General features: G+C 66.6%; 31 protein-coding genes and 2 pseudogenes. 24 read left to right on the top strand and 9 right to left on the bottom strand.

Annotation, left to right across the window (positions count from 1 at the left end; translation table 11 throughout):
* Window positions 1-938: IS701 family transposase (locus AB0H42_RS32225; RefSeq protein ID WP_357062859.1), on the bottom strand; the 938-nt coding region annotated here is incomplete at its 3' end.
* Window positions 939-952: 14 nt separating this feature from the next.
* On the opposite strand from AB0H42_RS32225, the gene AB0H42_RS32220 reads away from it, so the two are divergent.
* From AB0H42_RS32220 to AB0H42_RS32205, 4 genes and pseudogenes are all read left to right on the top strand, one after another.
* On the top strand, window positions 953-2311 hold the full coding sequence (locus tag AB0H42_RS32220; protein WP_357062855.1) for an NF041680 family putative transposase: 1359 nt from the start codon (window positions 953-955) through the stop codon (window positions 2309-2311).
* 26 nt (window positions 2312-2337) lie between these two features.
* A pseudogene (locus AB0H42_RS32215) lies at window positions 2338-3040 on the top strand (cation transporter).
* Window positions 3040-3389 (top strand): annotated as a pseudogene (locus AB0H42_RS32210) (DUF3703 domain-containing protein). Before AB0H42_RS32215 ends, AB0H42_RS32210 begins: the two co-directional pseudogenes overlap by 1 nt.
* Before the next feature lie 87 nt (window positions 3390-3476).
* The gene (locus AB0H42_RS32205; protein ID WP_357062854.1) at window positions 3477-3821 is read left to right on the top strand and encodes a hypothetical protein; all 345 of its coding nucleotides are present in this window, start codon (window positions 3477-3479) and stop codon (window positions 3819-3821) included.
* A gap of 516 nt (window positions 3822-4337) precedes the next feature.
* Here AB0H42_RS32205 and AB0H42_RS32200 read toward each other — a convergent pair.
* Window positions 4338-5117: an enoyl-CoA hydratase-related protein gene (locus tag AB0H42_RS32200; protein ID WP_357062852.1), complete on the bottom strand. Its 780-nt coding sequence runs from the start codon at window positions 5115-5117 to the stop codon at window positions 4338-4340.
* A 237-nt stretch (window positions 5118-5354) separates the two neighbouring features.
* Here AB0H42_RS32200 and AB0H42_RS32195 point away from each other — a divergent pair, with 237 nt between their 5' ends.
* Entirely contained in the window at window positions 5355-5558 is a 204-nt protein-coding gene (locus AB0H42_RS32195) for a hypothetical protein (RefSeq protein ID WP_357062850.1), read from the top strand.
* 248 nt (window positions 5559-5806) lie between these two features.
* On the opposite strand, the gene tcuA is transcribed toward AB0H42_RS32195, so the two are convergent.
* Window positions 5807-7282 carry an FAD-dependent tricarballylate dehydrogenase TcuA gene (gene tcuA, locus AB0H42_RS32190; RefSeq protein WP_357062848.1) on the bottom strand — a complete coding sequence of 492 codons (1476 nt, stop codon included), beginning with the start codon at window positions 7280-7282 and terminating at the stop codon, window positions 5807-5809.
* Between the two features lie 348 nt (window positions 7283-7630).
* On the opposite strand from tcuA, the gene AB0H42_RS32185 reads away from it, so the two are divergent.
* The 5 genes from AB0H42_RS32185 to AB0H42_RS32165 all read left to right on the top strand — a co-directional run bounded on the left by AB0H42_RS32185 (window position 7631) and on the right by AB0H42_RS32165 (window position 13002).
* The gene (locus tag AB0H42_RS32185; protein WP_357062846.1) at window positions 7631-8971 is read left to right on the top strand and encodes an MFS transporter; all 1341 of its coding nucleotides are present in this window, start codon (window positions 7631-7633) and stop codon (window positions 8969-8971) included.
* Window positions 8968-10299, top strand: coding sequence for an MmgE/PrpD family protein (locus tag AB0H42_RS32180; RefSeq protein ID WP_357062844.1), 1332 nt, complete (start codon window positions 8968-8970; stop codon window positions 10297-10299). Before AB0H42_RS32185 ends, AB0H42_RS32180 begins: the two co-directional genes overlap by 4 nt.
* Window positions 10235-11281, top strand: coding sequence for an asparaginase domain-containing protein (locus AB0H42_RS32175; RefSeq protein WP_357062843.1), 1047 nt, complete (start codon window positions 10235-10237; stop codon window positions 11279-11281). The genes AB0H42_RS32180 and AB0H42_RS32175 overlap by 65 nt, the downstream gene beginning before the upstream one ends.
* Window positions 11278-12168 carry a polysaccharide deacetylase family protein gene (locus tag AB0H42_RS32170; protein WP_357062841.1) on the top strand — a complete coding sequence of 297 codons (891 nt, stop codon included), beginning with the start codon at window positions 11278-11280 and terminating at the stop codon, window positions 12166-12168. The genes AB0H42_RS32175 and AB0H42_RS32170 overlap by 4 nt, the downstream gene beginning before the upstream one ends.
* Window positions 12169-12345: 177 nt before the next feature.
* Window positions 12346-13002, top strand: coding sequence for a GntR family transcriptional regulator (locus tag AB0H42_RS32165; RefSeq protein WP_357062840.1), 657 nt, complete (start codon window positions 12346-12348; stop codon window positions 13000-13002).
* Window positions 13003-13357: 355 nt separating this feature from the next.
* Here the strand turns inward: AB0H42_RS32165 and AB0H42_RS32160 are convergent, their stop codons facing one another.
* Window positions 13358-13642, bottom strand: coding sequence for a DUF2268 domain-containing putative Zn-dependent protease (locus AB0H42_RS32160; RefSeq protein WP_357062857.1), 285 nt, complete (start codon window positions 13640-13642; stop codon window positions 13358-13360).
* A gap of 487 nt (window positions 13643-14129) precedes the next feature.
* On the opposite strand from AB0H42_RS32160, the gene AB0H42_RS32155 reads away from it, so the two are divergent.
* From AB0H42_RS32155 to AB0H42_RS32140, 4 genes are read left to right on the top strand one after another with little or no spacing between them, the layout of a single operon-like run.
* Entirely contained in the window at window positions 14130-15026 is an 897-nt protein-coding gene (locus AB0H42_RS32155) for a hypothetical protein (RefSeq protein ID WP_357062839.1), read from the top strand.
* 30 nt (window positions 15027-15056) lie between these two features.
* The gene (locus AB0H42_RS32150) at window positions 15057-15671 is read left to right on the top strand and encodes a hypothetical protein (protein WP_357062837.1); all 615 of its coding nucleotides are present in this window, start codon (window positions 15057-15059) and stop codon (window positions 15669-15671) included.
* Window positions 15668-17167, top strand: a complete 1500-nt coding sequence (locus AB0H42_RS32145; RefSeq protein ID WP_357062835.1) for a pyruvate, phosphate dikinase — start codon at window positions 15668-15670, stop codon at window positions 17165-17167. Before AB0H42_RS32150 ends, AB0H42_RS32145 begins: the two co-directional genes overlap by 4 nt.
* Window positions 17164-18774 carry a PEP-utilizing enzyme gene (locus AB0H42_RS32140; protein ID WP_357062833.1) on the top strand — a complete coding sequence of 537 codons (1611 nt, stop codon included), beginning with the start codon at window positions 17164-17166 and terminating at the stop codon, window positions 18772-18774. The genes AB0H42_RS32145 and AB0H42_RS32140 overlap by 4 nt, the downstream gene beginning before the upstream one ends.
* Before the next feature lie 68 nt (window positions 18775-18842).
* Here the strand turns inward: AB0H42_RS32140 and AB0H42_RS32135 are convergent, their stop codons facing one another.
* Entirely contained in the window at window positions 18843-19394 is a 552-nt protein-coding gene (locus tag AB0H42_RS32135; protein ID WP_357062831.1) for a helix-turn-helix domain-containing protein, read from the bottom strand.
* Between the two features lie 419 nt (window positions 19395-19813).
* On the opposite strand from AB0H42_RS32135, the gene AB0H42_RS32130 reads away from it, so the two are divergent.
* The 7 genes from AB0H42_RS32130 (at window position 19814) to AB0H42_RS32100 (ending at window position 27158) form a co-directional block, all read left to right on the top strand.
* Window positions 19814-20980, top strand: a complete 1167-nt coding sequence (locus AB0H42_RS32130; RefSeq protein WP_357062829.1) for a cytochrome P450 — start codon at window positions 19814-19816, stop codon at window positions 20978-20980.
* Between the two features lie 423 nt (window positions 20981-21403).
* Window positions 21404-22714, top strand: a complete 1311-nt coding sequence (locus AB0H42_RS32125; RefSeq protein ID WP_357062828.1) for a nucleotide disphospho-sugar-binding domain-containing protein — start codon at window positions 21404-21406, stop codon at window positions 22712-22714.
* Window positions 22715-22871: 157 nt separating this feature from the next.
* Window positions 22872-23870: a phytoene/squalene synthase family protein gene (locus AB0H42_RS32120; RefSeq protein WP_357062826.1), complete on the top strand. Its 999-nt coding sequence runs from the start codon at window positions 22872-22874 to the stop codon at window positions 23868-23870.
* A 9-nt stretch (window positions 23871-23879) separates the two neighbouring features.
* On the top strand, window positions 23880-24233 hold the full coding sequence (locus AB0H42_RS32115) for a lycopene cyclase domain-containing protein (protein ID WP_357062825.1): 354 nt from the start codon (window positions 23880-23882) through the stop codon (window positions 24231-24233).
* Window positions 24230-24562 carry a lycopene cyclase domain-containing protein gene (locus AB0H42_RS32110; protein WP_357062823.1) on the top strand — a complete coding sequence of 111 codons (333 nt, stop codon included), beginning with the start codon at window positions 24230-24232 and terminating at the stop codon, window positions 24560-24562. Before AB0H42_RS32115 ends, AB0H42_RS32110 begins: the two co-directional genes overlap by 4 nt.
* Window positions 24559-26148: an FAD-dependent oxidoreductase gene (locus AB0H42_RS32105; RefSeq protein ID WP_357062822.1), complete on the top strand. Its 1590-nt coding sequence runs from the start codon at window positions 24559-24561 to the stop codon at window positions 26146-26148. The genes AB0H42_RS32110 and AB0H42_RS32105 overlap by 4 nt, the downstream gene beginning before the upstream one ends.
* A complete protein-coding gene (locus tag AB0H42_RS32100; protein ID WP_357062820.1) occupies window positions 26145-27158 on the top strand; it encodes a DUF5914 domain-containing protein in 1014 nt (337 codons plus the stop codon). Before AB0H42_RS32105 ends, AB0H42_RS32100 begins: the two co-directional genes overlap by 4 nt.
* Window positions 27159-27192: 34 nt before the next feature.
* On the opposite strand, the gene AB0H42_RS32095 is transcribed toward AB0H42_RS32100, so the two are convergent.
* Window positions 27193-27318, bottom strand: a complete 126-nt coding sequence (locus tag AB0H42_RS32095; protein ID WP_357062818.1) for a hypothetical protein — start codon at window positions 27316-27318, stop codon at window positions 27193-27195.
* 346 nt (window positions 27319-27664) lie between these two features.
* Here AB0H42_RS32095 and AB0H42_RS32090 point away from each other — a divergent pair, with 346 nt between their 5' ends.
* The gene (locus AB0H42_RS32090) at window positions 27665-29317 is read left to right on the top strand and encodes a TlrC/CarA/OleB/SrmB family ABC-F type ribosomal protection protein (RefSeq protein WP_357062816.1); all 1653 of its coding nucleotides are present in this window, start codon (window positions 27665-27667) and stop codon (window positions 29315-29317) included.
* Between the two features lie 194 nt (window positions 29318-29511).
* Window positions 29512-30069 (top strand): hypothetical protein, encoded by a 558-nt coding sequence (locus AB0H42_RS32085; protein WP_357062815.1) that lies wholly within the window; start codon window positions 29512-29514, stop codon window positions 30067-30069.
* 3 nt (window positions 30070-30072) lie between these two features.
* Here AB0H42_RS32085 and AB0H42_RS32080 read toward each other — a convergent pair whose 3' ends face one another.
* From AB0H42_RS32080 to AB0H42_RS32070, 3 genes are all read right to left on the bottom strand, one after another.
* The gene (locus AB0H42_RS32080) at window positions 30073-30732 is read right to left on the bottom strand and encodes a Crp/Fnr family transcriptional regulator (RefSeq protein WP_357062813.1); all 660 of its coding nucleotides are present in this window, start codon (window positions 30730-30732) and stop codon (window positions 30073-30075) included.
* Window positions 30729-32714 carry an adenylate/guanylate cyclase domain-containing protein gene (locus AB0H42_RS32075; RefSeq protein ID WP_357062811.1) on the bottom strand — a complete coding sequence of 662 codons (1986 nt, stop codon included), beginning with the start codon at window positions 32712-32714 and terminating at the stop codon, window positions 30729-30731. Before AB0H42_RS32075 ends, AB0H42_RS32080 begins: the two co-directional genes overlap by 4 nt.
* 276 nt (window positions 32715-32990) lie before the next feature.
* Window positions 32991-43088, bottom strand: coding sequence for a phosphotransferase (locus tag AB0H42_RS32070; RefSeq protein ID WP_357062809.1), 10098 nt, complete (start codon window positions 43086-43088; stop codon window positions 32991-32993).
* On the opposite strand from AB0H42_RS32070, the gene AB0H42_RS32065 reads away from it, so the two are divergent.
* Window positions 43065-43343 (top strand): hypothetical protein (locus tag AB0H42_RS32065; protein WP_357062808.1); only part of this gene is annotated, 279 nt, incomplete at its 3' end. The two genes, AB0H42_RS32070 and AB0H42_RS32065, sit on opposite strands and share 24 nt — an antisense overlap.

Here is a 43343-nt window from a genome sequence, read left to right as displayed (position 1 = left end):
CAGCGGGTGCCGGCGACCCGGATGAGGGTGTCGTCGCTGGTGCCGGTGGGTGCGAAGCACATGTAGTAGGCGATCTCGAGTTCGCCTTTGCTGTTGCGGGTGAGGGCCCGTCGTGCGAGTAGCCAGCGGCTCCAGCCCGGGGCGGTGGTCCAGTCGTAGACCGGCAGCGACGCTACCGCCCAGTCGAACATGCGCGGTCCTTTCGCTCCGTCACCACAGCTCAGGCGCTTCCATGCCTCTGGCGGTGCTTGCGCGACGAGGTGGTCGGCGCGGGTGGCGCCTGCGGTGATAGGGATGGTCTGGCTGCGTGGCACCGCTACCACGTATCCGATGTGGCGGGTTTCGAGCCAGGTCCGGAACTTGTAGTCGCCGCCGTAGGCCTCGTCTGCGGTCACCCAACGGGCCGGGACCCCGCCGTCCAGCGCTCGGGCGAGCATCTTCTTGGCGAGGGTGGCCTTGGTGGCGAATTCCACCCTATCGGGGATATTCGCCTCTCGGCAGCGGTCACGGTCCTCGGTCCACGACTTCGGCAGATATAACTCCCGATCGATCAGGGTGCGGCCTTTGTTGGTGGCGTAGGCGCAGAAGACACCCAGCTGACAGTTCTCGATCCGCCCTGCTGTTCCCGAGTATTGTCGTTGCACCCCAGCAGATTTCACACCCTTTTTGAGGAACCCGGTTTCATCGACGATCAACACGCCATCGGGATCACCGAGATGTTCGACCACATAGGCGCACACGTCATCACGGACCCCGTCGACGTCCCACGCAGCCTTGTTCAACAGTCGCTGCATCCCGTCCGGCGTCAGATCACCGGCCGCTTCGGCAAGCGTCCAGCCATTCTTCCCCGCCAACGGCGCCAACAGTCCCCGCACATACATCCGCGCCCGCAACCGCGGCTCCGCACGATAGAAACGCCCCGCAACCAGGCCAAACAGATCATCCAGCCCTGGTGGATGCGGTGTTGTGCGCGGACGGGCCGGTGCGATCGTTGCCGGAGCTGTCGCTGATCGGTGAGCATCGCCGGGGACACGGCAGCGTCTATGCGGCCCTGGACCGCGGCCGGATCGACATCGCTCGGCTGCGGCGTGCGCTGGTTTCGGTGCCGCTGCCTCGCGCCGCGGACGGCCGGTTGGTGCTGGCGGTCGATATAACCTCGTGGTTACGGCCGGAAGCGCATACCTGCCCACAACGGATCTTGTGTCACACCTATGGGCGGGCGAAGAACACAGCGCAGATGATCCCGGGATGGCCGTATTCGGTGGTCGCCGCTCTGGAATCAGGGCGTAGTTCCTGGACCGCACCTCTGGATGCGGTGCGGCTGGCGCCGGGAGACGATGCCGCGACCGTCACTGCCGGCCAGCTGCGCACTGTGATCGGCAACCTGATCGAGGCCGGACACTGGTGCCCCGGTGATCCGGATATCTGGATCGTGGCCGACGCCGGCTACGACGCACCCCGGCTGGCGTTCCTGTTGGCCGATCTGCCCGTGGCCGTGCTGGCGCGGATGCGGTCGGAGCGGGTTCTGCGCCGCCGCGCACCCGCATGGCAGCCCGGGACCACCGGCCGTCCACCACGTCACGGCGGTGAGTTCGTTTTCGGTGACCCCGCGACCTGGGGTGAACCCGACACCGCTATTACCACCGAGACTCGCCTCTACGGTCCTGCGACAGCGCGGTCATGGAATCGTCTGCATCCCAGGCTCACTCACCGTTGTTCATGGGTAACTCAAGTGGGGAAGCTGCCGGTTATCGAAGGCACGGTGAGCCGGCTCGACGTCGACCGGCTTCCCAGCGGCGCCATACCGAAACCGATCTGGCTGTGGCATTCGGTCGTCGACCTGGATGCCGCAGAGGTCGAGGTGTTGTGGCAGGTATTTCTGCGGCGGTTCGATATCGAGCACACCTTCCGCATGCTCAAACAGACCCTCGGCTGCAACTGTCCGAAACCCCGGAACCCGGCTGCGGCTGACCGGTGGACCTGGCTGCTGCTGGCCGCCTACACCCAACTGCGTCTTGCCCGCACTCTCACCGTCGACCTGAAACGTCCGTGGGAAAAACGCGTTGCTCCGCACCGCCTCACACCCGCACGCGTTCGTCGGGGGTTTCGGCACCTCCGCCGGAAAGTCGCCTGTCCCGCCAGAGCACCGAAACCCTGCCGCCCCGGACCCGGCCGCCCAGCCGGCCACGGTAACCAGCGACCAGCACCCCGCTACGACGTGCACATCAAGACCGCCAGCGACAAGAAACCTTCCCAGAAAGCCGGGCCACGACCTCGCAGAAACTCCACAAAACTGCAGCTCAGAGCTTAAAACTCAAGCTAATGGCTTCGCTGGGTATGCCCTCGCTTCCTTCTCCGGTCGCCGTCGGGCCGGATCGGAAGGCGTTGCTGGCGCGGCGAATCCGCTGGTTCGTCGCCGCGACGATCACCTACAACGTGATCGAGGCGATCATCGCGCTCACCGAAGGTGCCCGGGTATCTTCGACCGCGTTGATCGGGTTCGGCCTGGACTCGGTGATCGAAGTGTCCTCGGCGGCCGCGGTGGCGTGGCAGTTCGCCGGCCGCGACCCCGAAGCCCGGGAAAAGATCGCGCTGCGGATCATCGCGTTCTCCTTCTTCGCCCTCGCCCTCTACATCACCGCCGACTCGATCCGCGCACTGTTCGGGCTCGGCGAAGCCCAGCACTCGGCGATCGGCATCGGGCTGGCCGCAGCGAGCCTGGTGATCATGCCGGTGTTGTCCTGGGCGCAGCGTCGCGCCGGGCGCGAACTCGAATCCGCCTCCGCGGTCGCCGATTCCAAGCAGACCCTGCTGTGCACTTATCTCTCGGCTGTCCTGCTGGTGTGGGTTGCTGCTCAACAGCCTGTTCGGGTGGTCGTGGGCCGATCCGATCGCCGCTCTGGTCATCGCCGCGATCGCGGTAAAAGAAGGACGCAACGCCTGGCAAGGCGATACCTGCTGTCCTACCCCGACCGCGCTCACCGTCGGCGCCGTCGGCGCAGACGACTGCTGCGACCATCCCACCGGAAAGGACTACTGATGCCGCGCCTGCCCGAACCCGCCCGCGCCCGCTATCACCAGGAAATGGCGGCCGCGAAGTCCACGGCCGTCGACGAGGGCCGGTGGACGCATCTGGAGCGCGCACACATCTGTCCCAACCCGACCCATGGCTGCACACCCGCAACCACGCCGCCATGCTCGGCCTGGCGGTGCGCCAGCGCGACCGTCGCGAGGCCCTCGGCCAGGTGGTGCGGATCATCGTAGCCGCACCCGGCTCCCTGGCCGGCCGCTACCCCGAGGGCAATACCGGCCGCGCCCGTGTCGGGCTGCGTCAGCCGATGCCGACCCCGCCGGAGCTCGCCGCGCTGCTCTGGCCGAGTGCCGCCTGAGCGGCGATGACTACATCTGTCGGTGTCCAGCCGAGATCGGCTTTCGGGGTTGCATCCTGTACCGGGGTACAGGCTTACCGTCGATATATGACGATTTCACCGGCTCAGGGCGACTGGGTGCCCGACTCGTGCACCCTGCCCACCGTGGAACAGCCGATCCGGGTCGTCGAGTTCGACCAGCTCTTCGCCGACGCGGTCCGCAGCACCCGCCGGCCGGGCCCGCAGCGGCTGGAACTCGTACTCACCGGTGATACCGAACCCGCCGCCCGCGACCTTGCGGCGCGGGAGTCGGGCTGCTGCTCGTTCTTCACCTTCGACTTCGCCACCACCACCCGGGACACGGTGATGGGCGTCGAGGTTCCCGCCACCTACGTCGAAGTCCTCGACGCCTTCGCCACCCGGGTGCAGGACCGCATCGGAGACGGGCGATGACAGGGTTGCGCACCAGCGAGCTCGCGGCCGCCGCCGGGGTGAACACCCAGACCTACCGTGGTGCGTGACACCCTGCGCGCCGCGTTGGCCGCCGGATGCGATGACCTGCTGATCTGTAGCGAATCCCCGTCCTGCCCGGTCCCGTTCGACACCGCCCACCCCGGTAGTCCCTGTGCAGGCTCCGGGGGCGGATGCACGGCCACGACTTCCTGAAACCGGATATTGAGGCACTTCGATCACGACCGTCGTGCGCTCGATCCTGCTGTTCGTCCTGGCCGCCGTCGCCGAAATCGGCGTGCAGGTCCGACCTGTGATCTCGACGGATTACGGTGAAGAACGAGCTGAGCTTGTCGAAGGGGGATGAGTGCGTAGAGGTCGACGTGCCCAGCGCCGGGCACGATCATCAATTCCTTGCGATCGCCCGCGAGGTGGTAGGCCTCTTCGCTGAATTCGCGGGAGTGGGCGTTCTCGACGGTGATGAACAGCATCGGCACCTTTCAAGCTCTCCTGGCAGCGCTAATCTCGCCAGACGGGTGGGCGCTTCGCCAGGAAGGCCACCATCCCTTCGCGGGCGCCGGGAAGTTGAGCGGCGGCGGCCATTACTTCCAGGGCGAGAGCATAGGCATCTGCTTCAGGGCGGTCGAGTTGGCCGTAGAGAGTGCGTTTGCCGAGTGCCTTGCTGGCCCGGCTGCCCCGGGTAGCGCGGGCGAGTAACTCGCCCACGGCTGTATCCAGCTCGGCGTCTGGCACCGCTCGGTTGATCAGACCCCACTGTTCGGCGGTGCGGGCATCGATCGGGTCGCCGGTGAGGGCAAGTTCCATCAGGCGTTTACGGCCGACGGCGCGGGCCACCGGAACTGCGGGGGTGTGACAGAACCAGCCACCTTTGCCGCCGGGAAGCGCGAAACCGGCCGATTCGGCGGCGACGGCCAGATCGCATGAGGCCACCAGCTGGCAGCCGGCGGCCGTGGCCAGACCGTGCACCCGCGCGATCACCACCTGCGGCACCGACTCGATGGTCGACATGAGCTCGGTGCACAGGGTGAGCAGTTCTCGCACGCCGAGCAGGTCGCGCGCGGCGACGTCGGCGAAATCATGTCCCGCGGAGAACACCGGACCGTTGGCCCCGAGAACTATTCCGGTGGCGTCGGTCTCGCCGGCGGCCCGGAATGCGGCAAGGAGTTCGGCCAGATACTCGCCCGATAGAGCATTGCGCCGCTCCGGCCGGTTCATGGTGATGCGCACCGTGTCGGCATCCCGCGCGACCAGCAAATGCCGACGCCCCAAGGCGGTCATATCTCCACCGTAGAGCTCTTCGGGCCCTCTGGGGTGATCCAGATACCACGCGGTACCAGCCCCAGCGCAGCGTTCGCTATGACCCGATTGCATGCCACTCAACCAGGAATACACGCTCGGCGAATCGGCACTCCCGCGAGGGCCGCGCGCAGGAACCCGTACGCCACCGGCCTTCTTTGCTGTGGCTGTAGCCGGGCGGGGTGGTTCGGGCCAGGACGACGGCGGCCGGTCCGCGCCGTGACCGGTCCGCTCGTCGATGTCATCGCGGCCGGGCGCCGCGCTCTCGATCTGTTCCGGCCCGAGGCGGTGCCGGTCACCGCGTCGGATCCGGTGCCGCGCCCGGTAGGTCCCGGCGGCATCGGCCGGGCTGTCATCCCGGCCACGGCAGCGCCGGCCGGTGCCGTAGGACGCCGGGCGTCTCCCTCGAAGAAGGGCTCCTGATGACCGCTCGCTGGGTGCGCTGGACGGGCTGAGACCATGACAGCCGTGACAGCACCGCGGTGGCTTCGGCCACGCGATGCGCGGCCTGGTGGGCATCGAGCGGGATCAACGCCTCGAGCCACCGCGCCGGCCGTCCGAGTTTCGTACCGGCGGGTATACCGAGGAGCAGCTCTCAGACCTTCCCTCGTCGAAGCTCTGGAACGTGCTCCGCCCGTGCCGCGGGCCGCCCTGCCAGGGTTCGCGTCGTGCTATCGGGCCGTCGCGGCCTGTCGGCCCGCGATACGGCCGAAGACCGATCCATTGGTGAGTCCCGATCCGCCGGGGTAGTTGAAGTAGAAGATTCCGCCGACGATCTCGCCGGCCGCGAACAACCCCGGGATCGGAGCCTGGTTGCTGTCGATGACCTGTGCGTCGGTGTTGATGCGCAGACCGCCGAAGGTGAAGGTGATTCCGCATGTCACCTGGTATGCCTCGTACGGGCCCTCGTCCAGCGTGTTCGCCCAGTTCGTCTTCCCGACGGCGAGTCCGTTCGTCCCGCGGCCGTCCTTGACATTGGGATCGAAAGGCGTGTGCGTGTCGACTGCCGCGTTGTAGGCTCGGACTTCGTCGAGGAAGCCGTGTGGGTCGACGCCCTCGAGCTTTTTCGCCAGGGCCTCCAGTGTCGGCGCGGTCACCTTGGTGACCTGGCGGATCCGGTACTCGTCCCGTAGCAGGTGAGTCACCTTCCGGTCGAAGACCTGCCATGCCATCTGTCCCGGCTGTTCCAGGATCCGCCGGCCGTATTTGGCGTAGGTGTAGTTACGGAAGTCTGCGCCTTCGTCCAGGAATCGGCGACCGTGGGCATTGACCATGATGCCGAAGGGGTAGCTGTGCTTCTGAAAATTGTCGCCCACGGTCAGATCGCCGAATTCCGGTGCGTTGCGTTCCCAGCCGACGGCGTGACAGCCCGACCAGTTGCCGGTCGGGCTCGCACCGATATCCAGCGCCATGCGGTGGCCGTCGCCGGTGTTGTACATCGTGCCGCGGACCTTGGCGAGGTCCCATGACTCGCCGAGGTAGCGGGTTCGCCATTCGGCGTTCGCCTGGAACCCGCCGGATGCGAGAACGACGGCGTCCGCTCGCTCCTCGCGAGTGCGGCCGTTGTGTTTGACCAGCACACCGGTTACCCCGGTGTCGTCCGTCAGCAGGGCGGTCACGTGCGAGTCGTATGCGATTTCGATGCCTTCGCGTTCCGCGCTCTTGGCGAGGTAGTCGACCAGGCCGGGACCACCGCCGTTGACCTCGACGGTCAGCCCGCCCCAGAACTTGAACCGCCCATCGACCTTGAAAGCCTGGCGTCCGTAGATCGGTAGGAACCGCACACCCTTCTCCCGCATCCAGAGCAGGGTCGGGTAGCTGTTCTCCACGAGGGCGCTCGACAGTTCGGGATCGGTCCGGTATTCGGTCACCCGCGCCAGATCGTCGAGGAAGTCTCCCGTGGAATATGAACCGAAGTCGGTGATGGCGATCTCTGCGTCGGTCAAGTCGGGCATCAATCGGCGCAGGTCGTCCACGCCGCGGTATGCCACCCGCATGGCCCCGGCCGTAAAGGCGGTGTTACCGCCGCGCAGCGCACGATCCGCGCGCTCGAGGACCAGAACTTCTGCTCCGTTCTCGCGAGCCGACAGTGCCGCGCAGAGCGCGGCGTTCCCGGCTCCGACCACGATCACACGTTTCTCGGTCATTGTTCACAATCCCTTCCACATCGGTATATCCGGCGAAGCGCGCCGGTCGTTCGTCCGGGAACCCGATCAGCGCCCTCCGCCGGTCTCGCGATCGGTCGGTCCCGGCGATGTGACGTGCACCGGATCACAACCTCGACGCCGTCTTAATGTATACCACGGTGTACAAGCTAGTGGCATCTATTGACAGCTTGTATACAGCAGAATACCGTATCCGCTGTGAGCTACGACACCTAGGCTCTGATATCACTCCGCCGGCCCGCCCCACCGCGAGCCGGCTCTGTGTGACCGGGGCGAACGCGCAGCGATGCGAGTCGTCGGGCCACAGTCACATTCGAAGGAGAGCACCACATGATCAACGAAGACCCACCTCGGGGCACAGGCACATTGCCGGCGAAAGCGGCGGCGCCCGCCACGATGCGGGAAGCGTCCAAGGTGGCACGGGCCGCGTTCATCGGCACCACCATCGAGTGGTTCGACTTCTACCTCTACGCAAGCGCAGCCACGCTGGTGTTCCCGCAGAAATTCTTCCCCGGCCTCGGGCCGGCCGGAGGCGCGCTCGCCTCGTTCGCCACTCTTACCGTGGCTTTCGTCGCGCGGCCGGTCGGCGGTGTTGTCTTCGCGCATTTCGGCGACCGGGTCGGCCGCAAGGCAACTCTGGTCGCGTCGTTGCTGCTGATGGGTGTGAGTACCTGCCTGGTCGGTCTTCTTCCTACTTACGAGACGATCGGCGCGCTGGCGCCGATCGCGCTGGTGCTGTTGCGTTTCGTCCAGGGTGCCGCGGTCGGTGGCGAGTGGGGCGGCGCGGTACTGATGGCGACCGAGTTCGCGCCACCGGCCTCGCGTGCACGTCTTGCCAGCTGGCCGCAGCAGGGCGTAACCGCCGGTCTCATCCTGTCCACAGCCGTCCTGCTTCTCGTAACCACGACGATTCCGAACGAGGCATATCTCGCATGGGGCTGGAGGATCCCGTTCATCGGAAGCCTCCTCCTGATCGTGGTGGGCCTGATAATGCGTTTGAAGGTCCGTGAGTCTCCGGTCTTCGAGGCCGCCCGGGAAGCGTCACAGTCGGAGCCGGAGGGTCAGCTGCCCATCCTGGAGGTATTCCGCCGTCACACCCGCAAGACGGTCCTGGCGTCTGTTGCGTATATCGCCGTCAGCACGACGTTCTACATCGCGTTCGTGTACCTGCTCTCGCACGCGACCAGCGACCTCGAGATGAGCAAGACCGCCGCGCTGACAGCGATCCTGGTGGCGGCGTGCTTCTACTCGGTCGGGATCATGCTGTCGGCGCGGATCGCGGACATGCGGGGTCGTCGCCCGGCGTTGCTCATCGGCCTGATCGGGGCACTGGTGACCAGCGTCCCCATGCTTCTGCTGGTGCAGACGGGAGATCCGGTCCTGTTCGCAGTGGGTTTATCGATCTTCTCCGTGCTGGTCGGTATGAGTTACGCGCCGGTCGGCGTATATTTCGCCGAGCTCTTCCCCACGGTCGTCCGGTACTCCGGTATGACTGCCACGAATCAGGTCGGCTCACTGTTCGGCGCTGCGATCGCCCCTTTCGTCGCCGCCATGCTCTATCAGGCGTTCGGTATGGTCGCCGTGGGCATCTACTTGATCGCAGTGACCGCCGTGAGCGCTGTAGCGGTTATGTTGCTCGGGGAGACCCGGGGTACGGAGATCGAGCGATGACCGTCGCGGATGCGCTCGGACGCGCGTGCGACACGGTGAGTGTGCTCGATCTGGACCGAGTCCCGCCCGAATCGATCGAGAAAGCCCTGCGCATCATCGCCGACTGTCTCGCTGTGTCGGTGGCCGGACACCGAACCGAGCCGATGTCGGCGCTCGTAGCAGCCGATACGAGCGGCGGTCTCGTCAGCAGGGGTGCCGGGCAGAATCCATTCCATCGATCGACGGTGTGGGATGGTGGGCGAGCGCCGGCCCACCATGCCGCTTTCCTCAACGCGACAGCCGGAAGCTTCCTCGAACTCGACGAGGGGATGCGGCCGACAGGTCATCCCGGCATGCAGCTCGTTCCTGCCGCGATCGCCGCCGCGGAGGAGGACCACGCGTCCGGTGCGGAACTCGTGCGTGCTGTGATCGCCGGCTACGAGCTCAGCGCACGCCTGTTCCGTGCTGTCCGACTCCGGCCCGGTGCACACCCGCATGGTCATGTGGGCGCTCTCGGGGCGGCGTTGGCGATCTCGGTACTGCGTGGCACAGATGCCCGAGCGGCCACGGCGATCGCATCGACTCTGCCGCTGGCCTCCACTTGGCAGGCGTGCTACGACGGTGCGACCGCGCGCAATGCCTATATGGGGCATGCGGCCGCGCTCGGCGTGCGGTCCAGTGATCTGGCGCGCGCGGGTTTCACCGGCTCCTTCGCGTCCTTCGGCTTCTCACTCGGCGAACTGCTCGGCGCAGGTCTGGACGAAACGCCGCTGGTCGGCGAGTTGAGGTACGAGGAATTGGCGATCGATGCGGGTTACTTCAAGGTACACAGTGCCTGCGCGCTGACTCATACCGCGATCGATGCCGCACTCGACCTCCTCGAGTCGGAACCCTTCACTCCGGATGCGGTCGTGGAGGTACGGATCGACACTGTGGCAGCGGCACGCAAGGTCGACGTTCAGGAGGTGCCCAACGATCTGTCCTGCCGATTCTCGCTCCCGTATGCGGTCGCGACGGCTCTGGTCACCGGGGCGAGCGGCCCCGAAGCGTTCCGATACCGACCGGATATCGCGGCGCTCGCTCGGCGGGTGGCGGTTCACGTGGACCCACAGCTGGAAGAGCGGTGGCCGGTGTCTTCGCCGGCACGGGTTCGGGTCGAGTTGGACGGCCGGGTTCTCGAGTCGCTGGTGGAGAACCCGGTCGGCCACCCACCGCGCGTCCTCTCCGCGGAAGAGCATTTCGCGAAGTTCGCCACCGCGATCTCGGATCCGGACCGTGCGCAGGATGCGTGGACGCGGATCATGGAACTCCCGCGCCTCGCCGATGTCGACTCACTGCTGGGATGGTGATGGTATGGCCGAGCAGATGCTGACTCTCCTGGGCACCGGTGGCACGATCTCCACACTCCCTGGCGCCGACGGTGCCATCCCACGAATGACTGCGAACGAACTGGCGGGTTCGCTCGGTGTGGACCGAATTCGCGCCAGAGACGTCTTCACCAGATCATCGCGCGAAATCGGGCCCGAAGAGGCATGGATCATGGCGTCGGCGATCGAGGACGAAATCCGTGCGGGTGCGACGGGTGTAGTGGTAACCCACGGAACGGACACGATCGAGGAGACCGCGTACGCGCTCGCTCTGCTGGTCGACCCACGCATCCCCATCGTCCTCACCGGGGCCATGCGCTCACCACACATGCCCGGCGCCGACGGACCCGCGAACCTGCGCGCTGCGGCCTGCGCGGCGTCGTGCGCGGAGGTCGCCGACTACGGTCCTGTCGTGGTGATGCACGATGAGATCCATCTCGCGTCGCTGGTCACCAAAGGCCATGGGGCGAGCGTCTCCGCGTTCAGCTCGCCGGCTGCGGGGCCGGTCGGTCGAATCGTCGAGAACGAGCCGCTTCTTCTCCTCGGACCACCGCGCCGATCAGCTCTGCTGTCACGGCGAACCGCACCCACCAAACGCGTCGAGATCGTGAACGTTTGCGGCGGTGACGACGGACTCGCCGTCGACAGCGCGGCAGCGCGATCCGACGGACTTGTACTCGCGGGTACCGGCGCCGGCCATGTATCCGCCGCCGCGGCGGTCGCCGCGGAGAGAGCGGTCGCCGCGGGCGTCGCGGTGGTGTTCGCCAGCAGATGCGCGGACGGGCTGACGCTTGCCGGGACCTACGGCGGTCCTGGTTCGGAGACGGAGCTGCTACGCGCGGGTCTGGTCCGCAGCAGGTTCCTGAACCCCGCAAAAGCACGACTCCGGCTACTCTTCGGGCTGTCCGCGGGCCTCGAACCCGACGAGCTCTTCCCCTCGACCGAGAAGGGAGCCGCACGGTGACCTCGAGAGACTTCATCGGCTATGGTGCCCACCCTCCGGATTTCGCCTGGCCGAACGGGACACGCGTCGCGGTGAACGTGGTGCTGAACTACGAGGAAGGCGGCGAGCGGAACGTGCTCGACGGTGACACGGCCCGAGAGACTCTTCTGGAAGCGCATTACTCGGTACCCGACGGGGCCCGAGAATTGTTCGCCGAGTCGACCTTCGAGTACGGCAGCCGAGTCGGTGTGTGGCGGGTGCTCGATACGCTCGACGAGGTGGAGGTGACTCCTACGGTCTTCGCTACCGCGCTTGCCCTGGAACGTAATCCGGCAGTGACCGCAGCGTTCCTGGCCCGGGAGTGCGATCTGGTCGGTCACGGCTATCGCTGGGTTCCGCACGCGTACCTGTCGGTAGCGGAGCAGCGGCAAGACATCGAGCTCGCGGTGGAAACCATCCGCCGGATCACGGGCAAACAGATCAACGGGTGGTTCACCAGGCCCCCGAACACCGTGCACACCCGATCTCTCCTGGCCGCCGCCGGGCTCACCTATGACGCCGGTTCGGTCAGTGACGACCTACCCTATTACGAGGATGTCGATGGGAAGCCGTTTCTCATCGTGCCCTACTCCCTGGACGTGAACGACACCAAGTTCTACAAGGGGCAGTTCTTCACGGGGCGCGACTTCGCCGACTACGCGATCGACGGACTCGACGCAGCACTGGCCGGGCGCAGACCGACTGTCTACTCCATCGGGTTACACGCCCGGATCATCGGGCGCCCCGCCCGGCTGGCCGGCTTGCGCCGTGTGCTCGACCATCTTGTCTCGCGCGACGACATCTGGATCGCACGCCGCGATGACATCGCATCCTTCTGGCGTGAGAACTTTCCCCCGGACGAGGGTTGATTCTCTCGGCGGGCATACCCGAACCGGTTTCAGAAGGGAGGAGTCCAGCGGCCTGTGCATCGCCGGCTGACCGCGAACCGGCCGTGACCACCTGGGCAGTACTCGATGTGCGACCCGATCGCAGGGGCTCCGCGAGGTCCGCGGAGACTACCGTACCCTCGAACCGTAGGAGGATTGATGAGTACGACCGTATACGAGCGATTGCGAGGGTCCATCCTCGACGGCACATTGTCGCCCGGACAGGTGGTCTCCGAGAATCAACTCGCGAGCGAATTGGGTGCCTCACGCACCCCGGTACGCGAGGCATTGCACCGCCTGGAAGTCGAGATGCTCGTCGAGCGTATCGGCCGAACGGTCCGGGTACGCACCACCAGCCCCGAGGAGATCCTCGACATCTACGAAGTGCGCATCACTCTCGAAGGTGCGGCCGCGAGAGGTGCTGCCCGCAGGTCGACCGAACTCGATCGCGCGCGCCTGCGCGCGGCGAACGCATCGATGCGCGCCGCCGGAAACGACCCCAGAGAACGAGCTGCCACCAACAGGGAATTCCACGAGACACTCTGGCATGCGAGCCACAGCCCTACTCTCGTGGACCTGTTGAAACGCCTGAACGTCCACCTCATTCGCTATCCGACCACCACCCTGGAAGACGATGACCGCTGGCGGACTGTACTCCTCGAGCACGACGCCATGATCGAGGCCATCGAGAACCAAGATGTCGTCCGGGCGCAGTCGCTCGCCGAATCCCATATGACCGGGGCACGTGAAGTCCGGCTCAAGATGATGACACAGCGAGTCGCTGCAGAAGGTGTGAACGAGACCGGTGGCAGCTGACCGGTGCCTTCGAGATCCTGGATCATCGGTTTCGGTAGTTCACCGGGATGGTGCGGCGCCAGCTCCTGCGGCAGGTTCCCGGCAAGTCCGCGCGCCAATCGGTGGTGCCCTGTCGACCCGGACGGCCGAACCCGAGTTACTCCAGGAGTGACAGTCGCAGCCGCATCCGGCTGTGCACACCCGACCTGGATGTCGATGACCACGGCGATAGGTGGCCGCGAGGAGGAATATCACAACCCGGTGACGACACACCCGCTCCCATCGGCCTCCGGCTCATGCAGTAGTCCGTCGCGGGTACCTCTGGTGACGGTCGAGCCGGCGATCAGACCGTGCACCCGGCTTCCGGCCGCGGCATCTATCGGTCGGCCGCGAGCGCGGTGGCGATTACTTCCGCGCTGTCGGCGTGCAGAGCCTGGGCCGCGGACTTACCCGTCGCCGCGAGGTAGGCGTCGACCAACCTGTTACCGGCGGAATACCCCGCTCCCGTGGGCAGTCCCACCGGGGTCACGCCCAGGTGCTCGGCGATGGTGTCGCCGTGTACCCAGGCAACGCAGTTCTGCATTCCGGTGATGTCAGTCCGGAAACAACTTCGGTGAGCGACTCGCCGACGTCGAGCGGATCGACCGGCACCAAAAGGCATGTGCCGGATCGCGGTCTCGATCCACATCGGCGAAGTGTCCGCGCACGAAGTCCCGGCATGATCTCCCGCGACGGACAACCGACCTCGCTCGGGTACGCTGTCGCGCTTTTCCCAGGAGGAACTTGAATTCTGGCAGATCCATCTATTCGACAGACGCCCGTGGGACCGGTCTGCACATCGGGCGGAACGCCAACAGGGCAACACGCAGTGTCGGATCCCGCTGACATCGACCATATCTCGGTCTGTCGACCGATCGGCACATAAATTGACACGACCGTCATTTCGTATAGCCTCATCATCTGCACAGTGACCCGGCGCCGTGCGTGACCGGGCGTCGTGGCCGCGGTCCTGTGCGGTCGTTCACTGTCCACGTCCGCGCACCGTATATCGCGCCGGCAAAGAGCCGGTGGGCGCCGATGTACGTCCGGCCGGCCCGGCCGCGGGCCGAATCCGGATCTTCGCGCCTCCTGAACAGAAGGGACCCCCGATGACCACCGCCACCCCGACCGCACAGAGTTGGGGCAAGCTGTCCGAGCCGATACGTTCCGACGCCGCCGGCGTCGACGACCCGGCGTGGAAGGACAATGCCTATCTCTCGTTCTGGGATTCCGCCGCAGCGGTATTCGGCACGGTGCACGTCTCGACATCGCCGAACGCGCCCGGTACCCGCCGGGCCCGGTTCAGCGTGTCCGTGGCGGGCCGGGTCACCGAAGTGGTCGAAACGCTCGAGGTGGGGACCTTCAGCAGTGAGAGTATTCATTTCGGCTTGGACGGCCGGGTACGTGTCGAACACCCGCTCGTCTCCGCCGAACTCGTCAACGCTCCGCTGTTCGCCGCCGCCGATTACGCTGCCAACAACGCTATCCCGGCGCTGGGCGCCGCCGCGCCGCTACAGCACTTCCAGCAGGCGTGCACCGTCACGGGCGATGTCACGGTGGATGGTACGACGGTGACCACAGCCGGCCGCGGTATGCGTGACCGTACCTGGGGATTTCGGGACGAATCCTCGCAATGGGTCGAATTCGCGGCCCTGTTCGCGGTGGACGAGTCGGCTTTCGTCACGGCGATGAAGTTCCGGCACGCCGACGATTCGCTGACCGCGGATGGTTTCGTCATCGACAGTGCCGGTTCGACGGCGATCACCGCGATCTCCTTCGCCCGGGACGCGGCCGCCCAATTCCGCTGGGCCCGCCTCGAACTCGAGGACGATACGACCCGGCTGGTATCGCTGGGTGCCCGTCTCGGCGGATTCCGGGTGCCGGCGGGACCTGCCGAGACCGACGGACCGGCGCTGGGGGTCTACGACGACTTCCTGTCGTTCGATACCGACGGCCGCGGCGGCGAGGGCATTTTCGAGCAGGCGATCCTACACCGGGTCGCCTGATCGGCGGCGACGAGAGAGAGCGGATACGCCATGCCATATGTCCTGCGCGTTCTTCAGGCTGCGCGTTTCAAAGGTCGTCCCACCGAGTCCGATCTCGCCGCCGCGGCAGGCCTCACCGATACCGCGCTGTCGAGCGTGCTGGAGCCGCTCCTGGCAGCGGGGGAACTCCAGCGCGCGGGCACCCGCGTCAAGATCACCGCGGCGGGCCGGGCGCGACTCGGCGAATTGCTGGTGGCCGAGCGGGCCACTGTCGACCAAGTACTGCTGCGACAGCGCTACCTCGGCTTCGGCGTAGTGAACGACGACCTCAAACAGCTGGTCACCGACTGGCAGCTGATCAACGGTACGCGCCCGAACGACCACACCGATGCCGACTACGACGCACGGATCGTGGCGCGGCTGGGTGAGCTGCACGAGCGGTTCGCACCGCTGCTCGCGGAATTCGTCGAGCTCGCGCCGCGCCTGGCGCAGTACCGGGACCGGCTCGCCGGGGCCCTGGCGAAGATCCGCTCCGGCGATTCGGCCTGGCTGGCCCGGCCGCTCGTCGACAGCTATCACACCGTGTGGTTCGAACTGCACGAGGAATTGATCGGTCTCGGCGGCATGTCCCGGGTGCGGGAAGAGGCCGCGGGGAGGGCCGAGTGAGCGCTGCCGGACACCCCTCGGTCCTCTCACTCCGCCCCGCGACCACCGCGGGCCCGGAGCTGCTGGGCGGCAAAGCATGGAGCCTGCAGCGGATGTCGGCGCTCGGGATCCCGGTCCCACCGGCTTTCGTCCTCACCACCGAGGTGTGCCGGCGGATGGACAGCGCGGGGCAGTCGCTGCCTCCTGATATATGGAATGCGGTGCCCGCCGCTGTGGCGGAGCTGGAGACGGCCACCGGCCGCCGCTTCGGCGCCGGGCCGCGGCCGCTTCTCGTCTCGGTGCGCTCGGGCGCGGCGACCAGCATGCCCGGGATGATGGATACCGTACTCAACCTGGGAACGAACGACGAGGTCGAACGGGCACTGGCCGATCAGTTCGGGGACATTGCCTTCGCCGCCGACACCCATCGCCGGTTCCGTGCACAGTTCGAGAAGGTGGTCGGCCGGCCTCCGGTCGCGGACCCGTGGGAGCAGTTGCGCCGCGCGATCGACGCGGTGATCGACTCCTGGCGGTCACCGCGGGCTGTCGGATATCGCGAGAGTCGTGGCCTGTCCCACGATGCCGGGACAGCGGTCACCGTGCAGGCGATGGTCTTCGGCAATCTCGACAACCGTTCGGGCACCGGCGTACTGTTCACCCGCAACCCGCTCTCCGGCGGTGCCGAACCCTACGGTGAGTGGCTGCCGCGTGGTCAGGGCGAGGACGTGGTGTCCGGTCGCGCCGACGCGCTCGCGCTCGCGGAGCTGGCCGCCTCCATGCCGGAGGTACACACCGAACTGCTCGCCGCTGCGGCCCGGCTGGAGGCCGACGCCCGGGACGTGCAGGATATCGAGTTCACGGTGGAGAGCGGCACGCTGTGGCTGCTGCAGTCACGGGTCGCCAAACGCACCCCGGAGGCCGCGATCCGGCATGCGGTACTCCTTCGGCAGGCCGGCCTGATCACCGCCGGCGAAGCGCTCGACCGGGTGACACCCGAGCAGGTTCGCGCCGTGCTGGACCCGCGGCTCGACCGCGCCGAGCCGGCCGCGGCCGCTGCGGTGGCAACCGGCAAACCGGCGTGTCCGGGTATTGCCACCGGTCGCGTCGTCACCGACTCCGGCGAAGCCGCGGAACGCGCGGATCGGGGTGAAGCGGTGATCCTGGCCCGGCCCACCACCGACCCCGACGATGTGATGGCCATGTCGGTGGCCGCGGCGGTGATCACCGAGCTCGGCGGGTCGACCTCGCATGCGGCGGTGGTCTGCCGTGAGATGGCCGTACCGTGCGTGGTCGGTTGCGGTACCGGATCACTCACCGTGCTGGCCGGACAGACGGTCACCGTCGACGCGACGGCTGGAGCGGTGTATCGCGGCGAGCTCACCGTCGTCTCCGGCGCCTCGGCCGATGATCCCGATCTCGCGCTGCTCACCCGATGGGCACGCGCGGAATCCCCATACGGCGCGCCGGGTTCGTTACCCGAGCTGCTCCTGCGACGCAAGAAGGAGAGAGTGCGATGAGCACCCGCGAAATCGTCGAGGAAACGCTCGACAACACGACGATCGATCCCGCGGTCACCTGGACCACCGGTAACGTCGCGGAGGCGTTCCCGGGTGTGTTCACGACACTGGGCTTCACCTTCGTCAACGCGTCGGTGGAATTGGCGACCCGCACCACGTTCCGGAATCTGGGTGTCCTGACCGGGAAACAGGTCTGTGTTCCCGATCAGCCGGAGGACATGTTCTGGACATTGTTCGCCGGGCGGGCCGCGGCCAATATCGACAAGTTCCGGGAGATCGCGAACATCACCCCCGGTACCTCGGCGACGGCGGTCGAACAGCAGCTCTTCGGCTATGTCCGGCCCGGGACGGTCGACGCGAACAGTACCCGGCGCTATCCCGTCATCGTCGCGAAAGCGCCTGCGGCGGTGCTCCGGCTGCCCAAGCGGCACGACGCCGAATTCGCCGAACTGCGCCGCTGGCGGCTCGCCCATCTGGACAGTATCGACACACTCGACCACACGGGATGCGTCGAACTGCTCGACGACGCGCAGCAGCGATTCCAGCGCATGCTGACCAAACATATGCTCGTCGCGTTCGTCAGTTCCGGGCTCGCGGACCGGGTCACCGATATGCTGGCCGGACTCGATCTGGCCCACCTCGGGCCGGCGCTGCTGTCCGGAGTCGGCTCGGACGAGAGCGAGATCGCGCACGATCTGTGGGCACTGGCGCACGACGAGATCACGCTGCGCGAGTTCACCGACCGGCACGGCTACCACGGTAACAACGAGGGACAGCTATCCGGTGTCACCTGGCGCGAGGACCCTACCCCGGTACTCAACCGGCTCGCGGACTATCGGGCTGTCGACGCGGCCAGTCCACGGGCGCCGCGGAATCGGAGCCGGGAACAGATCGATGCCCGGCAGCGAGCCCTGGCCGAGCTCCAGGCGGCCCTGCCCCGGCGCAAGCGCCGCAGCGCGGCCCGGTACGTGCGGTGGGCCGCCCGCTGGATCGCCCTACGCGAGCAGGGCAAGGCCGGGTATCTGCTGACCTTCGATATCGCCCGGGCCGCCATGCGGCGGCAGGGCGCACTGCTGGTCGAAGCGGGCGTGATCGACGACATCGACGACGTCTTCCACCTGTCCTACGCCGACGTGTGCGCAGGCGTCACCGGTGACCGGCGCGCACTCGTCGCGGCTCGCCGGGCACAGTACGACCAGCGTTGCGACTACCGGCTGCCGCAGGCCTGGGCCGGCATACCGCAGCTGATCAAGGCCGGCGAGATCGAGGCTCCCGCCCTGGATATCTCCGGCGTCGTGACCGGCGTGGCAGCCAGTGGTGGCATAGTCGAGGGGCGGGCCCGGGTGGTGCGCGATCCGTCGACCACCGAACTCGACGACGGCGATATTCTCGTCTGCGAGACGACCGACCCGAGCTGGGTGTCGTTGTTCCTCGTCGCCGCCGGAGTCGTCACCGACTACGGCGGCCTGCTCAGCCACGGGCCGATCGTGGCCCGCGAACTCGGAATTCCCTGTGTCTGCGGCACCGAGAACGGCAGCTACCGGATCCGCGACGGCCAGCACATCCGCTTGGACGGCGATGCGGGCACTGTCACCGTCCTCGGATGAGCCGGACGGTGCGGTATCGGATCCGCCCCGTCGGCCGGTGGGTCGGGTACGGTGCGCACCGGCCGCGGCTACCAGAGAGCGCCGCGCAGCAGGGCAGTCAGTTGGTCGATCATCGGCTCGAGCCGGTCCTCGGCTCCGACGAACCCCGCGTACATGCTCATTCCCCACACCACGGCGATGAGCACCTCGGTGGCAGTCGCGATATCGACATCCGGCCCGATGGTCCCGTCGGCCGCGGCGGCCTCGAGTGCGGGCCGGATGAAACCGCGTACATTGTCGATCTGTCCCTCCGCCCAGTCGCCGAGCTCCGGATCGCGCAGCGCGTCGAACAGCGAGGCGGCGAGAAACCTGACGTAGGTGCGGTTCTCGGAATCGGCCCGCATGGTGATGCGCAGGAACGCGGCCATCCGGTCGGCGAGGTCGGTCGCCACCCCGGCGTCGGCGATACCGGCGGTGATCACACTGTCCTTGTCGGCTTCGAACAATGTGCGGTAGAGCTCGTCCTTGCTCCGGAAGTAATGGTTGATATTGGTGCGGGTCACCCCGGCCCGGGCCGCGATGTCGGTGAATGTCGCACGGTCGTAGCCGACTTCGCTGAACAGTCCACGCGCCGCCCGCAAGATGACGTCCCGTGTATGCGCTCCGTCCGATCCGGGCGGGCGCCCGCGGCCACGACGGGGTCGCGCTGCCGAGCCGGTCATCACCGCGCTACCTCTCGTCGGCCCCTCCCCGGGTGCTGTCGCCGCCCGGCACACCGTCCCGGCCCAACTCCCGGAGCGAACACTCGCGGCGGGCACACGTTCCGAACGGACAGCACCGGACAGAGTGTAGCTGTCCGGTATCCCGTGGTCCGGGAGCCGTCCCGTGGGGTTCGTGCCGCCTGTTCCCGAGCCCGGGAACGCCCCCGCAGACCTGATCCCTCGTTCGCTGTCCGCAACTGCTGTCTGGAGTTCTCTTGTTGAGCACCGTCCCGCCCGGAACGCCTGCCCCGTCCTGCCCCGTCCGTCCGATCTCCCCGTTCGATTCCGACGATCCACGAATGCCGCTGTTCGCGCCGGAATTCGCCGCCGACCCCCACGCCTATTACCGCGAAATGCGAAAGCAGTACCAGTCTTTGATGCCGGTGGAACTGGCACCCGGCGTACCCGCCACGCTCGTGATCGATTACCGGACCGCGGTGCGGATCTTGAACGATCCCGAGCACTTCCCGGCCGATCCGCGCACCTGGCAGCAGGATATGCCCGCCGATTGCCCCGTCCTACCGATGATGGAATGGCGTCCGATGGCGACCCGCAGTGCCGGGGCGGAAGCGGCACGCTACCGTCGGGCCACCACCGAAAGTGTCGATGAGGTCGATCTCTACGCACTGCACACCACGGTGGAAGAGATCGCCATCTCGTTGATCAACGCCTTCTGCGAGGACGGCAGTGCCGATCTGATCAGTCAGTACACCTTTCCGCTGATCTTCGGAGTGCTCAATGCGCTGTTCGGCTGCCCGCCGGAGGTGGGCCAGAAGATGGCTGCCGGGATGGCGGCGATCGTCGAGGGTATCGATGCCGATCACGGCAACAGGATGATCAGTGAGGCGATGCTGGAGCTGGTCGCCCTGAAGCGGGCCGAACCCGGCCAGGATATAACCTCCGCGCTGCTGCGGCATCCGGCCGAGCTCGACGATCTGGAGATGGTCCACCAGCTGGCCAGTCAGTACGGCGCGGGGATCGAATTCCAGCAGAATTTCATCGTCAACACGCTCCTGTTCATCCTCACCGACGACCGGTTGGGCGGCGGTGTGCTGGGCGGGAGCCTGTCCACCCGGGAGGCGCTCGACGATGTTTTGTTCAACGACCCGCCCTTGGCGAATTACCTGCTCACCTACCCGCGGCAGCCGATCCTGATCGACGACGCCTGGCTGCCCGCCCATCAACCTATCGTCGTCAGTATCGCGGCCTGTAACAACGATCCGATGGTTCGCAGTGGTGATCGGACCGGCAACCGCTCCCATCTCGCTTGGGGTGTCGGCCCGCGCACCTGTCCCGCCCAGTCCATGGCCTACCTGATCGCGCAGGATGCCATCGACCAGCTGCTCGACGCCCTTCCCGAGATCCGGTTGACCGAACCCCCGACCTGGCGACCCGGGCCCTTCCATCGGTCGCTGACCTCGTTGCGGGTGGATTTCCCGGCGTCGTCGCCGCTGCGCATATCCTGATCGGGGTTCGGCCCGCCCCTGACCGGCCCGCGGTCTGCCCTCCGCTCGCCAGAGATACCAGCGGCGCGTCGTATCGGTCGTATCGCCGAGTTCTGAAATACTTTTCTGCGTGACAAGTCCGCAGGGGAGTGTGTAGTAGTTCGGCCCGGCCGGCGCTGAGTAGCGCCAGGGCTCGCGTCGGGTGGCTCTACTTTGCCTCGTGCGGAGGCAAGATGACGCACGGCAGCGCGTGAAGGGCCGACCAGAGACTGTATGGCCGGTTTTGCGGATCGTGTTCGATACACGTCGCAACCACTGCGCGGGCTGTCGAGTGTGTCCGTCAGGTCGCCCCGTCGCGGGCGGCGGTCGTGGGTACCGGTGCGACCGATCGGCGAGCATGAACCACCGGGTGGCATGGTGGATCACCAGCGAAGGAATCTCGGCATGGCTCGATATCTCGTGGCGGCGAGTCCGATACCCGGGCATGTGAGACCCATGTTGGCCTTGGCGGTGGAACTCCGGCACCGCGGTCATCAGGTGCGGTTTCTGACCGGTGCGCCATTCCACGAAATGGTGGCGGCACAGGGTGTGCCCTGCTCGGTCCACCCGCTGGCCGCGGCGGGGACGCCGGCCGAGCGATTACGCGGCCGGCCTCCGGGTCTGCTCGGCCGGTGGCGAACCGGGCGATCGGAGCTGCGCTCGGTCTTTCTCGATCCGATGGTTGCGCAGTTCCGCGCGGTGACCGCCGAGCTGGACGGCACGAGTGTCGACGCCCTGCTCGTCGACGTGATGTTCACCGGTGCCATTCCGTTGTTGCTGGCGGAGACGGCGCGTCCCCCAGTGCTGGCCTGCGGTGTCGTACCGCTGATGCTGTCCAGTGCGGACACTCCGCCGTTCGGTATGGGCCGGCAGCCGCAGTCGGGCCGCGACTACACGGCGATGAACTGGTTCGTCCGGCACATGTTGTTCGGTGGTACGCAGCGACGACTCGATGCGATGCTGCGCGAACTCGGTCTCGGGCCCGCGCCGCGGTATCTGCTCGATTGGCCCGCGCTGGCGGACCGGCTGCTCCAGTTCACGGTGCCCGGCTTCGAGTATCCGCGCGGCGATCTGCCCTCGTCGGTGGTGTTCACGGGACCGGTCCCGGACGGCGGCTCTGCGGACGCTCCGCCGGTGAGCTGGTGGAGTGAGCTGTCCGGAGCGAAGACCATCGTTCACGTGACCCAGGGGACCTGGGACAACCGTGATCTCGACCAGCTGATCCGGCCTACGCTCACGGCGTTGAGCGGGCGCGCGGATATTGTCGTCGTGGCGTGCACGGGTGGTTCGCGGGCGCCTCTGGGTCCGGTCCCGCCCAACGCGTACGTCACCGATTTCGTCCCCTACTCCCATCTGCTCCCGCGCGTCGACCTGATGATCACCAACGGTGGTTACGGTGGTGTGCAACAGGCCCTCCGTTGCGGGGTACCGCTCATCGTCGCGGGTGACAGTGCCGACAAGCCGGAGATCGCGGCGCGGGTGGCATATACGGGAGCGGGGATCGATCTGGGTACTGCGCGCCCACGACCCGCAGCGGTGGCGGCGGCGGTCGACCGAGTGCTGAACAACGGCGAATACCGCACAGCAGCGGCCGGGTTGGCGCGGGAAATGGCGGAGGTGTCGCCCTTCGAGGTGATCTCGGACGTCCTCGCCGAGCTGGTAGGGGCACGGTTCCGGGAAGGCATGCGGTCTTTTCGAGACGGAGGATCTCGATGAAAACAGCGACTTTCGGCCTCACCCGACCTGCCGGTACCGGATCTCGCCACGGGTTTCCAGCGGCGGCACATCCGGCTTCGAGCGCTCGACGAGCCGCCAGCGTATCTGCGGCGAGGCGCCCCTTCGTGCCCGGCTCGACGGTAGATCGGACATCGAGATGACCCGCGGGGAGCTCGACGCGGCGGGCATCACCGATCCACGGCTGCGGCAGTCGTACCAGTGCTGCCGCGCGCTCAATGCCGCCCACGGCAAAACCTTCTTCCTGGCGACCCGGCTGCTCGCGCCCGATCAGCGGCCGGCCGTGCACGCTCTCTACGGCTTCGCCCGGCGTGCCGATGACATCCTCGACGAGTTCCACCCGGAGCTGACCCCGGGCGAGCGTGCGGCCCGGTTGCAGGTGCTCGCCGCGCAGTTCGGCTCGGGGGACATCGCCGGCGAGCCGGTACTGGCCGCGGTGTTGCACACGGCCGAGACCTATCGGATACCCAGGCACCTGTTCGATGCGTTTCTGACGTCGATGCGTATGGATCTGTCGGTCACCGACTACCCGGATCGGGACGCGCTGGACCGTTACGTCTACGGTTCGGCGGAGGTGATCGGCCTGCAATTGCTACCGGTCCTGGGTAGCACCGGCTCGGTGGCGGCGGCCGCGCCGTACGCCGCGTCACTCGGGAAGGCCTTTCAGCTCACCAACTTCTTACGCGATATCGACGAAGATCTGGCCCGCGGCCGCGTCTACCTGCCGGCCGACGAACTGGCGGCCTACGGTGTGGACCGCGAATTGTTGCTGTGGTGCCGCCGGCATCGCCGGGTCGAGCCGAGGGTACGGCGCGCGCTGGCCGAACAGCACGAGATCACCAGGGGTGTCTACGCGTACGCCCGCCGTGGGATCGAACTGCTGGCACCGCGATCACGTCCCTGCGTGGAGACGGCGGCGGTCTTGTACAGCGAGATTCTCGATCGGATAGAAGCGCGCGATTTCGAGGTGTTCGGTAGCCGGGCCACGGTCGGACACGGGCGGCGGATGCGGGTCGGGGCGGCGGGTTTGCTCCGTGCGTGGCGGGCCGGCCGGACGAATAGTCCCAGCACGCCTCCGGCCGGGACGGATCTACGGTCGCCACTGTCCGATATCGACGATCCGCGTGAGCACGGCTGAGGAGACCGCATGGATCACTGGCACTATCTGCTCGCGCTGCTGGTCTGTCTTGCCCTGACGGCGCCGCTGGAGTTCTTCGGTGCGGGTGTTTATCGACGGCCGCGATTGCTGCTGGGCGCGCTGTGGCCCGCCGCGGCGCTCTTCATGATCTGGGACCTGGCGGCGATCGCCGCGGGTGTGTGGAGCTTCAACGACCGATACACCCTCGGGGTGCTCTTACCTGGTGCGATGCCGTTGGAGGAGTTGCTGTTCTTCGTCGTCGTGCCGGTATGCGGACTACTCACCTTCGTCGCCGTCGAGACGCTGCTCGGGGTGCGGCACCGCCGCCGGCACGCCAACGCCGAGAACACAGCCGGACGATGAACCTCACTGGAGTCGGATACACCTTGCCCGCCATTGCCGCGGTTGTCGTGGTGTGCCTGGCCGAGCGGACGTTATTGCATACCGGGCTGTTCCGCCGTCCGGCCTACTGGCTGACGATGCTGATCGTTTTGGGTTTCCAGATCCTGGTGGACGGCTGGCTCACCAGGCTCGATGCGCCGATCGTCGTGTACAACCCGGACCACATTCTCGGACTCCGATTTCCGTGGGACATTCCAGTGGAGGACTTCCTGTTCGGATTCGCCCTGGTGACCGCGGCCCTGCTGGGCTGGGAGCACACCCGACAGCGACAGCCAGAGGCTCGCCGATGACCGCGGCGAGCACCGGATATGGGCGAGATCGGCAGCGCGTGCGTTATCCGGCGACACCGGGTCATCGCGATCTGAGTCGGCACGGGTCGCCACCCCGGGTGGTCGTGGTCGGCGCCGGGATCGCGGGCCTGGCGGCCGCGACGGGCCTGGCCGAACGGGGCTGCCACGTCGAGGTCGTCGAACGGGAGCGGTATCTGGGCGGACGCGTGGGTGGGTGGAGCGAACGACTCGCCGACGGCACCGTCGTGGGCATGAACCGCGGCTTCCACGCCTTCTTCGCGCAGTACTACAACCTGCGAAAGTTGCTGATACGCAGTGACCCTCAGCTGAGCAGACTGCGCCGACTGGAGGACTATCCGCTGGTCGACGCCTACGGCCGCTGCGACACCTTCCGTGGGCTGCCGCGCACCCCGCCGTGGAACGCGCTGGCCTTCGCACTACGCAGCCCCACCTTCCGGCTACGCGACCTGGTCCGGATGGATCCGCGCGCCGCGGCGCCGCTGGCCGCGGTGTCGGTGCCGGAGATCTACGCCCGGCTCGATCACCTCGATGCGGAAACGTTTCTGCGCGACATCAACTTTCCGGAGGCGGCCCGGCACCTGGCGTTCGAGGTGTTCTCGCGGAGCTTTTTCATCGACCCGGCGCGCATGTCCGCTGCCGAGCTGGCCACGATGTTCCACATCTACTTCCTCGGATCCAGTGAGGGCCTCGTCTTCGACGTCGCGCGGGATAATTTCGACGTCAGCCTGTGGACGCCGCTTGCGAAGTATCTTGCCGGGCCGCGCACGCCGACGCGGCCCGGCACGGTCGTCTTCCGGCTGGGTGTATCCGTCGACCACATCGACACCGAAGGCGACGGATTTCGGCTGGCCGACAGCACCGGAGCAACGTCGCGAGCCGATGCGGTGGTGCTCGCCGCCGATATCCCCGGGCTGCGCCGCATCGTCGCGGCGTCACCAATGCTCGGTGACGCCGAATGGCGCGCGCGGGTGTCCGCATTGGCCAGCGCACCGGTATACGCGGTGCACCGGCTCTGGCTGGATCGTCCGGTGCGGGCCGAACGACCGTGTTTCCTCGGCACCGGGGGGCTGGCTCCGCTCGACAACATCAGCGTGCTGGATCGTTACGAACAACAGGCGGCGAACTGGGCTGGTGACACTGCCGGCAGCGTCGTCGAACTGCACGCTTACGCGGTGGCCGATACGACACCGACGCCTGTGGCTCGGGCAGAGTTGCGCAACAGGTTGCTGGCGCGGCTGCACTCGCTGTACCCGGAGACCACGAGGGCGCAGATTGTCGGGGAGACCCTACTGTGGCACCAGGACTGCCCGCGCTTCTCGCCCGGAGACTTCGCCGCACGCCCTGGCATCGGCACCCCTCATCCTCGACTGGTCCTGGCCGGTGACGGTATCCGCGTCGATCTGCCGGTGGCCTTGATGGAACGCGCCGCGACCACCGGCTGGATCGCGGCCAACACCATACTGCGCCAGTGGGATGCGGCCGGACACACTCTGCACACGGTCCCCGCCCGGGGACGTTCGGCGTTGCTGCGCACATTCGCGACTCGCGAAAGGCTACTCCGATGAGCGGCCGCACCGCACCTGCCAGGTGGCCGAAGAACTCTCCTTTACAACGCTTCTCTCCGGAGAAGTGGTCACGGCAGCAACCGACCTGTCAGGACGCGGACCCCGGCTTGATCGAGGCCGCACTGCGCTGGTCGCAACAGCGCCCCTCGGGTAATTGGTACGCCATCGCCGCGAGCAGAGCGGTCGGCAGCGGCCATCCCTTCGGTACCAGGGTCGGCGGCCGGGAGATCGTCGCCTGGCGCGACGACGCAGGCATTCTGCACGCAGGCCCCGGCGCCTGCCCACATCTGGGTGCACCTCTGGCGTCCGCGCAGGTCGAGAACGACGCGCTGATCTGCCGCTGGCACGGTCTTCGGGTCGGGCCCGGTGGCAGCGGCTCGCGATGGTGCCCCTACCCGAGCTTCGACGACGGTGTGCTGGTGTGGGTGAGGTTGGACTCGCTGGGGGCGGAGCCGCCGACCGACGCGCCGATCATCGGTCCGCGTCCCACCGACCCTGCGGTACATGCGGTGACCCGGCTGGTCGGGGTATGCGAGCCGCGCGACATCATCGCCAATCGGCTCGACCCCTGGCACGGCTCCTGGTTCCACCCCTACTCGTTCGCTCGCCTGGAGGTGACGCGGACACCTCCGCGCAAAGGGATCACCGAGGAAAACCACCGGTTCCTGCTCGACGTGACATTCCGGGTGACCCGGCGGCTCGGCGTACCGGTGCAGGCCGAATTCAGCTGCCCGGACCCCCGCACCATCATGATGCGCATCGTCGACGGGGAAGGGGCAGGCAGTGTCGTCGAAACACACGCCACCCCGATGGGTCCCGGCTCGGACGGCCGTATGCGTACGGCGGTGGTGGAAGCGACCATCGCGAGTTCCGAACGGCCGGGTTTCCGGCACGCGCACCGGGTGCTGCCGCTGCTGCGCCCGGTTCTCGATCGCGCGGCGACACGGTTGTGGCGCGACGACATGGCCTACGCCGAACGTCGATACCTCTTGCGTACCGATCGACCATGAGAGCGGCCGGGTACCGGCGAACAGCCAGGAGCGGTCACTGCTGAGCAGAATTGTGGTCGCGCAGCTGGTCGCGTTCGGCGGTCGAAAAGGCGTTGGTGTGGCGTAGCTCGGTGTTGGTGTCTTCGAGTTCGAGATGCGCATCTCCGTCTGACCACGCCATCCATCGGCATCGACACAGAGGAGGGTGGTCGGGCCCGAGCATGACCAGGGCCGTCGGTGTCTTCCCGGCGGCCGGTACTCGGCTCAGTGGTAGCCGGCCAACTCCGACTCGACACGGGGGACCCATTATGAACCCCGATTGACAGTCCAGTTCTGCACCGATAAATTTGAAAAAATCATGGGTACTTTGTTGATCTTCCTGTAATCACACCCCGACGCGTCGAGCGCCGCTCCCCAGATGAGCGCGTCTCCGCGTTTTTCACCCACTACGTCCTCCGGTCCCGACCGGCTCATCCGACGTATGGGTTCCGTGATCACGGCCGCGTGCCGAGAACAGGAGGATATTCATGCTTACCGCTGCTCAACTCACCCTCTCCGAAATCAGCAAACGCTACGGCGACCGTACCGTTCTGGACCGCGTCTCACTTTCGATCCGGCCCGGCGAAACGGTCGGTGTCGTCGGCGACAACGGGTCCGGTAAATCGACACTGCTGAGGTTGCTCGCCGGCCGGGAACTGCCGGACAACGGTGAGGTCTGTGTTTCGGCGCCCGGCGGGATCGGGTATCTACCGCAGTCACTCGACCTGCCGGGTACCGCGACCGTCGCCGACGCGATCGATCTGGCGCTGGCCGATATCCGCGAACTGGAAAGCCGCTTGCGCAGTGCGGAAATCGAACTGGGTTGCGCCGGGCCGCTCGAACCGGCGCTGAACCGCTACGTGGAGTTGCTGGCGCAGTTCGAGGCACGCGGCGGGTACCAGGCCGATCAGCGCGTCGATACCGCGCTCGCGGGGCTCGGGCTCCCGGGCCTCACCCGGGACCGCCTGCTGGGCACACTGTCCGGTGGGCAGCGGTCCCGGCTCGCGCTGGCGGCCACGCTGGCGGCCGCACCGGAGGTACTGCTGCTCGACGAACCCACCAACGATCTCGACGATGCCGCGGTGGGCTGGCTCGAACGGTATCTACGCGGCCACCGCGGCACCATCGTCGCGGTAACGCACGACCGGGTGTTCCTGGAGCGGATCACGAATGTGGTGCTCGAGGTGGCGGACGGGCAGGTCGCGCGGTTCGGCGACGGGTACGACGGCTACCTGCGCGCCAAGGCGGCGCAACGGCGGCGGATGGCGGAGGAGCATCAGCGATGGAAGAAGGACCTCGCCCGCAGTCGATGTTCGGCGGAGACGAATATTGCACGACTGGAGGCGATTCCGCGGAAATTGCCGCTGGCGGTGTTCGCGGCCGGACCGTTCCGGGCGCGCGGCCGCGACCATGGGGCCCGGGCGCGGATCCGCAACGCCAAGGAACGCCTCGAGCGGCTCACCGATAATCCGGTCGCCGCACCGCCGGACCCGTTGAGTTTCACGCCGGACCTGGCCGGCCACACGCCGACTCCGGAAGGACTGGTGGCCGAGTTGATGGGTGTGCGGGTGACCGGTCGGCTCGAGGTCGGCGAGATGTCGTTGGCTGCCGGCCAGCGATTGCTGGTCACCGGCCCCAACGGTGCTGGTAAGACCACCCTGCTGCGGCTGTTGGCCGGGGAACTGGAACCCGGTGACGGATCGGTGCGGGTGCACGGCCGCGTGGGCCACCTACGGCAGGAGGAGTTCCCGTGGCCTGCGCAGATGACCGTGCTGCAGGCCTTCGCCTCCGGTCGTCCGTGGCACCCGGAGGAGTACGCCGACGAGCTGCTGCGGTTGGGGTTGTTCCGCCCCGGCGACCTGGATCTGCGGGTCGGTGACCTGTCCTATGGGCAGCGCCGGCGGATCGAGCTGGCGCGTCTGGTGAGCGATCCGGTCGACCTGCTGCTGCTCGACGAACCGACCAATCACCTGTCCCCGGCGCTGGTGGAAGAACTGGAGGAGGCATTGACCGGATATCGCGGGGCGCTGGTGATGGTCACCCACGACCGGCGGATTCGCCAGCGCTTCCGCGGCACTCGGCTCGAGATCCGCGACGGAGTGTGCTGGGACGCGGGCGCGGCGATCGCGCAGCCGGCATGAGCAGCGGCGGCTCGGTGGACACCAGGCCGAGCCGCCACGTCCGGTTCATCCGGTGCGCCGGATTCCGGGCGGCTCCGGCGAAGTCCTTGTGTCGGCTCGGACACACAGTGGATGTCGGTGCGGAGACAGACCGTTCGGGTCCGGAGCCGAAGAATTGTGCTCACTGAAACAACGAAGGCCATTCGGAGGATTCCATGTCGAGATTCACCACCCTGATCAATACGACCGCTGTCGCGTTCGCCGCTGCCGCGGTTGTGGGTTTGTCCGCGCCCCCGGCTGCGACGGCGGATCCGGCGCCGGCTGGTCCGGCGACGTCGGCGCAGGGACCCGTGCGAACGCAGGGATGGCTGAACATCTACGACGGGCGGGCGCCGCACGGTGCGAATGCTGTCGAGCTCACCGCGGTCGCCGACGCGGCGGTCGGGCTGCGCGTCACCGATGGTGACGGTCGCTCGCTCTACCGGTTCGACAAGGACACCGCAGAACCGTCACAGTCGAACTGCAACGGTGACTGTGCCGTCACCTGGCCGCCGCTGCTGGTGAGCCGGGGGCAGGGGCTCTACATCGTGGGTATCGACCCGGGGCGGGTCGGATTCGTCGAGCGCGCCGACGGTTCGTGCCAGATCACCATCGGCGGCTGGCCGGTGTACCACTTCTCGAAGGACCACCGGCCAGGAGATCTGCGGGGTCAGGGCGTCGGCGGCACCTGGTTCGCAGTCGCGCCCTCCGGCGCCAAGGCACTCGCGAAATAGGCTTCAGCGGGCGAAACGAACCAGCGCCACCCGGTCGACCACGGTGATCCGGCCACGGGTCAAAGCCAGGATATTGCGTTGTTGCAGGTCGCGCAGCACCTTGTTCGTCGTCGCCCGGGTGGTTCCGGCCATGGACGCCAAATCTTCCTGATTGAGCCGGATCTCGGCAGTGGAGCTCGATCCGCCGTAGATGGCGGCGAGGTCGATCAGACGTCGCACGACCCGGGTTTCGACCGGTAGATACAACGCCTCCAGCACCTGCGCGGAAAGCCGCCGCACCTGGGCGGCCAATGTGTCGATCAGGACCCGGTCGATCTCCGGGTATCTCTGACGCAGTGCCGTCAGCTGTGCGCGACCGAACGTCAACGTCTCGGCACTCTCCACCGCTTCGACGGTCGCGGTCCGGCGAGAGTGGCTGTCGAGCACCGCCAGTTCGCCGAACGAGTGGCCGGGGCCGAGCATGGTCAGCGTCGCGGTATCCCCGAGCGGGGTGGCTACCCGGACGATGAGCCGGCCGGATTTGATCAAGTGCAGACAGTCACCGGGATCGCCTTCGTGGCAGAGAACTTCTCGCCGTTTGTACCGGCGCGGTGTGCACGAGGCGAGAATCTCGCGCTGTTCCGGCTCGTGCAAGCCACGGAGTATCTCGAAATCGGTCGTCACTGTAATCCATCCAGCACATAGCAGGTCACCGGTTCGCTCCGGCCTCGGACAGTGACTGTGCCACGGCTGCGTACCCGCGCGCGCGAGCCGAGGTGTGTGTAGGTCAGCGAGCCGATGACCACGGTCCCGGGCTCCGCCAGACTCTCCAGCCGGGCCGCGAGATTCGTCGTATCGCCGATCGCGGTGTAATTACGCATCTGCGGCGCACCTATATTGCCGACCAGCGCTGGACCGGTATTGACCCCGACCCGGAATCGCGGCCAGCCGGGATGTCGAATCGCCGTTTCGGCGACCGCTCGCTGGAGTGCGAGCCCTGCGCCGGCCGCCCGCAGCGCATGATCCGGCTGATGTGCCGGCGCGTTGAACAGGGCCATCACCGCGTCGCCGACGAACTGGACGACCGTCCCACCGTAATCCAGGATCGTCGGCACGATCACGCCGTAATACGTGTTCAGCATGTGCACCACCGCTTCCGGGGGCGAGGACTCGGAGAACGGCGTGAATCCTGACAAGTCGGCCATCAGCACACTGACCTCGGCGATCCGGCCGCCCAGCCCGGCCTGGGACGGGTCGGCGATCAGTGCGGTCGCTACTGTGGGCGACATATAGGACCGGAACAGGCCGTCGATCTGCCGATACAGGCGGGCATTCTCCAGCATGACCGACGTCCGGTCGGCGAACGACCGCAGCAGCGCGAACTCGGTATCGCTGAAGCGGCCCCCCGCACGCTGCGCCTCAAGTATTCCGGCACGACTTCCCTTGACGACCAGGGGGAACGCCACCGACCGTGGATCGGCGGATCCGCCATCGGAAAAGGCCAGTTCGCGGCCTCGAACGAGCCCCAGCCGGAATCGATCCCGCTCGAACGCCTCCGACACCAGGCGCAGCGCCTCATCGAGGAGTTCCTGTTCGCCGCGGATCACGTTCGACCGCTCACCGATCGCCGCCAGCAGACCCAGCCGACGGACGTGCTCCCGCTCACTACCCAGCGCGTAGGCGCCCTGTTGCAGCACCGCGACCTGACGTTCGGTGAGCCCGAAACGTTTGGATAGCCGGGCACCGACTGCTCCCAGCGGCTCGGCCGGGGCGACGCCGCCTTCGGCGCGCGCACGCAGCGCATCGACCATCTCGTTCAGGGCGTGCGTGTAGTCGCGCTCCAGCCCGGCCAAGGTCTGGTGCAGGGTGATGCTGTCGAAGAGCCCGAGAGCCGAACCCTCTCGCCGGAATTGCAGGTGCGCGCTACCGGAGATGAGGACGAAGGCTGCCAGCATCAGCACATGCCATTCCCACCACGAGGTATGCCAGCTGCGACTGAAACCCACGGCGAAAAGCGCCTCGGCCAGCAGTACGAAGGCGGTGAGCACACTGAGCAGCACCACGCCCCGTCGTCGCACGTACCGGTGACCATAGCGAAACGCCGCGGCGAGGTAGCACGCTGATCCGATGAAGGCCACACCGACCAGCGGTCCCTTGGCCTCCGCCGGATCGGGTGCGTGATGCAGGGGCGGTAACTGTGCCATCGATACCACTGCCCATGCTATGAGCAACAGCGTCGGGAGCGCGGACAACAGCCACGCGAACCGGTGCAACCGGGCGGCCGCGACGGGCCCGAATTCCACCGCCGAGACGAGGGCGGCGACACTGCCGAGTCCCAGCCCGACAGGTACCGAATAGACGAAGCCGGCGTTGGGCGTATGCAGGATCACGCCCGGCGTCGCCAACGCGTGCAGTCCGAGGAAACCCGCGCTGAACTGGAATACCAGCGATACCAGAATCAGTCTGGCGTCCCGGCGCATCCGGGCGGCCCGGAACAGTATCATGCCCAGGGCCATCGCGATGGCGGCGGTGGTGAGCACCAACCAGAAGTGGGTCCCGTGGTGTTCGTAGTCCACGTCGAGTTCGGGGCGGGCTACCAGCAGCCACAATCCGAGCGCCGGCAATGCGACATGTCCCAGCCACAGCAGAACCTTGACCTTCGACACCACGCGAACGCTACCGCGCGACTCGCCCGAGAGAAACTGGAACAGCTGATCAGGTCTGCGCCGCTCCAGCGCCCGCCGTGACAGGGCGGCAACCACTGGCGAACGTTTGCCCCGCGGCAGCCGCGGTCACCCTGTGGACCGGAAACGATGGGAGGTGATGGGACTTGTTCGTGGCCGCGGTGGACCTCGCGATCATTCAACCGGGAGGCCGGTGGCTCGGACCGCGGCCGCGCGCCGATGTTGTCGTGGGGAGAGGTGCCGGCAGTCGCGACGAACTCAGGTCTTTCCCGACTGGGCGGCCTTCTCGGGCACCGGGCGGAACTCGTTCCTTACGCTGGCGAAATAGGTGGCGGAGTAGGTCAATCCGGGTCGGGAGTCGTCGCTGTATGGAGTTCTCCACTCGCCCATCCGACGTATGCGGGGTAGGCCCGGCTCGTCGGCGATCAGGTCGTCGATGGCGAAGAGCTCGCCGTCGATATTCCGGAACAACCATGCGTGTTCTGTTTCGGTCGCAGCGTTGTGGACGACGATCACGGCCGTGTCCCCATCGTTGCGCAACGTCTGCTTGATCGTAGCCAGCGGAGCAAGCGGTACCCGGCGGATCTCGGTTCCGATCGCATTGCCGAGGGCGGTGGAGTCGGTGAGGTAGCGGCGTGGGATGAAGCCTTCTTCGTTGCCGAGTGCCCAGAGGGTTCGGACCACACTGGTGACGGCGCCGATGGTCCGCAGGGCAGTGATGGTTCGGTCGAAGTCGCGGTGCAGATGCGTCGGGGCGGTCAATTTCTTGGCGATGCGCCGGGCGGTGTCCACATCGCGTGCCGTGTCCAGGGCCGAACACAGCTGTTGCAGCTCGATTCGGACCAGGTGATCAGCGGACCTGCCGACCGAGGTGAGAACTGACACCGCGGATTTCAGATGAAGGGTTCCGGCGTTGATATCACCGACGGTGAAGGCGTGCGTGACCGTGGTGCGGAGATCGGTGAGGTACCCGGCGGCGGCCCGGGCCAGATCGGGGAAAGAATCGATCCGTATGGCGCGGTCGAATATGTGCGCGCGATAGGGCAGACGACGGAACGCCTCTGCAACAGGTTCGGGATTGACGATATAGCCATCCTCATCATCTTCGAAGCTGTTCGCATTCGCTGTTGCGGTGGCAGTTTGTGGGGCAGCCAACCGATCCGTCGGGCCGACGTCGAAAGCCGGCTCTTCCAACGATACTTCGATACCGGTCCGGATCGGGAATCGGCGCCACATCGGCGGGACCACTCGATGCCGGGCTCTCGTCTGCGCCGCGCCGGGGGTATGTAGCCGGATGAGGTCGGCCACCGTGTCGCCCGCCAGCCGGGGCAGGCTGTGCGACGGAAGAATATCGAGAATCTGTCGCCGCAGCGGCAGGCGCAGGTACCCGGGTTGTCCCGGTTTGTTCTCGGCGAGGTTGTAGTGCAGCCGGAGTACTTCGGTGGCGGCGCGCGCAGCACTCGTTATGTCCGGCAGCCGGTCCGCGACCGTGCTCGTGATCTCGCCCGCAACCCGGAGCAGCTCCACCCCGGTATCGAAATCGTGCGAGCGAGTGAGGTGATAGGCCGCCGCATCGAATACCGCGGACAGATACGGCGCGGCAGCAGCGGCGAATTCCGCATCGCCGGTATCGGATATTCGAGCATCGGCGAAGGCGGCCGCAAGCGGTTCCATCGTGTCGAACAGGTCGACGACCGTCGGATCGGCGCCGCGAGCGGCATACCGGAGCAACTGCCGATCGCGCTCGGAACCGGTAATGCGCGGCGGGCTCGAGGTCAATATCCCGAGGAGCTGCCGGGCCGGCGCGGCGTGGGCTGGTATCGGCGCCGCGCCCGGATCGAGATCATCTTCGCGCCCCCAGGGCACCCAGCGCAGCGCTCGCTCGGCCCGCGCGACGAGCGCGTTCTGAAATTCGGCCGTAAGCGCCGCGGGTGCGAGCACGGTTTCGTCGTCGCACACCGCCCCGAGAAAGTCCAGGAGGGTGTTCGCTGCCGCGGCCATGACGCGCAGCGTGGGCACTCGTGCCACGGTCGTTCGTGCGATATCGAACACGGTGGCGTAGTCGCCGGCCGGTTCGGCGGTGATACCGGCGCCGACCCGGGCTCGCAGATCCTCGAGCAGCACATTGAGCACTCTGGCCGCGGTCTGCATGACATCGGCGGACGGTTGCCGGCCCGCCCGGATCTCGGTGAGATGGGCGTCGAGTTCGGCGCATACAGCGGTGAGCCACGCCCGGGCGCCGCTGTCGCTGCACTGCCGGATGCGCTTTTGCAGCGCCTCTAACGATGCTCCGCACAGTTCGGCGGTCGGCGCGCCGGGTTCAGCGGTGATCTCCGGATCGGCAGCGGCCACCATATCGGCGATCAGGTCGGGCGCGGCCGCTTCCGCCGAGTAGTACGGGGTGACGCGCGGGCCGCGGCCGGCGAATCCGGCCGGTGCGACCGCCGGTGTGGTGATCACTGCCGCGGGTGGGGTGTCCATCCCGAACACGCGTGTGAGGCGGTGGAAGGGATCAGGCCCGCGAATGCTCTGGAACTGCCGAAACCGAACCGCGGTGTACGCAACACGAAATTCCTGCCGCATAAATGCGATCTGCTCGGGGGTAAGCGTTCCCGTCGCGGCCGCGCGGGCCAGCCGGATGGTGTCGTATATCAGGCGCTGCACATAGAACAACGAGGTGAATTCTTTATCGGCTACGGCGTCATTTCCCAGTAATAGCTGGAAACGGGTGTTATCGTACTCGCGCGGGCCGACCGTAGCGAGCTCGAAGTCGATCGGGATGATGGATTTGTCATCTTTGACCAAAATATTCCCTGTATGCAGATCGCCATGTATCCATTGCGAACGTCCCGGGTCGGCCAGTGTCGCGAGCCACATGAGACTGTCGAATGTCGCATCGGATATGCCGAATGCCGTGAAGTACTCTCCGAATTCTGCGCGGTGCGCGTCGTATACGGATCTCAGCTCATCTACCTTTTTGCGGAGGAAATCTCCAGGATCGACTTCTTCCGCTGGAATACTTTCCAGTTGCCGGTGCATTCGTGCCACTGCTTCGGCCAATTGTTCCGGTGATACATCCAACGCATCCCGGGCGCTGGCTCCCTCGATATATCCCAGGATCTGCGCCTGCGCTCTGCGACCGTCGGGCAGAACGATCGTCCGTAATGCGAAAACGCGGTGGGTTTCGATATCAGTGTGCTCGGCTATGTTCCGGAGCACGTCATGCTCGACGTGTGTCTTGATATCGAGGCCGTCACTGTCCTCGATATCGATGCGGACCATGAACCTGCCGGTCGCCGGGTCGCCGACCGGAATATTGAGGTGATAGTTGCCCGTGAGGGCGGAAGCGGCATTGGTTAGTGCCTCTGCGATCAAGTCAATCGCGACAGTGTCCGGCATCTCCACGCCGGTTGTGCCACCGAGGTAGCGGTACTCATGCGGCGGCAGCAACCCCGGAGTTCGGGTACCGGACCCGGCTGCCGGTGCGGGATTCGCGGCCGTCGTGTCCATCTCGTCGGCGAGCTTGCCGGCCAGTCGTTCGGCCGCGCGGCGCGCGATCGCATTGTCGCCGGGCAGGCCGTCCCAGTAGATTCTGCGGAATTGCTCGATCTCCTCGGTCTCGAGTGTGGCGCAGCAGGATTCCCATTGCTCTCGGGTCGCTGCATACACGGCCCGCACCAGCGGATCGCCGACGTCGCGATCACCGGACCCCAGGACGGCGTACAGCACGGCCTGCCGGTGGCGGGCGAAGCGCAAATGGTCGACAGCGAGCTCCTGCGCTGCCCCTGCGAGCGTATCGAAATCTGTTGCGGCACCGAACCGCTCTCGGGCCCGGATCACAATCTGATTCGCGATCCCGTGGTCGCCGACAATGGCACGAACCCGACTGGCGACTGTAAAGAAGCCATCGGCCAGGGGGTCTTCCCCGACCGCTCCCGGTGCGAGATCCTGCAACGTCCGCCGAATCAAGTTGTCACCCAGCAGTTCCGACTCGGCGATCTCGTAGAATCTTTTATCCGTGACGTGCGCATGTTCTTCGAGCCGGAGTGCTCCGCTCAGCCGCGCACTCAGGTCGCGGATTGCGGTCACCGTTCTCTGCAGCTGCGCGGAATCGCCAGTCTGCCGGCCGATACTTTCGAGTATCTCGCCGACTTCGCGCAGATGTGCCAGGCCCGATTCGAAGTCGGTGGTTTGGGTGAGTTCGTGGGCAGCGATGCTCAGCAGATCGGCTGCCAAGGCCACACCGGCAGGGACGAGATCCTCGCTGTCGCGCACAGTCCGGGCGCGAGCGAATGCCTCGGCCCGTGCCGGCAATCGCCGGCGGACGGCCACCAGCTGTGGGTCGAGCTGTTGGCCGGAGCGAATGTGCAACAGCTCGTCGGCAATAGCGTGCCAACCGGCTGTGTATCCGGTCGACAGCCGGTCGTCCAGGACGAGGAGCTGGGCCACAGCGATGAGCCGGCTGCGCACCGGATCGAGAGATACCGGGCTGCCGGCTGTCTCGGCATGCCGGAGGGATGCCGACAGCTGTTCCAAAGCGCGAGCTGTCGCCGCGTAATCGCGGAGCAGCGGATAGAGCTGGTTGGCCCTCGGTCGGCCGCTGACAATGGTTCCGACGGCATCGACCACAACCTTGGCCACCGCCCGCATGTCCTGTGCGAGGGGAGCCCAGGAGGTGACATCGGTCGCGGTCTCGGTCAGCAACGAGTCGTCGAGCAGATGTACGTAGTCGGGATCGGCGAGGTAGCGGAAGTCCGGCAGGCGGTTACCGAGGGAGCCGAGCAGTGCGTTGAGGGCGCGTGCCGGTCCGGTAACCAGCCTCGTATCCGGTTGTTCGCCGCGGCGGATTGCCTCGAGTTGCGCGACGGCTTGCGCTCTGAGGTCGATCATCGCGCGCCGCGCACGGTCGATATCGAGGTTGTCTGCCCAGATGTTCAGTTCGCGTGCGGTGGTTGCCGGTAGGTCGGGGGCGCGGACTGCATACCGGGACGGGTGGTGCGGGAAATGGGGTCTCGCCACAAAGGACGCTCTCTGCTGGTATTTGGCGTCGGACGCGCCGTCCCCGGCTTGCGGTGCGCTACCCCATATACCCAGTGCCCGGAAGATCTCCTCGGCGGATATAGGATTGCTCGCCCGCACACCCAGCGCCTCGTGTGTGGTGCGCAACGCATCGAGGAAATCGGCCCGGATGAATTGCAGGTCCGACGGCTCGAGCGTGCCGTTCGCCGCTCGCCGGGACAGTCGAACTGTGTCATGGAAGACCCGGTCGATTGTCATGAACAGCAGGTAGGTGTCGAAGACTGCCGGACGATAGCTCCGGTCTCGGGACAGGACTGTCTCGAATCGCGCACGGGCAGCGGAGCGGACATCGGGATCGGATATCAAGAAGGTCCGCCACGCGAAATCCCAAATCGGGTCCCCGAACCTGGCCATTTCCAAGTCGCGCAGAATAATCGAGCCGTCATCGCGAATCAGCAGATTCCCATCGTTCGCGTCACCGTGCAGAATGCAGTATTGGATGGGGTGGCGTATAGACCAGTTCTTGTAGATCTGCTCCAGTATGGGCGAAAAGAGGTCGGCCGGAATGCCGAGACGGCGGAATACCGGGCTCGAGCGCGGTGCCTCGTCGGCAAACTTGCGTCGCTCCTCGGCGATGAACTGTTCGAGAAACATGGAACGCGGTTTCCTTCGCCGGCCTGTCGTGCGGGCGTGCAGCTGTTGCAGCGTCTGAGCCACCTCGATCTCATTTTGTGGCGAGCCGGCCAAAGTGGTCGCGTCCAAAATGAAGTCGTGGATCTGTACTTCGACGACCGATCCGTCCGGCATACCGAAATCGGGTATCACGGCGAATACGCGGGAAACATGCTCGATACCGCGTGTCGCGAGTTCGCTCAGCAGCCGGGGCTCGTCGAAGAGCTTGGTATCCAGGTTGTCGCCGTCGGGTTTCCGGAACCGCACCATGTAATGGCCGCCGTGCCCATCGCTGATGACGATGTTGTCGTTATTGTTGGCCGACAACGACTTCGACTGATTACGTGCCGCGAGATCGGCCAGTGCGCGGGCGACCGGATCCGGCAAATCGGTGCCGGTTGTCCCGCCGAGATAACGGGTGCCGCCCACTGCCGGCAAGCCGGGGATCGAATCACCCGGGTCGACAATGTAGTCGCCGGGGCCGCGTGAGCCGCTGGTCGCGCCCGCCGGGAGGGTGCGGACCAGCCCCCGGACGCCGGTTGCCGTGGCTTTTCGGACCTGTGCTGTGGTGCGGTGCAGTTGCCGGGCGACGTCCTCCACGGTTTCGCCGTCGCGGAACTGCATTTCCAGAAGTCTCCGCTGCGATGAGGTCAATCCGGCCAGTCCGGCCTCGAATTGTTCCCGAGTCGCCTGATGCAGCGCCGCGGCCCAGTCGTCGCGACCGGCCGGCACCGCCGCCATCAGGGCCTGCCGGAATCGGGTGACGGGAAGGTGGTCGTCCCGACTCTCCGTCACGTCGGGTGGGGGGTCGCCACGGCCCGGTGCCTCGCCCCGAGTGGCGACCTCATCGGCGCCGGTGCCGGTGTTGCGGCCGACATCGGAGCGCGGAAGCTCCGCGGATTGGTCGTCGGGGTTGAATCGGGTGAACGTCCAGGGGGTTATACCGCCGGGCACTCGGGCGATGCCGCTGTCTCGGGCAGCCCTGCGGGGATCCGTGTCGAGCGCGGCGGTGCTGGGCGGCATGGCGCCACGCGCCGTTCGGCGCAGCCGAGTGGCCGTTTGTGGGTCACCGGGCGTGCCCGTGAGGTCCAGACTCGGTGCGCTGCCGATTGTTTCGTCGGCTTCGATATGCGGCACGAGGGCGTCGGGGCGCTCGCGTCCGAGGCGGGTGGTGGGGTGTGGTGTCTGCTGCCAGGTCTCGCTGGTCCAGGTGCCGGGGTCGACGGGGTGTTCGGGCTGGACCAGGTATTCGTTGTTGTCGTCGTCTATTCGGTACGAGATGGCGTGGAACCGGGTGCCCTCCTGTCTGAGCTGTGCCAGCCGTTGGTGTGCCCGCTCGCCGTGGTAGTCGACTTCGATGGCGTCCCCGGCGGGATCGCGGGCCAGGGTGTGGTCGGGATTGCGGCGGAGTTCATGCAGCCACAGCCGGCCGTTGTCGTCCCGGGCCAAGGTGACGAGATGCCCGTCGATGGTGGATTCGCGGTCGCCGGTCTCGTGGTCCAGGTGGGGATAGGTGATACTCAGAATAGCGAGCGCGGTGGGAGAGTCCTCGCTTACGAGGTTCGACGCCAGCTCGTCGAGGGTGGGGGCCCGGGGGCCGGCTCCGTCCGGGGTGGAGTTATCCGTATTTCGGTATTCGATGTAGGCGCCGTGTGCGTACTGGGCGAATTCCTTGGGGTGGAATCCGGTGTACTGCATGATGAGAGCGGCGTCGTCATCGGGGGTTTCGATGAAGGTGTAACTGTCGAGCTCGTCCCTGGTAGCGGTGTTGATATCCCTGCCGGGATGCTCGCGGTCGAAATACGGCCCGGCGAAGTATCTGCGGGCGAAGTCCAGCGCGCTGCGCCCGCATTCCGCCGCAGTGGCGGAACCGTTGGAATCGAGGGTGGATACCAGGGCCGCATGTATCTCGTTGTCGACCGCTGCTGCGGAATCGTGTCGACCGGCAGTGCTGTGCGACTTCGCGGGAGGAGCGGGTTCGTTGGCGGGCCGGGTAGGAAGCGCGAGAATGCCGGTGCCCAGTCCAACGGCGACCGCCGCAGCGGGGGAGGTGGTTCCGAGCTGTTCACCGAGGCCGTCGAGCTGACTGCGGAGTTGCGCGGTGGTGAGACCATACGTGGTAGCAAGGACGGGGCCGGACAATCCTTCCGACATCGACCGGAGTAACCCGAGCGCAGTGCCGGACAAGTCGGGCGTACCGGACACAGTCGCGGGCGTGAGGTCGGTGATATCGAGATAACCCCGCCGAGTCGCCTCGACGACCAGGGTGAGGGCATCGATGGCACCGAGCTCGGCGGTCAGCTTGCCGAGGATCTCCAGAGCGCCGTCGATTTCGATACTCAGCTGTGCGGCAATCTCTTCGAGGTTACGGCCGAGCGCCGTGCCGTGCAGTATCGCCCACTCCGTGTCGGTGAGGTAGCCGTCTGCGTCCGGCAGATTGTCGGCACGGGCCACCATGTGCGCGAGCCGGTGTAGAGCGCCGGTGGTCGCGGTGCGGGCCGCCGTGGCGGCCAGCGTGGGGGAGTCGGCGGCCAGGGCCGGGATGGCGTCATCGAGCCTGCCGTGCTGAGCGATCAGCGTGGCCATCGCAGTTTGCTGCATCGGTGACAACTGCCGCAGGTGGGCCCGCACGGCGGCCGGGCCGGCGGTGGTGAGCGCGGTGGCGATCGGGTCGTCGGGCGCTGTCGAGGCGAGCACTCGATAGGCATCGGCCAGCTCTCCCGGTGTCGTCGTCGTGACTCCGTATCGATCACGTATGCCGGTGACCTGTCGTACCCATCGGCGGATCGGTTCCACGACCGGGGCGGCTGCCCTGCCGCGCACCAGTTGCAGGCCGGCGGTGGCTCCGGCGGCTGTTCCTATGGTCGCGGCAGCGGTCCAGGCCGCCATGGTGGGATCCACCGGGATCAGCAGTCCGGCAACCGCTCCGCCGAGCATGTAGGTGGCGCGGCTGGTGGCCCGGAACAGCCCGAGGTGACGGCCTTTGAAGGACGGTGGAATCACCTGCTGGACGTACGTTCCCCTGACTGTATTGGTGAGACTCGAGGAGGTGTAGAAGGCAGCCAAACCCAGTGCGGCGATGGCAGGGTCGGCGAATGCAGCTTCGGTGGCAGCGAGCGCGGTCGCTGCGGTCAGGCCGACAGTTCGTGAGGTTTCCGCCGCCGTCGCGCTGGTGGCCGTACGACGTCGCAGCTCGCCGTCGGCTCCGCCGGACCGGCGTAGTCTGTTCCAGTCGGCAAGCTTGCCGGCGACTCCACCGAGGACCGTACCCACCGGGATTCCCAGGCTGGCGATCGACTGCTCGGTGCTGGTCAGGTCGTGGTCGTTCAGAAGCGAGGCGAAATACAGACCCTGGAAGCCCAGGTACAGGTTCATCACGTTGTTTCCACGATCCAGTTTGTTCAGCACTGGATTTCGCTTGATGAACCGGCGCGCCTCGGCGTAGCTGTCCCGGAATCGCCGGAGACCTTCCCGGAACTGTACGACTCTCTCGAACACGACTCTCACGAACCGCCGGTCCGGATCTTCGGCAACGCCCGGGCGAACTCTGCGCGGCGCGGTGGCCATATCGGGGAGCCGGTGGAACGTCCACCAGTTGATCCCGAATGTCGCGGCATTCAGCCCGAACACCGCTGCCGGTGACCACCCGAGCATGAGTGGGCCCAGGGCGGTGCCGCTCATCGCGATAGTGGGGCCGATCATCGTGTTGGCCCGTTGGTAAGATTTCGCGCGTTCTCGGCCGACCAGGAGCTCGTTGATCTTCCCGGCGGTGACCGACCGTAGTTCGTAGGCGATCGCCTCCACGAACATCGCCGCGGCGACGAAGTACGGCAGATGAGGAGCGTCGGTAAGGATCGCCGCTGCGGTAGCGGCTGCCCCGGCGCCACCGACCAGCTGGCCGGTTTTGGCAAATTTCATCAGCCTATCGGCATCGGCGCCATATCCGCTGACGAGCGCAGCGCCGATATGGGGGACCTGAGAAGCCGCGACGATGGCCCCGGCCGGTCCCGCCCCGAACATGCCGACCGACCAGAGCGCCAGAGCCGATTCCATGACGGCGTCCCCGAAGGACGAGACCTGGCCGCCGAAAAAGCGCCAGCGGAAATCCAGATTGCTGCGCAGCAGTTGCAGGATCGAATCGCTCTGCTGGTCCGGGGTTTCGGATGTCGGTGTCCGCTGTGTGCGGTCGCGGTGCCAGAGTCGCCAGTCGCGGAGTTTCTCGAGGAATGCGCGGTCCGGATGGTTTCCGTGCCCATCTTCCGGATCCTGCGGGGACCGCCCCGGTCGGCTGCCGATGGCGCCGTTTTCGGCCGGATGGATGGGCGATTGTGCCGCCCCGGGTGTTGTTTCGCTGCGCGATCCACCGGTGCGTTGCTGCCACGGAGTGGGAGCAGCGGTGTATTCGACGGCGCCGCCGGGTGCGGGCGATCCACCGGTGCGTTGCTGCCACGGGGTGGGAGCCGGGGCCTCGGTGTTGTCGCGATCGCCGGTGGTGGTGTCCGGTCTTCCGCGGACCGGTGCCGCCGTGCCGCCGAGCTCGGCGTGTTCGGCGTGGGGAAGCGCAACCAGACGGCCCGCAGTGCTTTCGAAATTGGCGGAGAAGGCTCGGTCCATCCGGGGGAACGACTGCCGGAAGAATTGTTGCCAGGTGTCCCGGTCGCGCATGCGGGCGAGGGGTTTGCCGCCCAGACCGGGGTCGGCGATACGCGGGACGTTGGTGTCGTAGACAAAGAGGGCACCGTCGAGCTGGGTGACATAGAACGCGTGCGCTATGCCGTCGCGTTCGACGACGAAGACCGAACTGTGCCGCGGGTTTTCAGGATCCAGCAGGCTGTCGATTTCACGATCCAGGCGCTCCTCGAGAGCTCCGTCGGCATCAACGAACTCGGCGAGACCGGTGGTGAGGCCGGTGACGAGTGC

It is taken from the genome of Nocardia sp. NPDC050799 (assembly GCF_040654015.1).
Lineage (GTDB): Bacteria > Actinomycetota > Actinomycetes > Mycobacteriales > Mycobacteriaceae > Nocardia.
This window is presented reverse-complemented; position numbering and strand designations above follow the sequence as displayed.

Coding starts and splice junctions, on each gene's coding strand:
- AB0H42_RS32205 (WP_357062854.1), top strand. CDS start 3,477: ATGACGATTTCACCGGCTCAGGGCGACTGGGTGCCCGACTCGTGCACC.
- AB0H42_RS32200 (WP_357062852.1), bottom strand. CDS start 5,117: ATGACCGCCTTGGGGCGTCGGCATTTGCTGGTCGCGCGGGATGCCGAC.
- tcuA (WP_357062848.1), bottom strand. CDS start 7,282: ATGACCGAGAAACGTGTGATCGTGGTCGGAGCCGGGAACGCCGCGCTC.
- AB0H42_RS32185 (WP_357062846.1), top strand. CDS start 7,631: ATGATCAACGAAGACCCACCTCGGGGCACAGGCACATTGCCGGCGAAA.
- AB0H42_RS32180 (WP_357062844.1), top strand. CDS start 8,968: ATGACCGTCGCGGATGCGCTCGGACGCGCGTGCGACACGGTGAGTGTG.
- AB0H42_RS32175 (WP_357062843.1), top strand. CDS start 10,235: ATGCGTGGACGCGGATCATGGAACTCCCGCGCCTCGCCGATGTCGACT.
- AB0H42_RS32165 (WP_357062840.1), top strand. CDS start 12,346: ATGAGTACGACCGTATACGAGCGATTGCGAGGGTCCATCCTCGACGGC.
- AB0H42_RS32160 (WP_357062857.1), bottom strand. CDS start 13,642: ATGCCTTTTGGTGCCGGTCGATCCGCTCGACGTCGGCGAGTCGCTCAC.
- AB0H42_RS32155 (WP_357062839.1), top strand. CDS start 14,130: ATGACCACCGCCACCCCGACCGCACAGAGTTGGGGCAAGCTGTCCGAG.
- AB0H42_RS32150 (WP_357062837.1), top strand. CDS start 15,057: ATGCCATATGTCCTGCGCGTTCTTCAGGCTGCGCGTTTCAAAGGTCGT.
- AB0H42_RS32140 (WP_357062833.1), top strand. CDS start 17,164: ATGAGCACCCGCGAAATCGTCGAGGAAACGCTCGACAACACGACGATC.
- AB0H42_RS32130 (WP_357062829.1), top strand. CDS start 19,814: ATGCCGCTGTTCGCGCCGGAATTCGCCGCCGACCCCCACGCCTATTAC.
- AB0H42_RS32125 (WP_357062828.1), top strand. CDS start 21,404: ATGGCTCGATATCTCGTGGCGGCGAGTCCGATACCCGGGCATGTGAGA.
- AB0H42_RS32120 (WP_357062826.1), top strand. CDS start 22,872: ATGACCCGCGGGGAGCTCGACGCGGCGGGCATCACCGATCCACGGCTG.
- AB0H42_RS32115 (WP_357062825.1), top strand. CDS start 23,880: ATGGATCACTGGCACTATCTGCTCGCGCTGCTGGTCTGTCTTGCCCTG.
- AB0H42_RS32110 (WP_357062823.1), top strand. CDS start 24,230: ATGAACCTCACTGGAGTCGGATACACCTTGCCCGCCATTGCCGCGGTT.
- AB0H42_RS32105 (WP_357062822.1), top strand. CDS start 24,559: ATGACCGCGGCGAGCACCGGATATGGGCGAGATCGGCAGCGCGTGCGT.
- AB0H42_RS32100 (WP_357062820.1), top strand. CDS start 26,145: ATGAGCGGCCGCACCGCACCTGCCAGGTGGCCGAAGAACTCTCCTTTA.
- AB0H42_RS32095 (WP_357062818.1), bottom strand. CDS start 27,318: ATGGCGTGGTCAGACGGAGATGCGCATCTCGAACTCGAAGACACCAAC.
- AB0H42_RS32090 (WP_357062816.1), top strand. CDS start 27,665: ATGCTTACCGCTGCTCAACTCACCCTCTCCGAAATCAGCAAACGCTAC.
- AB0H42_RS32085 (WP_357062815.1), top strand. CDS start 29,512: ATGTCGAGATTCACCACCCTGATCAATACGACCGCTGTCGCGTTCGCC.
- AB0H42_RS32070 (WP_357062809.1), bottom strand. CDS start 43,088: ATGCGCGACCGGGACACCTGGCAACAATTCTTCCGGCAGTCGTTCCCC.